This window comes from Kribbella qitaiheensis, assembly GCF_014217565.1.
Lineage (GTDB): Bacteria > Actinomycetota > Actinomycetes > Propionibacteriales > Kribbellaceae > Kribbella > Kribbella qitaiheensis_A.
Map to the genome: position 1 here is coordinate 568782 of NZ_CP043661.1, position 57671 is coordinate 626452.

Below are 57671 nucleotides of genomic sequence, written 5' to 3' on the forward strand. Positions count from 1 at the left end.
GATGTGCGGGCATGATCATCCCGGGTGGCCCGTCCCGCCCGGCGAGCCAGGTCCCGGAGTGGTCGTGGATCACGCCGTCGACGTAGTTGTCGACCTTCTCGCCGAAGTACCAGACCGAGCCGTCGTCGGCTTGTGCGTAGTAGTCGACAGCGACCTCGGCCACCCGCCCATCGCCGTACGCGACGAACTGCTGTACGACGGTGTCAATGGTCTTGCCACCCCAGCGGATCGCGACAGGGGTCTTCAGCCGGGTCGTCTCGAACCGGAGCTTCTCGCCGTCTTCCGAGCCAAGCTGGAGCAGCTGATCCAGTCTTCTTGCCGGGAACAACGGGTTGGTGATCCGGGTGGGATGGCTGAACGTCGGCTTGGCCAGATCCACCCTCCCGGCAGCTCTTGCCGGGACTGTGGTGGTCGCCAGGCCGCCTGACATCACGATCGCGGCCAGTCCAGTGGTGAATGCCTTCTTCGCAAACTTCATCATGCCTCCGGTGCATCGGTCGGCGACTGATCTCGCCGTCTCCGCAGCACGCTGGCACCATCCGCCTGAACCAGGCCTGAATGCGACCCTGCTCAGGCGTCGCTCGCGGGCAGACGGATCTCGATCACAGCGCCGTCGAGGGCTGCCGCACCGTTTCCGGCCACCTCGACGCGGCCGCCGTGGGCCTTGACGATCTCCGCGACGATGGCGAGACCCAGGCCGCTGCCGCCGTCTTCGCGTCCGCGAGCTGTTGCGAGGCGGACGAACCGCTCGAAGATCCGCTCCCGGTCGGCGGACGGGATTCCCGGGCCGTCGTCGGCGACGGTCAGAACCACCTCGCCGTTCGACTCGCCCAGGGTGAGCGCGATCCGCTTATCGGCATAGCGGCTGGCGTTCTCGGTCAGGTTGTGGAGCATCCGTCGCAGCGAGGTGTCGTCGCCGAGTACCCGGCCGGCCGATACGGCGGAGGTGTCGATCTCGAAATTCGTTGCTGTGCGCAACCGGTGCGCCTGGTCGAAGACTAGATCGTCCAGGTCTACCGGCAGCTTCGGCAGGTGAAGGTCCTGCTCGTCGGCCCGGGCGAGCAGCAACAGGTCGTCGACGAGCCGCTGCATCCGGAGGTTCTCCGCCTGTACGGTGCCGGCCAGTTCCTGCAGGGACGACCGATCCGGATGCGTCAGAGCCACCTCGACATGCTGCCGGATCGAAGCGATCGGCGAGCGCAGCTCGTGCGAGGCGTCCGAGACGAAGCGCCGCTGGCTGTCTTGGGCTTGTTCCAGCCGATCGAGCATCCGGTTCATCGTCGCGGCCAGCCGTCCTATCTCGTCGCGGTCGTGCACTGTCGGCACCCGGCGATGGAGTTCGGCAGCGGAGATCTCGTCGACCTCTCGCCGGATCGCCGTCACCGGCGCCAGCGTCCGCCCGGTCACCGTCCAGGCGACTCCACCGACCACCAGGAGGATCAGCGGCATCCCGACCAGCAGCACCCGCGTGACGAAGCGCGTCGAGTCCAGTACGTCGACCAGCGGCCGCCCGACGATCACTTGAGCTCCGCCTGGCTGCTGTGCGATCGCGGCGGCGAAGAGGAAGTCCTCGTTGTATCCGGCCGGCTCGGCTTTCACGCAGCGCGCCCCCGGGTCGGCGTACCGGCGTACGTCCGGAGCAGCGTCGATGACCTTGCCAGAGGCATCGACCAGCTGAACGAGTTCGCCAGGCGTGGAAACCCGCGTACCGGGAAGGCTCGAAGCCAGCTGTGCCGCGCGCTCGCGGGCATTGGCACAGACCTGATCCGTCAGCGCCGAGCTGAGCAGCGCGACCAGAACGAGCGCCCCGGCGACCAGGGCCAGGCCGACGACCAGTACTGCGGCCAGCGTCACCCGCACCCGTACGGTCATCGCGCTCTAGCCACCATCGACTGCCAGCCGGTACCCCGCACCGCGCAAGGTCGCGATCGACGATCGCCCGTACGGCCGGTCCAGCTTGTTGCGGAGTCGCCGGACGTAGACCTCGACGATGTTCGGGTCGCCCTCGAAGTCGTAGTCCCAGACGTGGTCGAGGATGGTCTGCTTCGACACCACCGTCCCCTGACGGCGGAGCATGAACTCGAGCAACGACAACTCCCGCGCCGTCAACTGGACCTCGACGTCGCCGCGCCAGGCCCGCCGCGCGGCCGGGTCCAAGCGGAGATCGCCGGCCGTCACGACAGCCGGCCGCTCGGCCGCACCTCGTCGCACCAGCGCGCGCAACCGGGCGACCAGTACGGCGTACGAGAACGGCTTGGTCAGGTAGTCGTCGGCGCCGGTGTCGAGCGCCCTGACCTGGTCGGTGTCGGCATCTCTCGCTGTCAGCATCAGGATCGGCGTCCAGACCCGCTCGGTCCGCAGCGTCGCGCAGATCTCGAACCCGTCGACCTCGGGCAGCATCAGATCCAGCACGAGTACGTCGTAAGGGTATTCGCGGGCCAGCCAAAGCCCGTCGGTCCCGGTCAGGGCGACGTCGACGGCGAAGCCTTCGGCCTCCAGCCCGGTCCGTAGTCCGGCGGCCAGGCGCAGCTCGTCCTCGACCACAAGCGCCCGCATCTGCCACCTCCTCCGCGGCGATCCTGACTCATTGTGGCTGAACAGAGGCTGAATGCGGCGTTCAGCCGGCGTTCAGCACGGCGGATCTAGCGTCAGGGCCATGGCGAGTCTCGAAGCAAGCCTGCTGAGCAGGCGGTACGGCGACCGGGTGGCTGTCGACGAGCTGAGTTTCGTCGCCGAGCCAGGCGACATCCTCGGTCTGCTGGGGCCCAATGGGGCGGGTAAGACGACGACGATCCGGCTGCTGACCACCATCCTCCGGCCGACCAGCGGATCGTTCTCCGTCGCCGGTATCAAAGGGGACCGGGCAGCGGAGATCCGGCAGCGGATCGGCGTACTGCCGGAAAGCGCCGGTTATCCGGGCCGCCAGACCGGCCGGGAGTATCTGCGGTACTCGGCCAGGCTGTTCGGTCGCGACCGGGCCGGCGCCACCAGGATCGCCGACCGCCTGCTGGCCGATGTCGGGCTGAGCGATCGGGCCGGTTCGCGGATCTCGACGTACAGCCGGGGCATGAGGCAACGACTCGGCATCGCCCGGGCGTTGATCAACGAACCGGCCGTGGTGTTCCTGGACGAGCCCACCCTCGGCCTCGATCCGGCCGGACAGCTCGAGGTCCTCAGCACCATCCGGCAGATCGCCCTGCAGCGCGGCGCGACCGTCGTACTGTCGACCCACACCCTGACCGAGGTCGAGCAACTCTGCGACAGCCTCCTGATCCTCCACAACGGACGACTGCGGGCGGCCGGCTCGGTCTCGGACGTGATCGCCACCGCTGGCGCCGCCGGACTGAGCGAGGCGTTCCTGACCCTCACCCAGGAGAAGCCATGAGTACCGTCATCGCTGAGCAGGAGAGCCGGGACCTGTGGATCGGTGGGCGCGGACCGCTGTTGCTGTTCGCGTTCAGCGTGCTGCTGAGTGCGATGACCTACCTCGCCGCCACCAACCGCGCGATGAACTTCCTCGAGCAACGCGAGGCCGTCAACCTGACCGTCCAGGTCTCGCTGTCCGTCGGCGTACTGCTGACACTGGTGGTCAGCGCAGACACAATCAGCGGTGAGAGAGAACGAGGGACCCTCGAGGCACTGCTGCTCACTCCGGTGTCCAGGCGAAGCATCGTGAGCGGCAAACTGTTGGCGGCGTTGACGATGTGGCTCGCCTGCCTGGTCGTCACGGTGCCATACCTGTGGGTCCTTGGTCGAGGGGTCGCGGTAGCAGGGCAGGCGGCGCTGCTGACCCTGATCGTCGGCACCCTCGTGGCAGCGGGCCTCGGCGGTCTAGCCCTGCTGATCAGCGCATGCACCAACTCGAACAAGACCAGCCTGGCATTCAGTCTGCTGCTCCTGCTGGTCTTGTTCGCCCCAACGCAGCTGCCGGCTTTGCCGAGGACCGGCTTCGGGGATGTGCTCGTCCGGATCAACCCGATCGGCTCGGCGCTGCACTACATCTCCCAGATCCTGGTTAATCGCCGCAGCTGGACCTACGACCTCGGCTATCTGCTTTCCCCCGCTCTGCTTGCTGTGTTGGTGGCCGGCGTGCTGATCGTGACCGCTCCGAGAATTGTCCAACTGACCGGGGGAGTGGGTTCCAAATGAGTTTCCTGAACCTGCTGGCCGCGACGCTGATCGCCGTAGCACCCGCCGCGACGCCGCAACCCGCCATTACCCTCACTGCTGACCGACTCAACGTCGTGACCGGCCAGACCGTCTCCCTGCAATCGACGATCACCAGCTCGGTCGGCGGGTTCGCCCACCTCAACGTAACCAGCCTCGACGGCGTGTACGTCGACCTGGAGGACTGGACCAAAGACGTAACCCAGCCCGTGGCGACGGACGAGGAAAGCCAGCAGGAATGGGAGGTCCAGGCAGTCAACAGCGGCCACTTCGCGTTGTACGTCGTAATCATTCCCCCCAACGGCCCGCTGGTCGTCAGCCCACCCGTCCACCTCACCGTGGCCTCCCGACAGACCCTCGACACAGGCGGCGCACTACCAGTCGCCTTGGCGATCCCCACCATCCTCGGCCTGGCCGTCCTGGCAACACGCCTCCGCCCAGCCCGATAGAACGCGTGTCGCACTGCCATCCCTGACTCGCCAGATCCCGGAGCGGCGTGTGAGTATGCGTGGATGGCGGACTCGGAGTTTGTGGTGCGGGTGGCGACTGCAGCTGAGCATGATCGTTTCGTGGGTTTGTTCGCCGCGGCGATGATGTTCGAGAGTTCGCCTGACGATCTGGATCGGGAGTTGTTCGAGCCGGAGCGGGCGCTGGTCGTTATGGACGGTGACGAGTTCGTCGGTACTGCGAAGGCGATGAGTCGTGACTTGTCGGTTCCCGGAGCCGTGGTTCCGGCGGCGCATGTCACCGCGGTCGGGGTCCGTTCGACGCACCGGCGACAGGGGATCTTGTCCGGGTTGATGGGCCGGCAGTTGCGCGAGGTGCCGGAGGCTTTGGCGGTGCTGTGGGCGAGTGAGTCCGGTATCTACGGCCGGTTCGGTTATGCCCCGGCTGCGTGGGTGGTGTCGTACGAGGCCGATTTGCACCGGGTCAAGCCGCATCCCGTCCGCGGCGATTTGGGCGGCGTGGAGGAGATTCGCGCCGAGGAGGCACTGCCTCTGTTGGCGAGGATGCTCGGGGAGTTGCAGGCGAGGCGTCCAGGAGTGTCGGGTCGGTCTGAGCAGTTGTGGCGCAAGCGGCTTCAGGACCAGCCCGAGCATCGCGGTGGGATGACGGCGCGGCATGTCTTGGTGCATCGCGATGGCGCCGGGATCGTGGACGGCTATGTGTTGTGGCGCGGCAAGATGGGCTGGGGACCCACCGGGCCGGCCAGTGAGGTGGTTGTGGAGGAAGTGGTCGCCGTCGAGCCGACGGCGTACCACGCGCTGTGGTACCACCTGCTGACTCTGGATCTGGCCGCCAAGCTGGAGTACGGCAAGGCTGCGGTGGACGAGCCGCTGCAGCAGTTGGTGAGCAGTCCGGTCGCGCTTGGCCGGCGGGTGACCGAGTCGCTGTGGGTCCGGCTCACCGACGTCCCCCGCGCGCTTGCGCAGCGTCGCTATGCCACCAGTGTGGACGTGGTGATCGAGGTGACCGATCACCTGGTCGAAGCCAACAACGGGCGGTTTCGGCTGATCGGCGACACCGGACACGCCAGCTGTGAACGGTCTGAGTCCACGCCCGATCTCTCGATGTCGGTGACCGAGCTCGCCGGAGCCTACTTAGGCGCTCGGCCGCTGGCTGAGTTCGCCGCGACCGGCCGGGTCACCGAACACACTCCCGGTGCCCTGTCCGCGGCCACCAGTGCCTTCGGTTGGCCCGCCGCGCCAGTCAGCCTCGAGATCTTCTAGAGCATGCCGAGTGCCTGCCTGGCATCGCGTCGATGGCGCTCGTCTTGGCCGATCTGGTCCAGGCCAGGCGACTATTCGGCGTTCGGAGGATCGACGGTCGGCTTGGAGAGGCTCAGGTGCGTGCTTACTTGGTAGCGATCACCGCGGTAGGCGGCGCGGGTGAACTCGAACCTGCGGCCGTTCTGGTCACGGGTGGTTCGCTCCAAGATCAGGATCGGAGCATCCAGTGGGAGGCCGAGCAGGGCGGACTCGATGGCATCGGCCGCTGCTGCCGCGTGGGTCTGTTCGGCATCGGTCGGGATCACGCCATAACGTTCTTCGAGCAACATGTAGAACGAGCTCTGCTCGATAGCCCGCACGTCGAACTCGGGGACGATCTCCTGCAGAACGTGGATCGTCTCCAGACAGATCGGGTCGCCGTTGACAAGGCGTTGCCGGGCGATCCGCAGTACGGCTGTGTTAGGTGTGATCCCGAGCCGGTTGCCGATCAAGGTGCCGGCTTGGATCGTGGCGTGGCTGAGAACCCTGCTGGTCCAGGTTCCGGGTGCTGCCGGGTAGGTCGCTCCATGGGTGCCGGTGATCTGCTGAGCGACCTTGGGGCTGCCGACGAACATGCCGCGGCCGTGCTCGCGAATCAGCCGGCCATCGCGAACCAGGTCGTCGACCACTGCTCGAAGGGTGGGTCGGGAGATCTCGAGTTCGGCAGACAGTTGGCGCTCGGACGGGATCGCTTGACCGACCGCCCGCGACTCGACCAGCCCGAGCAGGTACTCGCGGGCCCGATCTCGCTTTCGCAGGCTGCCTACCACGAGGACCCGTCCTTAGTTATGTCGGAAGGTCTCGCATTTTACGCCGCTATGCCAGGTCGGCTCGTTGCCGAGGCATCGTTTTCCACCTGGCATGCGGCGCAGGAATCAGGCCCGGCCGGATTCCTGCGCCGCAGCTCCCGGGGCAGAGCTCAGTGCTCCGGCGGCTGGTAGTTCTCGCAGCTCCCGGTGTTGATCAAGGTGTCCTGGTAGGTGGTGTCGTGCTTGCGGAACTTCTCCACGCGGGCATCGGCCTGTGCCGGCGAGACGGTGTCGTTCTTGGCGTAGTAGGCCCAGTCGATCTGCTGGTGGTACTCGCTTGTCGCTGTGCCCTGGTGCGCATCCAGATCGATGAACCACAGGTTCCAGTTCATGCTCATGTCCTGGCGCGGCAGGATGGTGTTGCCGTCCTGGTCGACGGTGTGGTCGGCAGTGAGCTTGCCGTCGATGTAGTACCTCGCGTGGCCGTTGCCGACCTGCGTGACGTAGGTATGCCAGCCGTTGAGCGATCTGGCCTGGCGGCTCTCCGCGGTGCGTGCGTCCCACGGGTCTTCTCGGAAGGTGTGCCAGCTCGTCTGGAAGTTGATGGGGCCGGTCTCTCCCCAGCCTCCGTTCGGCAGGTATTCGGTGAAGTCGAGTTCGCTGTAGATCGGGTCATAGTCGAACTTTGTCGGGCCGATGGCGAACGCGGTCTCGTTGAGGTGGTCGCCGTCCGGTCCGGTGGCCGGCTTGTCGGCGTACCGGACGCGGGTCGCGTAGGTCCCGTTCCGCAGGTTCATGGTTGTTCGGCGGAGTTCGGCGTTGGTCGTACCGGGGGCTGTGCCGTTGGTCGTCGCCCGGAGCTGAGCGACCTTCTGGCCGCCGGTGCTCACGAAGGAGACGTTGCTTGCCGGCCACGCTGTGCCCGGCACGCCGGGGCCGCCCATTTCACTCCGCGCGTTCCAGCCGTGGTCGGCGAGATCAGGATCGGTAGCCGACTTGTACTGGAAGTCGTCGAACAGTACGCCGCACGTACCTGAGCTGCGGTCGGCCTGACCGGTCGAGCCGATGGCGGCATTGGCGCCGCTCACCATCGAAGCGATCGAGGCGGCTGCGACGAGGAAGATTGTCGTTCGCTGACGTGACATGACTCTTCGGTTCTCCTTCGCGGCAAAGATCGGGCGGAAGGGCCGCCTGATCGTTGAGCATGAATGCCGCGTGAGTGAACCGCAAGAGGTTCGCCGATCTTTTCGAATGAATCCAGCATAAGTAATTCCACCGGGTGGTTGTTGCCAAATACACTGGTAAATACCAAGAGTTGTTCGCTGCCGGACAGAGCGCCCAGATGGTATTTACCAGTTGCTTCACTCGCAGTGGCGCCCCGACCCAGAACGAACACGATCATGCCGAGCCGGGCTCCACGCGCTCTTCGCTGGATGGCAGGGGTCGAGGTGCTCGCCGGGGTCGCAGTGGGATGATCGGTCGGTGAAGATTCTCTCGATTCAGTCTGCGGTCGCTTTTGGGCACGTGGGTAATTCGGCGGCCGTCTTTCCGCTCCAGCGGATCGGCGTCGAGGTGCTGCCCGTGTACACGGTGAACTTCTCGAACCACACCGGCTATGGAGCGTGGCGCGGGCCGATGATCAGCCCGGACGACGTGCGAGAGGTTCTCCTGGGCATCGAGGAGCGCGGAGTACTTCCGCAGATCGACGTGGTGCTTTCGGGGTACCAAGGTGGCGAGGGGATCGCCGACGTCATCCTCGATGCGGTGAAGCGGGTGAAGGCGGCGAATCCCGCGGCGGTGTACTCCTGCGACCCGGTGATGGGGAACGCGAAGTCCGGGTGCTTCGTCGCTCCGGCAATTCCGGTGCTGCTGCGCGATCGGGTGGTTCCGGCCGCCGACATCATCACGCCCAACCAGTTCGAGCTGGGCTTTCTGACCGGCACCGAGCCTGACAGCCTCGAGTCCACGCTGGCATCGGTCGAGCTCGTGCGCGCGACCGGGCCGCGCACGGTGCTCGTCACCAGCGTTGAGCGCCCTGACCGCGAGGACGGCACGATCGAGATGCTCGCCGTTGACGACAGTGGCGCCTGGCTCGTGCAAACGCCGTACATCCCGATGAAGGCGAACGGCTCGGGTGACGTGACGGCTGCGCTCTTCACGGCGCACTACCGCCGTACGGGCGATCTCGCGGACGCCCTCGCCCGGACAACCTCGAGCGTGTTCGAGTTGCTTTCGCGCACGCACGAGTCAGGAGAGCGCGAGTTGCAGCTCGTCGAGTCACAGGACGCCTACGCCAACCCGCCGATGCAGTTCACGCCGTACCGCGTCGCCTAACCAGCTCACGAGGCCCTTGCTCACGGCGGCCTAGGATTTACGGCTTGGCAACCTTCGAGGTGAACGCCGTCTTTATCTCGTCCTCGACACGGATTGCGTCTTGCTCGCCCTCCAATTTCACGTACGCGTCGAATATCGCGTCCCGGGCGTCGGCCGCCAGGTCTCGGACGTCGTCCACATCCGCCTGGGCCGGGGCCTTCACCCCGGCGACCTTCTTCCAGCCGGCCATGAGGTTCGTCAAGGAAGTATCGACCAGCTGCAGTCGCTGGAGGAGTGCCGTTTCGGCGGGCGTCGGGCTCTTCATCGCCTTCATTTGCTTGAGTTTTGGCTGCAGCACGGCTGACTGCCAGGCGGCGAAGGTCTTGATGTGTGCCGCGGCAGCCGAGAGCTTGGAGGTCGGCGCCGCCAAAGTGTCGAGACCTTCAAAGGCGGCCGAGTTCCGCATGAGGAACTCGAGCAACTCCTTGTGGGCGCCGTACATGACGTCGAACATGCGCTTGGCATGGGCGATCTGATCGGCGTCGAGCGGGTTGCTGTACTTGGAGGCCGCTACCGCTTTGATCACGTCCCTGCGGATCTTGGTGTCCGCGAAAATCTGGTCGGCCGTCTTCTTCTGGTCGAGCTGCTCGCGGATGATCAGGACATCCTGGTCGGTGTGACGGGACTCGTGGTAGAGCGTCCCGACCACTTCGGTGACCTCGGCCACCGTCAGGTCCTTGAGGGTCTTCGGTATCGTACGACTGCTGAATTTCGAGACGTTCACCTGCACCTTCCAGGCTTTGGAGTCGAAGAGGCCGGATGCGCCTGCGCCAGACACGAACGTCCACCCGAACAACGGGACACCGTAGCCGTTCAACTCCACCCCGATCGTCTTCATCATGGAGTTGGCGAAGTTTTTGAGCGACATCCCGGGCTGCGTGGTCCACAGTTTGACGGCTTGGTCCACGTACTTGTCCTGGCTCGTCTGTCTGTCGAGGCCGTAGCTGAGACGCTGCACGACCGGCGCCGCGGCGGCGACCTGCTGACGGCCGAGCAGCAACTGACTCACACCGCGGTTGCCGGCGGCCCGCTGGAGCATGATGATCGACTCTCCGGTGGGCTGGCGCCGGTCCGGCCCGACGAGGTCGGGACGATGTGGCCCCTGCCAGCAGCGTGTGCTACCGCTGTTCGGCACTCTTGATGCATCGATGCGGTGCGATCGCACGGGTCAATCCTTCCGGAAGACACCTCCCCTGAACCGTACGCCGGCTTGCTCGAATCGGCGAGACCGGATCGAACCGGCCCCCCTCGACTGAGCTCACTCTTCGGCCAGTACGACGACCCGGTCGCCGGCGCGGAGGGTCAGCGGCTCGTTCTTGGGTGGGTTGAGCACGACGCCGTACTCCGGCGGCCGGTAGAACTGGTCGTGGACCCGGTACCCGATAGCGGTCTCGCCGCGACGGCGGGCGGCCTCGGCGATGGTCGCGAAGGTGGCGGGGGTGTCCGGCCGGAGGTAGTCGGTGGCGGGCTTGAGGTAGATCTCGGCGTTCTCGGGGTTGAACAGGTCGTCGAAGACGGCGGCGAGATGCCGGTTCTCGGTGAGCTGGGTGAGCAGCAGGCTGATCAGCTTGTCACTGACGACGAAGTCGTCGGCGCGGGTCACCTCGGCGATCTCGCGGTTCGCGTCGTCGTTGATCTCGCTGACGATCGAGTACGGCTGGTCCATCGAGGTCGCCAGGTCGCGCAGATGCAGCAGCGTGACCAGCGTGCGTGCGTCCGCTTCCTGTGCGCCGATGTCGTCGGCCGACAAGACGATCACGTGCTGATAGCTGCAGACGTCCAAGGTCTCCAGTTCGGCACGATTGGTGGGGTCGCACCCTCTCGCTGAGATCGACAACGTGTCCGGACTTCCGGTCGCGACGGCGGAGTCGCGGCCGGCTATTCGTAGTACGGAACCTGGATAGGCGAAGGCGTCGAGCAGTTCGAGGATCTGCGGTGCTCGCTTGTTCCAGCCGATCATCAGCGTCTTGGTCGGCACCTGCGTCTGCGTGACCTGCGGAGCGATGGCGGCTTCGATGATCGTGGCCGGTGCCTGGGTCAGCCGGATCATGGTGTCGTCCTCGGCCAGCACGATCAGTTCGTCGCCGGTCGCGATCGGCTGGCCGGCGGGTGGGTTGAGGACGATGGAGTCGTCGCTGTGGCGCAGGCCGACCGGGATGCCGAGTTCGTAGGCGTGTGCGGCATCACCGAAGGTGGTACCGGCCAACGAGGGCTCGGCTCTGAGGTAGAACTCGTTGCCGGCGAAGGCGAGCAGGTCGGCGCACACCGCCGAGAGGCCCGATTGGCGATGGGCGTTGACGAGCAGCCGTACGGCGAGCTCGTCGGCACCGATGAGTTGTGCCCGCGGTCCTCCCGCCAGGCGGGCGGCGGGGAGGTTGGCCGAGTCTGCCACGGCCGCCACGATGTGCGGTCCGGCCGTGCCCGTCGCTCGGCTGCCCAGTGACAGCAGCACCTTGATCACGTGGATGTCGGGATCGGCCGAGTCGGGCGGCAGGACCATGACCGATCGAGCGGTGGCCAGGCTGACCAGCGGAAGATCGGAGGGGCGCAGTGGGCTGCCGGTCCGGCAGACCACGGCCGTCTTGCCGAGGTCCGGGACGCGGGCGCGGATGGCGTCCTCCATCTCCACCTTGTCCTTGTCGGCGAGGATCGCGACACAGGATCGGCGGTTGCTCTTGTTGGCCTCGGCCAGTTCCGCCACCACGGTGAAGATCTGCTCGGACCAGCCGAGGACGACGGTGTGGTCCTGCTCGACGATTCGCGAGCGGCCCTTGCGCAGTACGGTGATCTTGTTCTCGAGCCCGGTGGTCAGCACGCCGATGAACGAACTGACGATGAAGATGCCGCCGAGCGTCGCGATCAGCATCAGGGCCAGAAAGACCAGACCGCCCTGATCGCCGCCCATCGTGCCCGGGTCAAGGGTGCGGAGCAGGCTCATCCACAGCACACCGTGCCAGCCGCCATGGCCGCCGACGTCGCCGGGCGCGAAGAGGAGCAGTAGCCCCGATACCATCACGACCAGCAAGGCCGAGGCGAGACCGAGCCAGCCGATCAGCGCAGGAGTCCCTCGCGACATCGTGCCGTCGAACCAGTACCGCGCTCTGTCCCGCCACATACCGAAGCCCATCTCCCACCCACGCCGCCGATCTGCCCCGGGCGCACTATGCCATCACGATGCCTTCCGCGTCGCCGGTTGGCCGGTTGATCAGGCTGCTAGGTGAACGCTCCAGCCTGGGCATGGTGGACCACGTCGGCATTGACAACGTCGCCGCAGCCCGGGCCGCGACCGCGCACCTGGTCGAGCTCGGCCGTCGCCGCATCGCCTTCATCGGTACTCAACGTCGGCCGACGTCCGAGATCGCGCGCCTTCGCACCACGGGCCCCACAACAGGGCGCGTCCTTCAGGTGGCCACCATCGAGACAGCGATCGCCGGCATCCCAAGGGCGAAGCAGATCAAGGAAGCCCGGATCCAGCGGTATTTTAGGAGAACGATTCGGCTGAGGTCCGCCGCGGTTGTGAGCAGGCTGGTCTGCTCATCGAAACCGGTACTGCGGACTGCGTCGGGCAGGTGCCCGGTTCTGGCGGCCCGGTGGATGTCGGCGAACGACGTCACCGGGGTGCCGCCGCTCCAGGAGCTGCGGCGGTAGCGAGGCGTCAGCGCGGTCAGCAGACAGCCCAACGCAGCAAGCCAGAGCAGGCAGGCCAGCAACCACGAGGAACCACAGACGCTGTTGCCGGAGCAGCGGGACGGATCGAACCGGCTGGTTCCCAAAGGTGCTCCCAACCCGAGCCCCATCGCCGCGATCAGCAGGGAGGCTTTGGTGTCGGCTCTGACGATCTCGCTTCGCAGATCAGCCACCATCTGAACGGCCAGAGTTCGCTGGACGCCGACCGCTTTGCCGCGACAGGTCCGTCGGCTCGGCTGCCTACGCGCGGGAATTCGGCTGCCACTGGACAGGCCGGGTCTCATGACAGGATCACCAGGCAGACGCCGCCGACCGCGCCGCCGATCAGGGCTTGCCGATGAGTGATTTCGGCGGAGGCGTTCCGAAGAGCGTCGGCGAGCGTCAAACCGAGGCCGTGGACCAGGCAGGCGAGCCCGCACACGGCCTCGCCGTACAGGAATGCCAGTGGCAGGGGGCGTTTCACGAGCTTGCGAGAGATCGTGGTGCCCAGGTACTCCGGCGTCAGGAACAAGGCACTGGTCGCATCGACGATCAGATCGATGCTTGCCGGCAGACGGATCGCCAGCGGGTGCAGTATCCAGCGCAGGAACAAGTACAGCCCCACCGCGAGCCCCACGGCGTACTCAACGGTCATCGTCGGGTCCCGGTGGCAGTTGGTGATCAGCGTTCGGATCGGGAGAGGGGAGTTGCTGTTTGTAGAGCGGGCGTTGGGTCGTCGTACCGTCGGCCGCGTTCGCCAGGATCTCCCGCAAGGTCTTGATCGCCAGCTGAGTCGGCTCCTCGAGCATGTGGTCTTCCAGTTGCCCGGCGTCGATCATCTTCTGAATGAGCTGCAGGCGGTTCGCCATCGCCTGTCGCTCGTCTGCGCGCCGGCCTTCGAGGACCAGTGGAAGATCGTCGGGGTTGCGAGCCAGCATCAGTGCCCACAGGTTGTCGTCCTGACGGAACAACTCGTTGTACCGGTCGACCTTCGCCTGGATGATCTCGTGCTCCTGTTCGGAGGCGGCTTTGGCACCCAGATGCCGGGCGGCTGCCTGGACCGTGCCGTAGCCGCTGCGGCGCAGCGAAGCGAAGTGTTCGAGCGCGTCGCTGTCGAGCCCGAGACGGACCGCGCAGTCGACCCGGAGACCGAAGTCGGCGCCGATCCTGGCCTCGTCCAATGCGCGGTTGACTGCCTCCTCGGCGGCCGCGTTGTCCTCGATGGCGAACAGGCGGGTCTGCTTGGTCATCAGCCGGCGCAAGGCCGGCTCGACGGTTGCCCGGACATCGCGAACGCCGCGTCGTACGACGGTCTCCGGGGCGGCGACGAACCAGCTCACGTCTACCTCGGTCTGGAAGAAGAACGCGTCGCCCTGACTCGGAAGGCGGTACTCGAAGTACTGGTGATGATGGGCGACGTCAACCTCGTAGAGGGTGCGGAGGTTCCGGACGACGAGTTCACCGCGGGTCGGCTGGCGGTCGACGCCGTACGTCGTAACGCTGCCGTCGGCGGCGAGGAGAACTACGGCCCGGTCGGCGGACGCCTCAGGACGGCTCCGGACGAATTCGAATCGCCGAAGGCCCCGGACGGTGAGGATCGGGTCGTTGAGGACTTGCGGCCGGTCGGTCGGCAGACCGCCGGGATCAGATACGGACGGGGACATCGGTACTCCTCAGAGGTCGGCAATCGATGGGACCGGAAGGCGTTCGCGCAAGCGCTCGGCGACCGGCAAGGCGGTTGCCGGAGCGGTTGCCGGCAGATAGCGCAGAAGGTGGTCGAGCCGGGCACTCTCGTTGGGTGAACGGGCCAACCCACTGAACAACCTGCCGAGCTGGGTCTCGAGATCCTGATCCCCGCCGGCCAGGACAACCCAACGGGCAAGGCATTGCCGAGCGTCCTTGTTGTCCTTGGTGTCGTTGAGCATCGTGCGCCACAGTTCGCTGTGGTAAGCCCAGGCTGCTCGGTTGGAAGCAGCCAGGCGAAGCAGGATCGGCCGGCTGGCCGCCCGCGAGGACTCTCGCCTGTCCGCGGCTCGCAGGAACGCCCGGAAGGCGAGGGGCCGGCACGGGTTGCCTGCGGTGGCCCAGTTGGTAAGCGTTCCCAGTGTTTGCAGGGCGACCGGTCCGGTCAGCAGATCTGCGACGGTTTGGACCAGCTCGCGGGCCAACCGTTCGTCCTGGGCGGGTTGGCGTGCGATGGTGTGGATGAGGCCGATCGCTGACCTGCCGAGCAGGTCGGCGAGAACAGAGACGGTCCGTGTGGTGGTCCAGCGTTTCGCGACACTGCCGTCGGCCCAGTCGCGCAGCAGACCCCGGACCGAGGCCTCGGCGCCTTGGTCGACGGCGGTGGACAACGCCCAGGCAGCGAGTTGACGGCGGCGGAGCAGGTCCGACCCGGCCCACGGAACCAGCAACCGGTCGCGGACCGTGGCGAAGTCCACTGCGGCCAGGCAACCGGCTGCTACCGCAGCTCGAACATGTCTCTGCTGGCGAGTTGTGTTCCCGAGTTCGAGCAACCAGCCGATGATCGGCTCGCGTGCGGCAGGGTGCTCGGACCAGACGTGGCGCAGCAGGATCGGCCAGGTGGAGCGATAGCGAAACCCAGTCAGCCGGGGCCGGCCCGCCGGTGACCTCCTCGTCGTACTCCACCGCCCGGGCGCGTGCCAGCCGTGCGCTGCGGTCGGTGCCGAAGATCGACAACCCAGCGGGCCGGACCGGATCCTCCTGATGCTGGAATGCGAGGTAGAGGGCATCACCTGCTTCCGCGATGACCGGGTACGGCGACTGGTCGAAGACGGCGAGCGCGATCAAGAACGCCTTGTCTCGTAGCGAACAGCCGGCATCGGCGAATAGCCGGCGAGCCAGCCTCTCGGCAGCGTCTGCGCCGTACGCCGTGAGCTCGTCGGCGGTCAGACCACCACCGAGATGGATGAGCAGGATCTGGGCGAAACCGGCGATCTCGGCCGGTGCCGGATCGGCCGACAGGTACGCCTGGGTTTCGGGGAGCTCGACGGCCGCCGCCCAGGCCGAAGGCTCCGCGACGGCGCTGAGATGGGCCGTGAGGATCTCGACGGGTGGAATCGATTGCACCGTGCACAGCTCGTCCAGGGAGTCATCCAGCGCCGCGTGGTGGTCCATGGTGATGACCAGGTAGCCGTCGGACTCCTCCAGGAACCGGCGCGCCGCGTGAAGATGGAGCTGACGCAACGGGGATTCGGCTGTGGTGGTGAGGTCGGCGACGAGATGCCCGGTTCCTGGCTGCAGGACGTCGACCAGCCGATCAGGGGTGACGGCCGGATCGAGAACGACCAGGGGATCGCGCTCGGTGAGTACGTTCGCGAGCATACTCAGCGACACCATCCGCCGTCCGGAATCAGCTGGACCGCGCAGCACGAGAATTCGCTCGGCGCGAAGACGACTGAGCAGTACGCCGTAGTCTCGCGGCTCGGCGAACCTCCGGGTGAGTTCAGCGCGGTAGCCGGCCGGCACTGGCCCGCTGACCAGTGGACGCGCCAGCTCGGTCAGGGGGTAGATCTTCACGATCTTGTCGCCCGCCACGACATCGCCGCTGACGCTCGTCTCACCGAGCACGTTCGCGCTGCTTGCCAACAGATGCGGTGCACCCGCACGGAACTGTCGGGCGGCTTCGTCGGCTGTCACAAGCTCGTCGTCGGCGGCTGCCGTGCCGACGTCAGTTTCCTGTGCCTCGGCTGTCATGCCGGTCCGCCGTGCACGGTCTTGTTCCCGCCGACAGCATCTCCCTGGACCGTGACGGCTCCGTTGAAGAAGTTCCCCGAAGCGGGCGGCGAGGGCTGCGCCGGTGGCTGATCGGCCGGGCTGCTGGTGTTGCCGGCCTGTCCGTCAGCAGCAGGCATCGCCGTGTGCACCCAGGCGGGCAACGGCCCTTCCTTGCTCACCGCCACGAGGCGGTGGAATCGATCCACCCTGATGCCGCTGTGGTCGTGCCGGACCACGTCGCGATGGATGGCGTCCGACACGCACAGGACGCTGGGTTCGCCGGCATCCGCCAGGGCCTTCCGTAGTACCTCGGAGTTGATCAGCCGGAACGCTTCGACCACGGGCGGCCCGACGGCACCGTCGGAGGTGATCTCGACATCGCCGGCATGCAGGACCGTTCGCATCCGGACTTGGGCCGACTCGCTGGCCAGCCGGTTGTAGTCGTACAGGGCGGTCGGCAGGTCGGTCAGCAGCGCCCGGATGACGCGGACCTTCGGAACGCCCGCGTCGAGTAGTACGAAAACGCCGTCCCCGCGGTCCTCCGTCCGGACACTCATCTGCTCGATCCCCGCACTGGCAAGTACTCGACGCAGGATCGAGTACAGCACGCGGTGGGCCTCGGCCTGTTCGAGATGGAGCCGTGGTCCGAACTTCTGGATGTCCAGCAGCAGGATCGTCTTGTGGACAGGATCGCCCATGGTCTACCTCCGGTTCGGGATGAGACCTCAGCATCCCGTCCTTCGGAGGGCTCCGAAAGGACCGCTGTCACGGGCCTTGTGTGACGGATTCACCTTCGCTGTAGATACGGCGCAGAACCTCAGGACGCAGTACGACGTACTGCCGGCCGCGGGTCGCCACGAGACCGCTCGCGCGGAACTCCTTCAGTACCCGGGTCACCCCTTCGCGGGAAGAACCGACCGAACCGGCCAGCTCCTGCTGGGTCAGCGGAACGCGGATCAGCACCCCGAGCGCGTCCCGCTCACCATGGACGTCGGCCAACTCGAGCAGAAGCCGCGCGAGTCTCTGACGCACAGTGGTCACGGCTTGTTGGAGCAACTTGCGATCGGACGTACGCCACCGATCGGTCGTCAGTGCGAGCAATTGCCGCATCGCTTTGGGCTGGTTGTCCAGAAACCGCGAGAACGCGTCGGAAGGCACGTTGCGCGCCTGCACTGGTTCGAGCGTGGTGACCGTCATATTCCGGCTGGTGCCATCCAGCGCCGCACTCTCGCCGACCACATCGCCGGGTCCGCGCATCGCCAGCAGCCCCTCGTGACCGTTTGCTGAGTTTGCTGTGACCTTGAGCCAACCACTGCGGACCAGCAGGACATGAGTCGACGGCTCGCCTTCGCGCATCACCACGGATCGCGCCGGATAGCGAAGCTCCACCCCGAGCCGGAGCGCCTCCTCCCGGCAAGCGCTGTCCAGTCGCAGCAGGTAGGGAACCTGATCATCAAGACGAAACGGGTCGAACGACCCTGGCTGCTTGGTCAATGCGTACTCCCCGGCTATCGCTACTCCCTGTGCCCGTTGGTCACCTTACGTGAGTCTCGTCCGCCCGGTCCGGCCCGGCGTTTCGCGCGGCCACGGACGGGAGCTGTCGGCGTCGGCACCTACAGGTCACCTACGGGAGAAGGGGATGTACATGTTCGGACAACGGGGCTTTCCACCTGCGAAGCTGCACAGCAGCGGGTGGAACCCATATCCCTTCTTCCACGTCGGTGCGGCGTTTCCTTGTCCAAGTGCGCGATCAGCAGGGTCGCGTCGAAGTGCAGCCACAACTGTTCGGTCAGGTCAGGTCCGGGCCGGCACCGACCGCCCAGGCCCGCTCCCGGGCTGTTGCCCGTGCCGCCCGGAACGCTGCAAGCCGGGCAGCGTCGATCTTGTCGACGACCCGCCACGCGGTCGGATCGGACGCGACCGGCGCGAACAGCCTCGGCTGGTCCCGCAACGTCCGCAGATGCCGTAACGCGTCACCACCATCGGCGATCGTCACCGCCACATCGGCCAGCACCTGCCCCGGCTGATGGATCGGCGGCAGCGAATAGGTGTCGATCAGGGCCTTGGTCCACCCCTGCACCAGCCCGGTCTCGGCGGCCAGTTCCCGCAGCCGCGCGGCCCCGGCATGCGACACGACCCCCTTACCATCTGCCGACACCTTGAACCGGGCCTTGCCCTTGGTGCGCACCACCCGAGAGTGCCTTCCTGTTCGAGATCATTGGTTCATCGCAAATCCAATTTTCCCTTACAGGCCAGGCATTCTCGCCTTTCACCTCACGTGTCGAACCAATTTCCGTGAAACGGCGAGGCTAGCCGGGAGGTTCCTGACCTGTCGACGGTACCGTCTAGGGCCGCATAGTGCAGAGAGGTTCTGCCCAGCCGGGTGTCCACGTTTGTTGCTAACGAACCGCCGGCGCTGCAATTGCTGCCCGCAGCTGAACGACCACAGCCACCCGAGGATCTCGTCGAGACGATGCGTCGCGGGCGGAGCTGGCCCGCCGGCCCGCGCTGGAACTTAGGCCGGTGATCGTCGTCGGAGATCGGGGACACCACCGGCAGTCCCCAGCCCGCGGCGTGGCGGCACAGCGACGACAGCCGGCGGGGTGATCGAGCCCGCCGCCACTCCGTGGTCCTGCTGCTGAGTCATCCACATCGTCACCTCACCCCGGTGTTGTGCCGCTATCAGGTCCTGGTGGCGATCTTCGTAGTTCTGAAGGCGATCGGGACCGTGACGAACCTGCGTGTAGGTGATCACGGACCTGGCGCCGCTCCAGGCGGCGCGACGCTGATGTGAATCAGTGAGATGTTCCAGCCCGGCGGTTTCGCTGACGAATCAGACGTCTGTCTGCCGGGCGAGGTGACGGCGCAGGTCGACCGCGCCTGATCGACCTCGGACCCAGCAGTGGTGTGTGCTGGCGGCACAGGGAATGGATGCCGACGAATTGGTGTGGCGGATCGTCTGAAATGGCGGATCTGGGGCCGCCGACACGCCACGACGGGGGCGAGCAACGAATTGAGTGGTAAAAACTATGTTCGGGTGCCGTCGCGTCTGGGGGGTGGACCAATGGGGCGACTTCGCGGTCCACGGTGTCGACGAGCAGTTTGCCTGCGAGTGAGTATGGGGATCATGTGGGCTGTGCCAACGCTGAGATGACATTTGATCATCTTTCGAACTCGCCGGCGGTCAAATGTTTGTTGTCATTGAACCACCGAGGCGTGATGGGGCGGAATTCCTTTGCCTGTGCGTGCTGATCGACATGTCGGGAATGGCCGGTACGAGCTGTCGCAGGGAGATCACGATGGATGCCCACGAACCGGACATGCCTGTGTCGCCCGAGCATCTCAGCAGTGCCACGGAATTCGTGGCTGCGCTGAACCGGCTCCGGCTCTGGGCCGGAAAGCCGTCCCTTCGGCGAATGCGGGTGCTCGGTGGTCAGACCACGACGGCCCACGGCGCCGTGGACCTCCTGCCGCCGAGTACCACGTCCGGCATCCTCAATGGGGAAGGCCTGCCCCGGTTGCCGAGGATGGAGTTCGTGGAGGGGTTCGTCGCCGCCTGCCTGCGTGCCCGTGGCCAGGCGACGGCGGAGATCGAACGGGAGGTGGTCCGCTGGCGCGAGACCTGGCGCCGCCTCGCGGCATCGACGAACCTCGGGGCGCCGGCGGCAGGCCGGAAAGAGGCCGAGGACGGCGTGATGGCGGTTGGCGCGCTGGGCACGGGGATCGGACGCAACGACCTGCCCGGTGACCTCGCCGATTTCACCGGCCGCGGGGCCGAGCTCCGGTGGCTGTTCTCAGGTCCGTCCGCGGACGACGGTGCTCGCGCCGCGACGACGGTCGCGGTGATCGACGGCATGGCCGGGGTCGGGAAGACGGCGCTGGTCGTGCATGCCGCGCACCGCATGGTGGAGCGGTACCCGGACGGGCAACTGTTCCTCCGGCTGCACGCTCACAGCGCGGGCGCGCAGCCTGTGGGGCCCGAGTTCGCGCTTGAGACCCTGCTCCGGGCCTGGGGTGTGCACGGCGACCAGATCCCGGAGGAGCTGGAGGCACGCGCGGCTCTCTGGCGGGCCCAGCTCGCGAACCGCAGGGTGCTCACCGTTTTGGACGACGTGAGTAATGCCGCGCAGGTCCGGCCCCTGCTACCCGGGTCGGCCGGCTGCCTGACGCTCGTCACCAGCCGACGACGCTTGGTGGATCTCGACGCCGCTTCCACACTGTCCCTGGACGTCCCGCCGCCGGGTGACGCGATTGCCCTGTTCGCCCGGGCACTCGGGAACGACCGTGCCGCTCACGAGTTCGTGGCCGTCGGCGACGTGGTGCGGCTCTGCGGATACCTGCCGCTCGCCATCCGGCTGGCGGCGGCCCGGTTGCAGGCGAGGCGGGCGTGGTCGGTGGCCTACCTCGCCGAACGGCTGCGCAACAGCGGGCGCAGGCTGGACGAGCTGGCCGCCGGCGACCGGCGCCTCACCGCCGCGCTCGCGCTGTCCTACGAGCAGTTGGCGCCCGCTGTGCAGCGTGTCTTCCGGCTCCTGTGCATGCTCGCCGAGGACGACATCGACGCCCGCGTGCTGGCCACGACGGCCCACTGCGACATCGCCGAGGCCGAGCAAGTCCTGGAGGCGTTGCTGGATGTGCACATGCTGCAGCAATCCTCGGCCGGGCGGTACCGCGTACACGAGTTGCTCCGGCTCTACGCACGTCTGATGGTTCGGGAAGCCGAGGCCGAGGCCGAAGCCGAAGCCGAAGCCGAAGCATGCCTACGTCGGGGCTAGGGCATCCGGCTGCTTCCCGAAGCGCGCCCTCCAGCCCCTGTGACGATGGGGTGAGCGGTCTGGCGGACGTTAGTCCTTTCGGTGGTGTCGGGCGAGTGTCCGACACTTTATTCATAGTTTTATTCATAACTAGTTTCTCGCTGTCCGACACCGTTCGATGTTGTCCGGAGTAGCGTCGTATCTTGCGCTTCATACCGCAGCGTGATGTGCTCGTAACCTGCTCGAGTGACTGATCGACAGGGGGTTGGAATGGGAATGGACCGCCTTTCGGTCATTCTTCGCAGTGCAGTAAAAACATTTCGGGTACCCGCTGCGCAATTCGCTGTGCACAGAGGCGGGACGACCACCACTTTCGAGGTGGGAGAATCGGAGCCCGGGAATGGAGGAATTGTCTCCGGAACGGAGAAGTTCCCCATCGGCTCCATCACGAAGGCGTTCACCGCCACCACGGCAATGGTGCTCGTGGCGGACGGGGAGCTCGGCCTCGACACCTCGGTGGCGGAGTACGACCTCGGCTGGGCGAGTCTGCCCATGCCTCTGTCCGGACAACTGACGTTGCGGCACCTCCTGAGCCACACGAGCGGCCTGCCTGACGCCGGTACCCCGACCGGCTCGTCGCCGCGCGGGTACCTGCTCGATTGCTGCCGCGACATGGCGGACATCCATCGGCCGGGCGGGCAATTCTCCTACTCCAGCGCTGGCTACGTCTTGGTCGGCAGCCTGGTTGAACGCGTGACCGGCATGTCGTGGCGGGAAGCCGTCGACGCCATCGTGCTGCAGCCACTGGGGATACCTCCCGTCTTCATCACCGATCCCACCGACGAACAGCAGGTCGCGGGTCATTCGGTGAACCGTGCGCTGGAGCGGACCCGCGCCGTGGCCCAGACCCTCACGCCCGTCGAGGAGCCCGCCGGCGGGTTGGCCATGAGCGCGTCGGACCTCGTCGCCTTCGGCCGAATCTTTCTGGACGACCCCGGCGTCCCGGTCGGCGTGCCGCTGCCCCCGGAGTACCGCGCCCAGATGCGCACCCCGGTGCCGTCGGCTCAGCCCTACGGCCTGGCCGACGGCTGGGGTCTCGGCCTCGCCATGTTCGACTCCGGCCCTTCCCGATGGTGGGGCCACGACGGCAACGCCGACGGGACGTCGTGTCACCTGCGGGTGGACCCGGCGGGCACGGTGATGGCCCTCACGACCAACGCGAACACCGGGTACGCCATGTGGCGACAGCTCGTCGCCGACATCGGTGCGCCCGGCCTCGCGATCGGCGAACACGTCGCTGCCGCGGACACGGCCTCGCCCGCGGCGGGGACGGGCGCAGAGGAGTGCCTGGGGAACTACACGAACGGGGACACCGGGTACGCCGTGGTCAGGCGGGATGGTGGTGGCCTGCGCATGGCGGTGGACGGCGAGCCGTTCGCGGAGCTGACGCTCCACGACGACCTGCACTTCACTGTGCGCGACCTCACCACCGGCGATCTCACGCAGACCGGCCGGTTCCTCCTTGACGACGCGACCGCTCGCGTCGACCGGATGCTCCTCGGCGGCAGGCTCGCCTGGCGCGAGTAGGCCGGATCCGCAGTTCACGCAGCCCCCGGCCGTTCGAGTGGACACTAACCGCGACGGGAAGGTCGAACATTCATGGTGCTTCATGACACGAGGTCGAGCGCGGCCCTACCGGGTCCGGGCGACGCCGTCCTCTCGGTACCGTGCCTGTTCGCCGAGCAGGTCCGCCGACAGCCCACCGCGCCCGCGGTGACGTGGGGAGAGCGCACTCTCACCTACGCCGACCTCGACGCCGAGGCGAACCGCGTCGCGCATCAACTGCTGCGCCGCGGTGTGCTGCCCGAGCACCGCGTCGGGCTGCTGACGGTGCGGTCAACGCAGACCGTCGTCGCGGAGCTGGCCATCCTCAAGGCCGGTGGTGCCTACGTCCCCGTGGATGTCCGCGCGCCGCGGGAACGCATGCGGCTGGTGCTGGCCGAGGCATCGGCCTCGGTGCTGATCACCGACCCGACCTGGCTCCCGGTGGCGGAGGAGATTCACGCGGGCCCGATCGTCGTGCTGGACGACCGAGTAGCGCCTACCGGGCCGACGACCGACCCCGGCGTGCGGCCCCACCCTGACCAGTTGGCGAACGTCATGTTCACCTCCGGCTCGACCGGCGTGCCGAAGGGAGTCGCGGTGCGGCACCGCGACGTCGTCGCGCTCGCCACCGACCCGCGGTTCCGCACCGGTGCGCACCACCGGGTGCTGCTGCACTCGCCCGCCGCCTTCGACGCCACCACCTACGAGCTGTGGGTGCCGCTGCTGGGAGGCGGGCACGTCGTCCTCCCGCAGCAGGAAGACGTGGACGCCGACGTGCTGCGCGAGCTGGTCGCCGACCACGCGCTCACCGCACTGTGGCTCACTGCGGGCCTGTTCCGGGTCGTGGCCGAGGACGCCCCGGAGTCGTTCACGGGGCTGCGGGAGGTCTGGACCGGCGGGGACGTGGTGCCGGCGACCGCCGTGCGCCGGGTCATGGCGGCATGCCCTGGCGTGGTGGTGGTGAACGGGTACGGCCCGACGGAGACCACGACCTTCGCCACCTGCCACCCGATGTCCGACTCCGACCAGGTGCCGGACGTGATCCCGATCGGTCGTCCACTCGAGGACGTGCGGCTGCACGTCCTCGGCGCCGACCTGCGGCCGGTGTCCGACGGCGAGCCCGGCGAGCTGTTCATCGCCGGTGCCGGCGTGGCCCGCGGCTACCTCGGCCGTCCCGGCATGACCGCCGAGCGGTTCGTTGCGGACCCGACGGAGCCCGGCTCGCGGATGTACGGCACAGGGGATCTGGTGCGGTGGAACGTGGCGGGCGACGTGGAGTTCCTCGGCCGGGCCGACGACCAGGTCAAGGTCCGCGGCTTCCGCATCGAGCCCGCGGAGGTGGAGGCGGCGGTGGTCGCCCACCCGGCGATCGCGCACGCCGCCGTCGTGGCGTGGGACAACGCGGCGGGCGGCAGGCAGCTGGCGGCCTACGTCGTGGCGGTGGCCGGCTCCCAGATGCCGGCGGCCCGGGAACTGCGCTCGGCGCTGGAAAGGCAGCTACCCGCCTATATGGTGCCCTCGGCGTTCGTCCCACTGGACGCCCTGCCCCTCGACCGCAACGGGAAACTGGACAGGCGGGCCTTGCCCGCGCCGGTCCAGGACGCTGAGAGCGGCGGCACGGCGCCGCGCACCGACACCGAGCGGGAGCTAACGCGCATCTGGGCCGACGTGCTCGGTCTCGATCGCGTCGGCGCCGAGGACCGGTTCGTCGACCTCGGCGGCGACTCGATCTCGAGCATCCGCGTCCTGAGCCGTGTCCGGGCCGCATTCGGTGTCCGACTCTCTGCGCGCGACCTGTTCGACGCGGGAACCGTCGCCGGGATGGCGCGGCTACTGCCCGACCCCGCACCCGGCGCGCACGACGACCGAATGCCGCCCGCGCACCGCGGTGCCGTGGTTCCGATGTCCCTCGCCCAGCGGCGGTTGTGGTTCCTGGCCGACTTCGCGCCAGGAGGCACCGAGTACTACACCGGCGTCGGCGTCCGGCTGTCCGGACCACTCGACCTGGCGGCGCTGGAGAACGCGTTCGCCGCGCTGGTCGCGCGGCACGAATCCCTGCGCACCACCTTCGCGGAGGTCGACGGCGACGGCGTACAGGTGATCCACGAGACCGGCGAGCTGTCCGTCCACGTCACCGACCTGTCCCACCTGCCCGACAACGACCGGCCGTCGGCGCTCGCGACCGCGCTGCACAGCGAGGCGACCACTCCGTTCTCCCTCGAACACGGCCCGCTCGCCCGGGCGCTCCTCGTGCGGCTGGCCGAGGATGAGCACGTGCTGGTCATCAGCCAGCACCACATCGTCACCGACGGCTGGTCCATCCGGCTGCTGGTTGACGAGCTGGTCGAGCGCTATGCCGCGGGGCAGCACCAGGACACCGCATCCGGCGACCGGCCGGCGGACCACGCGGAGCACGGGCGCCGCGTGGACTACGCGGACTACGCGGTGTGGCAGCGGCGGCAACTCACGGACGCCGCGCTCGCCGAGCAGCTGGAACATTGGCGGCGCAGGCTCGCCGACATCGTCCCGCTGGAGTTACCCACCGATCGTCCCCGTCCACCGGTGCACACCAGTGCCGGTGCCGTCCACCGCAGGCCCCTACCACCCGAGGTCGTCGACCGGCTCACCCTGCTGGGACAGCGGCACGGCGCCACGCTGTTCATGACCTTGACCGCGGCTGTGAAGATCCTGCTGGCCAAGTACGCCAACCAGCGCGACATCGCACTCGGTGCGGTGACCTCCGGCCGCGGCCACCACGATGTCGAAACCATGCTGGGATTTTTCGTCAACACGCTCGTCCTGCGCTCCGACGTCGATCCCGCGCTGAGCTTCTCAGACTTCCTCGCCGCCGTCCGCGAGACCACGCTGACCGCTTTCGCCCACGACGACGTGCCGTTCGACCGGGTGGTCGACGCTGTGCGTCCCGAGCGCGACCCGAGCCGCGCGCCACTGGTCCAAAGCGTCGTCGTGCTCCAGCAGGCCATGGTGGCGCCCCGCACGGTTCGCGGGCTGCGGGTCACCGAGCACGACCTGCCCCGGCCGTCTGCACGGTTCGACCTGCTCGTGGAGTTCTGGCCGCGCGACGGCTCACTCACGGCGGCCCTCGAGTACAACACCGACCTGTTCGACGAGGCCACCGTCGCGGGCATGGCAGAGCACCTCGAGGCGCTACTCACCGCCATCGTCGAGGACCCGGACCGGCGCGTCGGGGACTTCTCGCTGCTGTCCGAGGGCGAGCGGTGCCGCTTGGTGGCGGACGCGTGCGGCACGACGCACGACCTCCCGGACCGGACCCTCCCGGAGCTGTTCGCAGAGCAGGTCGCCAGGACCCCCACCGCGGTGGCGGTGTCGTGCGACGGCACCGCGCTGGCCTACGCCGAACTTGCCGCGCGGGCCAACACCCTGGCCTGCCGACTCGTCGCGCTCGGGGTCGGCGTCGACCAGCCGGTCGGCGTGCTGGTCGCCCGCTCGATCGACCTCGTCGTCGCCGAGGTCGCCGTGGTGACGGCCGGCGCGGCGTACCTCCCCCTCGACCATCGGCTGCCCGCGGACCGGATGCGCGCGCTGCTCGCCGACGCGGGCGCGTCGGTGCTCCTCGTCGACGAGTCCTCGGAGCGGCTCGGCCACCAGGTGCACGCGGGCCCGTGCGTCGTCGTGCGCACCGGATCGGAGCCGGCGGAGGAACCCGCCCCGGCGCCGGGCGTCGCGCCTCGACCGGACAACCTCGCCTACGTCATGTTCACCTCCGGCTCGACGGGGGTGCCGAAGGGAGTGGCGGTCCGCCATCGCGACGTGGTCGCGCTCGCGTTCGGCCACGGCTTCCGCACCGGCGCCCACGAACGGGTCCTGTTCCACTCGCCAGCCGCGTTCGACGCGTCCACCTACGAGCTGTGGGTGCCGCTGCTCGGCGGCGGGCAGGTGGTGGTCGCCCCGCCGGGAGACGTGGACGCCGAGGTCGTCCGGTGTGTGGTCGTCGAGCACGGCGTGACGGCGCTTTGGCTGACCGCCGGGCTGTTCCGTCTCGTGGCCGAGGAGTCCCCGGACTGCCTGGCGGGAGCGCGGGAGGTGTGGACGGGTGGTGAGCAGGTCTCCCCGGACGCGGTGCGCCGGGTGCTGGCCGCCTGCCCGGGCCTTGTGGTCGTCGACGGCTACGGCCCGACGGAGACGACGACGTTCGCCACCCAGCACCGGATGGCGGCCCCCGAGGACGTCCCCGACCTGGTGCCGATCGGGCGGGCGCTGGACAACATGCGGGTGATCGTGCTCGACGCGGCACTGCGGCCGGCGCCCTTCGGCGTGCCCGGTGAGCTGTACATCGCCGGCGCCGGGCTTGCCCGCGGCTACCTGAACCGGCCGGGCCTGACCGCGGAGCGGTTCGTGCCCGACCCGTTCGGCCGGCCGGGGGAGCGGATGTACCGCACGGGTGACCTCGTCCGCCCGAACCGGGCGGGAGCGCTGGAGTTCCTCGGTCGCTGTGACGACCAGGTGAAGGTCCGTGGCTTCCGGATCGAGCCGGGCGAGGTGGAAGCCGCCCTGGCCCGGCACGAGGACGTGGCCCACGCGGTCGTCGTCGTACGGGGCGACGCGCGGAGCAGGCATCTGGTGGCCTTCGTCGTGCCCGCCCCCGCGGCGACCGTGGACACCGCCGCGCTGCGCGGCTTCGCCGAGCGGGTGCTGCCGGGGTACATGGTGCCGTCGCGGATCGTGCCCTTGGCCGAGCTGCCGCTCAACCGCAACGGGAAGGTCGACAGACGGGCTCTGCCGGAGCTGGCTGCCGAGATCCCTCGCGTGCACCGCGCACCGCGCACCGATGTCGAACGGACGCTCGCCGGCATCTGGGCGGACGTGCTCAGGGTGCCGCGCGTCGGGCTCGACGACAACTTCTTCGCCCTCGGCGGCGACTCGATCCTGAGCATCCAGCTGGTCTCCCGCGCCCGCCGGGCCGGACTGGCGTTGACGTCCAAGGATGTCTTCGTGCACCAGACCATCGGGCAGCTCGCACTGCGCGTCGCACCGGACGCCACCGCGGCTGGCCGGACCACCGACCACGGGGCCGTCAGCGGCGCGGTGCCCCTCACCCCGATCCAGCGGTGGTTCTTCGAGACGCAGACCGTGGACCCCGAGCACTTCGCGCAGATGGTCACCGTGCGGCTGGCCGCGGAGGTCGACCACGACGCGCTGCGCACCGCCCTCGCGGCGGTCGTGACCCACCACGACGCCCTGCGGATGCGGTTCGAGCACGACCCGGGAGGCGGCTGTCGCCAGCACAACACAGCCGTCGCGCCGGTCGAGGTTCTGCGGCCCGAGCACACCGGTTTCGACCTCGCTCAGGGACCGCTGGTGGCCGCCGTGCCCGTCGGGGACCGCGCCCTGCGGCTGGTCGTCCACCACCTGGTGGTGGACGGGGTGTCCTGGCGGATCCTGCTGGACGACCTCGACCGCGCCTACCGACAGGTCGTCTCCGGTGCCCCGGTCGACCTGGGACCGAGGACGACCTCGTTCAAGGAGTGGGCCGAGCGGCTTACCCGGCACGCGCGCAGCGGCGGGTTCGCCGGCGAGCTCGGCTACTGGGCCGATGTGCTGGCGGGCCACGACGCCGGGCTGCCGACCGACCGCGCGGGTGCGAACACCGTGGCCGCCACCCACTCGGTCACGGTGCGGCTCGACGCCAGGGAGACCGCGGCGCTGCTGCATGACGTCCCCGGCGTCTACCGCACCCAGGTCAACGACGTGCTGCTGGCCGCGCTCGGCCGGGCGCTTGGCCGCTGGGCCGGTCGGGACCGGGTGCTGGTCGACCTCGAAGGGCACGGGCGTGAGGAACTGTTCGCTGACGTCGACCTCTCCCGCACCGTCGGCTGGTTCACCACCCTGTTCCCGGTGGAGCTTCCCGTGCCGGACACAGACTGGGGGACCGCGCTCAAGGCGGTGAAGGAACAGCTGCGGTCAGTGCCGAACCGCGGCATCGGCTACGGCGCCCTGCGCTACCTCACCGAGGCCGGTACGACCGCGCACGCGCCGGATCCGGCGATCAGCTTCAACTACCTCGGGCAGTTCGATGCGCAGGCCACGTCGGACGGTCCGTTCGAGGGTGTGCCCGGCGCGCTCGAGCTTGACGCGTCGCCGGACGCACCCCGCCCACACCTGCTGGACGTGGTGAGCCGCGTAGCGGCCGGCCGACTCGAGGTCACCTGGTCCTATTCGGAGCACCGGCACCACCGCGCCACCGTAGAGCGCGTCGCCGAGGACATGTGCGCCGCGCTGCGCGAGATCGTCGCCCACTGCGCCCGCCCGGAGGCGGGTGGCCGCACACCGTCGGACTTTCCACTGGCCAAACTGGACCAGGCCACAGTGGACAGGATCGCCGGCGACGGGCGCTCGGTGGCTGACATCTATCCGCTCACCCCGATGCAGGCGGGCATGGTGTTCCACGGCCTGTCTCAAGGGGATCAGGGGGTGTACCTGGAGCAGATCGCGTTTGTGCTCGACGGCGTCCCGGAGCAGGCGGTGCTGGGCCGTGCGTGGCAGGAGGTAGTCGACCGGACCCCGGTGTTGCGCACCCACGTAGTGTGGGAGGGCCTCGATGAGCCCCTGCAGGTCGTCCGCACCCGACCGGTGGTGCCGGTCACCCACCTCGACTGGCGCCGGCTGTCCGAAGTGGACCGGGAAAGCGAACTGGCGCGGCTGCTCGAGACCGACCGGCGCGCCGGCCTGGACCCAACGGCGAACCCACTCATGCGGGTGGCTATCGCGCGCCTGCCTGGCGACGCCGTCCAGGTCCTGTGGACCTTCCACCACCTGCTGTTGGACGGCTGGAGTGTCGTCCACGTCCTCGCCGACGTGTTCGCCGTCCACGCGGGCACGACGCCGCCGGGCCGGCCACCCTTCCGGTCCTATCTGGAGTGGCTCGCCGCGCAGGACGACCGGCTCGCCGAGGAACACTGGCGCCGCGTGCTCGCTGACCTGACCGAGCCGACCCCGCTGCCGACCGACCGGCCGAGGACGGGCGCGCACACTACCCGGTCGTCGGCACACGTCGCGACCGAGCTGACCGAGTCCGCGTCCCACGAGCTACGCAACGCGGCGGCGCGCCACGGGCTGACCGTCAACACGCTGGTGCAGGGCGCGTGGGCGCTCGTGCTGTCCCGCGGCAGCGGCCAGCGGGATGTCTGCTTCGGCGCCACGGTCTCCGGGCGCCCCGCCGCCCTTGCCGACGTCGAGCAGGTCGTCGGGGTTTTCATCAACACAGTGCCGGTACGCGTCAACGTGGCCGACGACGCGCCGGTCGGGGAGTGGCTGCGCGGGCTGCAGGAAGCCCAGGCGGAGTCCCGGCGGTTCGAGCACGTGCCGCTGACACGGCTGCGTTCGTGGAGCGGTGTTCCCGCCAGGGCGAACCTGTTCGACAGCATCCTCGTGTTCGAGAACTACCCGGTGAACGACCGGTCCGCCGCAGCGCACGGGCTCCGGCTGCGAGACCTGCGCGCGGTGGAGACGACGAACTATTCGCTCGCCGTCGTCGTCGCGCCCGCCGAGCGCATGGCGATCGAGTTCGGCTACGACCCCGCGTTGTTCGACGCCGCCACCGTACGGCGCCTCGCCGAACAGCTGCGGACGGTGCTGGAAGAGATCGCGGCGGGCCCACAACGCAGGGTGCGTGATCTGTCGACGTGGCCCGCCGACGAACGCGAGCGGATCCTGGGCAGCTGGAACGACACCGCACACCCGGTGCCCGCAGGCACCGTGCCGAGCCTGTTCGCCGAGCAGGTCCTGCGTACGCCTGATGCTCCGGCGGTGGTGGCCGACGGCGCCACGATGAGCTACGCGCAGTTGTCGGCACGCGCCGCGGCGCTCGCGCACCGGCTGGTCGCCGCTGAGGTGCGTGCCGAACAGCCGGTCGGCGTGCTGGTGGACCGGTCGGTCGAGCTGGTGGTCGCCGAGCTGGCGGTCCTCATGGCGGGCGGGGCGTACCTGCCCCTGGACACCAGGGCACCCGCCGATCGCAACCGCGCTGCGCTGACCCGGGCGGGGGCGTCGGTGCTGCTCACCGACCGGACGTGGGCGGCGACGGCCGGCGCAGTCCACGTCGGGGAGACGATCGTGGTCACGACCGACGAGCCCGTCGATGATGCCGCCCCACCGGATGTGCCGGTCCACGCGGACAACCTGGCGTACGTCATGTACACGTCCGGCTCAACCGGCACGCCGAAGGACGTCGCGGTTGCCCACCGCGACGTGGTCGCGCTGGCGTTCGACCGGTCGTTTCCCGGCGGGGTCCACGACCGGGTGCTCCTGCACTCCCCGCAGGCCTTCGACGCCTCGACCTACGAGCTGTGGGTGCCGTTGCTGAACGGCGGGCAGGTGGTCGTCGCGCCACCGGGCGACGTGGACACCGACGTCCTGCGCCGGGTCGTGCGCGACCACGGGGTGACCGGCCTCTGGCTGACGGCGGGCCTGTTCCGCCTGGTCGCCGCCGACAGGCCGGACTGCCTGCGCGGGGTCCGGGAGGTGTGGACCGGTGGTGACGTCGTACCCGCCGAGGCTGTACGCCGTGTGCTGGCCGCGTGTCCCGCGCTCGACATCGTGAACGGCTACGGGCCGACCGAGACCACCACCTTCGCTACTCGCCACCGGATGCCCGCCGGCGAGCCGGTGCCCGACTCCGTCCCCATCGGGCGGCCGCTCGACAACATGCGGGTCCACGTGGTCGACGCCGACCTGCGCCCGGTCCCGGTCGGCGCACCCGGCGAGCTGTGCATCGCGGGCGCCGGGGTCGCGCGCGGCTACCTGAACCAGCCAGGGGCCACCGCGGCACGCTTCGTCGCCGACCCCTTCGGGCCGCCTGGGTCGCGCCTGTACCGCAGCGGGGACGTCGTGCGCTGGCGCGCCGACGGGGTGGTCGAGTTCGTGGGCCGGATCGATGATCAGGTCAAGATCCGTGGCTTCCGCGTCGAGCCCGGCGAGGTCGAGGCGGTGCTCGGCGCGCACCCCCGCGTGGCGGCCGCGGTGGTGACCGTCCACGCCGACCGGCCCGACCGCAAGCGGCTGGTCGCGTACGTGGTGGCGGCGCCCGGCACCGCCGTCGACGCCGCCGCGTTGCGCGCGTTCGCGGGCGGCGCTTTGCCCGATTACATGGTGCCCTCGGTGGTGCTGCTGGACGCGCTCCCGCTGAGTCCGAACGGGAAGGTGGACCGCCGCGCGCTGCCCGTGCCGGACCTCGACTCGGTCGACGAGACCGGCTACCGGGAGCCGCGCACGGACGCCGAGCGGGTGCTGGCCGAAATCTGGGCCGACGTGCTCGGGGTGGCGCGGGTCGGGGTCGAGGATGACTTCTTCGAGCGGGGCGGCGACTCCATCGTGGCGATCCGGGTGGCGTCCCGGGCCCGGCAAGCGGGGCTGGACCTGATGCCCCGCGACCTGTTCGAGCGGTCCACGATCGCCGAACTCGCCGCCCTCCGCACCGCCGTCGGTGCGTCGGGGAAGGACGGGCGCGGCCCGGTCACCGACGTCATACCGCTCCTGCCCGCCCAGCACCGGGTCCTCGCGACGCCGGCCGGCCGGCCCCACGGCCGCGACGGTGTCGACAGCGTGGTGGTGGAGTTCGGTGAGGCCGTGGACGAGGGGGCGCTGCGCACTGCCCTCGCCGCGGTCGTCGCCCGCCACGACGCGCTGCGGCTGCGCTGGACGCAGGCCGGCGGGCGGTGGTGCCAGCGCGTCGCGCCGGCCGGTGTGCGCCAGCCGGACGGTACTGTGGAGGACCTGGCCGACGGGCTGGCGCTGGCGGCAGTACCGGCGCCCGACCACCGGTCGGTGCGGTTGTCCGCGCACCGGCTGATGCTGGACCGGACGTCGTGGCGGATACTGTTCGACGACCTGGACCGGGCCTACGGGCAGGCCGTGCACGGCAGGGCGGTCGACCTCGGGCACCCGGCGACGTCGTTGGCGGCGTGGTCGGCGGGCCTGTCCGAGCACGCCAGGGCTGGCGGGTTCGACGACGAGCTGACCCACTGGCGGGCCACCCTCACCGGCGCCGGCCGCACGCGGACGGCCGAGGTCCGCGGCGGGCCTGCACGTCCCACCCGCTCGCTGGACCTGTGGCTGACCGCCGACCAGACCGAGGCCCTGCTGCGCGAGGTCCCTGAGGTCTACCGCACGCGGACCGAGGACGTCCTGCTCGCCGCGCTGGGACGGGCGCTGACGCGGTGGATCGGCCGGGGCGAGGTGCTGCTCGACCTCGAGCGGCCGGGTCGGGAGACCGCGCTCGCCGACCTGGACCCCTCGGGGACGGTGGGCCCGCTCACGACGGTGTTCCCGGTCGCGCTCGACGTTCCCGAGCAGGACTGGGGCGCGACGCTGAGGTCGGTCAAGGAGCAGGTGCGCGCCGTGCCCGGCGGCGGACTCGGCTACGACGCTCTGCGCCACCTCGCCGGTGTGCCCGCGCTCACCGACACACCGCCGCCGGAGGTCGCCTTCGCCTATCTCGGCCGGCTCGACCACACCACCGCCCTCGGCTGGCACGTCGGCGACCCGGAGCCGGGAGCGGAGCAGGACCATCCGCTGCGAGTGGTGGCCGGCGTCGACCACGACGTGCTGCGTATGACTTGGCACTTTTCCCCGGAGGCCTACGACACCGACCGCGTGCGTGCCCTGGCCGAGGAGACGCTCACGAACCTCGGTGCGCTCGTCGAGCACTGCGCCCAGCCCGGCGCGGGCGGACGCACCCCCTCCGACTTCCAGCTCGCCGGCCTGGACCAGGCCACCCTGGACGCGCTCGCTGGCGACGGCCGGTCCGTCGAGGACATCTACCCGGCCACCCCGATGCAGACCGGGATGATCTTCCACGGCCTGTCTCAGGAGGGCAGGGGCGTGTACCACGAGCAGCTGACCTTCGTGCTGAGCGGCGTCGCGGCGCCAGAGCTGCTCGGTGCGGCGTGGCAGCGGGTGGTCGACACCACTTCGGTGCTGCGCACCGCCCTGGTATGGCACGGCGTGACCGCGCCGCTGCAGGTGGTCCACCGGGACGTCACCCTGCCGGTCACTCACCTGGACTGGTCGGAGCTGTCCGAGGCGGAGCGGCGGGAGGCGCTGGCCAGCCTGCTCGACCGCGACCGCGCGGCGGGCCTCGACCTGACCGCCGCGCCGCTGACTAGGGTGGCCATCGCCCGGCTGTCCGCGACCGAGGTGCGGGTGGTCTGGACCTTCCACCACGCGTTGCTGGACGGGTGGAGCGTCCTGCACGTCCTGTCCGACGTCTTCGCCGCCCACGAGGCCCTGACCGAGGGCGACGGAACCGGACCGGCGAAGCGCCCTCCGTTCCGGGACTACCTGACCTGGCTCGCGCGGCAGGACACCGAGGACGCGCAGCGGCACTGGCGGGCGGTGCTGGCCGGCTTCGACACCCCGACTCCGCTGCCCTACGACCGGGCGCCTGCGGCGGACCACCGCCCCCACTCCGACGACCGCGTGACCGTGCGGCTGGCGGAGCGGGAGTACGAGCGGCTGCGGTCGGCGACCCGGCGCCACGGGCTGACGATGAGCACGGTCCTGCACGGCGCCTGGGCGCTGCTGCTGTCCCGCTACAGCGGCCGGGACGACGTCTGCTTCGGGATGACGGTCTCGGGACGCCCGGCCGACCTGCCGGGCGCCGACGAGATCACCGGGATGCTTCTCAACACGCTGCCCGCCCGGATCGCCGTCGACCGGACCGCGCCCGTGGCCGACTGGCTGCGCCGGTGCCAGTCCGCGCTGGCCGAGTCGCGCCGGTTCGACTTCCTGCCACTGTCCCGGATCCGCGCGTGCGGCGATGTGGTCGCGGACGCCGAGCTGTTCGACAGCATCGTCGTGGTCCAGAACTACGCGAGCGACGAGGACGCGGGCGAGGCCAACGGGCTCGCCTGGCGGGACCTGCGCGGGATCGGCAGGACCAACTACCCGCTGAGCGTCGTCGCGAGCCCCGGCCGAGGCCTCACCATCGACCTCGGCTACGACCCCGGCCTGTTCGACGAGGCCACGGTCCAGCGGATCGCCGCGCACCTGCTGCGGGTCCTCGACCTCGTCGCCGCCGACCCGGGCGCCGAGCTCGGCCGGATCGACCCGATGTCGGAGCGGGAACGGCGCCTGGTGCTGCGGGCGTGGAACGACACCGCGTGCCCGGTCCCCGAGCTGACCGTGCCCGAGCTGTTCGCGCGGCAGGTGACCCGCGCTCCCGGCGCGACCGCGGTCCGGTCCGACGTCGGCACGATGACCTACGCCGAGCTCGACGAGCGGTCGAACCGGCTCGCCGGCCTGCTTGCCCGGCTGGGGGTCGCCGTCGAGCGGCCGGTCGGGCTCCTGATGGAGCGGTCGGCCGACGTCGTCGTGGCCGAGCTCGCGATCCTCAAGGCCGGTGGGGCCTACCTACGTGCCGCTGGACGTGCGGGCGCCGCTGGCGCGGCTGCGCACGGTCGTGGAGGGTTGCGGCATCGGGGTGCTGGTCACCGACCGGTCGTGGCAGCAGGACGCTCACGCCGTCCACAGTGGTCCGGTCGTGGTGGTGGACGACCCGGCGGTGTGGCAGGAGCCCGCCGATTCGCCGACCGCCGTGGCGCGCCGGGACAACCTCGCCTACGTGATGCACACTTCGGGCTCTACCGGTGTGCCCAAGGGCGTCGGAGTGCGACACCGGGACGTGGTCGCGCTCGCCCTCGACCGGAGCTTCCGGGGCGGCGGTCACGACCGTGTCCTGCTGCACTCGCCGCTGGCCTTCGACGCGTCCACCTACGAGGTGTGGACGCCGCTGCTCACCGGCGGCCAGGTGGTGGTCGCGCCGCAGGGAGACACCGACGCCGGGCTGCTGCGCAGGGTGATCCGGGAGCACGGTGTGACGGCGGTGTTCCTCACGACCGCACTGTTCCGCGCGGTCGCCCAGGAACGGCCCGACGCGTTCGCGGGGGCTCGCGAGGTGTGGACCGGTGGGGAGGCCGTCCCCGCCGCCGCGCTGCGCCGGGTGCTCACCGCCTGCCCGGAGCTGACCGTGGTCGACGTGTACGGCCCGACCGAGACCACCACCTACGCCACCTGGTACCCGATGACCGACGCCGACGCGGTGCCCGACGTGGTGCCGATCGGCCGGCCCCTGGACAACACCAGGGTCTTCGTGCTGGACGCCGCGCTGCGGCCGGTGCCGCCGGGGGTGGCGGGCGAGTTGTGCATCGCCGGAGCAGGGCTCGCCCGGGGATACGTCACCGGCGCGGGGCTGACCGCGGACCGGTTCGTCGCGAGCCCGTACGGGACGGCGGGGGAGCGGATGTACCGGACCGGGGACCTCGCGCGCTGGCGACCGGACGGCGTGCTCGAGATCCTGGGCCGGATCGACGACCAGGTGAAGGTCCGCGGGTTCCGGATCGAGCCCGCCGAGATCGAGGTCCGCATCGAGGAGGACCCCGCGGTCCGCGCGGCGGTGGTGCTCGCCAGGGAGGACGAGCCGGGCCGCAAGCGCCTGGTGGCTTACCTGGTGCCCGCCGACGGGGCGGTCGTTCCGGTCGACGAGCTGCGCGCCGCGCTGGCGCGGTCCGTCCCCGACTACATGGTGCCCTCGGCATTCGTCGTGCTCGACGAGCTGCCGCTGACCGCCAATGGGAAGCTCGACCGCCGCGCCCTGCCCGCGCCGGCCGCGGGCACAGCCGGGACCGAGTACATGGCGCCTGAGACCGATACCGAGCGGGTGCTCGTGGCGATCTGGAGTGAGGTGCTCGGCGCGGAGCGGGTCGGGACGACGGACGGCTACTTCGAGCTCGGCGGCGATTCCGTGCAGAGCCTGCTGATCTCGTCGCAGGCCACGGCCTTGTTCGACGTGGCGGTGTCGCCGCGAGAGGTCATGACCGCCCGCACGGTCGCCGGGCTGGCGGAGCTGGTGGAGAACAAGATCTTGAGCGAGGTCGAGCTGGCCGAGTTCGATGACAGATCGAACGACGACCGATCAAGGAGACCGAGATGACGTTGTCGAACCGCGACCGCTTCGCGGCGTTACCCGCGAACCTGCGGGAGGAGGTGCGCCGCAGGCTCGCGGGCGCCGCCGAGCGGTCCACGGTCATCCCACCTGCCCCGCAGGGGGTGCCGCTGCCGCTGTCCTTCGCACAGCAGCGGCTGTGGTTCCTCAACGAGTTCCAGCTCGACCCGGCCGGGTACAACAGCGCGCTCGTCCTGCGGTTGCGCGGCCCACTGGAGTCACCGGCCCTCACCGGCGCCCTGCAGACCCTCGTGGACCGCCACGGGTCGCTGCGGACCACATTCGACGAGGTCGACGGCGCGGCGGTGCAGGTCGTCAACCCCGCCGTCGAGCTGTCCGTGCCGGTGGTCGACGTCGCGCCCGGTGCGCTCGACGAGGTGCTGTCCCGGGAGTACGCGCGGCCCTTCGACCTACGGCGTGGCCCGGTGTTCCGTGCGCTACTGCTGCGGCTGTCCGGCCACGAGCACGTCCTGTTGCTCAACGCGCACCACATCGTCACCGACGGCTGGTCGATGGGCGTGCTGGCCGGCGAGCTGAGCACGCTCTATGACGCGGCGGTCCGCGGCGAGCAGGTGGAGCTGCCGCCGCTGCCGGTGCGGTACGGCGACTTCGCGGTGTGGCAGCGGGAACGCGCGTCCGCGGAGCTGGAGCGGCACCTGGACTATTGGCGGGAGCAGCTGTCCGGACTCGCTCCGCTCGATCTGCCGATCGACCGGCCCCGCCCCGCGGTCCGCACCTCGGCGGGCGCGCTGCACGAGTTCTCCGTGCCAGGGGAGGTCCTGACCGCACTGCACGGGCTCGCCAGGAACCAGGACACCACCCTGTTCACCGTCCTGGCCGCCGCGTGCCAGGTGCTACTTGCCCGCTACGCCCGTCAGGATGACGTCGCAGTGGGAACGGCGGTCACCGGCCGCGGCCGGGCCGAGCTGAGCTCGCTCGTCGGGTTCTTCGTCAACGTCCTGGTGCTCCGCGCCACCGTGGATGGCGGGCAGACGTTCCGGGAGTTCGTCGCCGAGGCCAGGAACACCGTCCTCGACGCGTTCGACCACGACGAGGTGCCGTTCGATCGGCTGGTCGAGTCCCTGCACACCGAGCGGGACGCCAGCCGCAACCCGTTGTTCGACGTACTAGTGGTGCTGCAGAACACGCCGAGCAGGCGCCCCCAGCTCGCCGGGCTCGACGTCGAGGGCATGGGGCTGACGCGGCGTGCCGCGAACTTCGACCTCACCCTGGAGTTCGAGGAGCGGAGCGGCTCCAGTGACCTGTCTGTCGCGCTGGAATACAACACCGATCTGTTCGACTCGGCGACCATCGCCCGCATGGCCGAGCACCTGACGACTCTGCTGCGGGCGCTGGTCGACCACCCTGACACGCCGATGGCGCGCCTGCCGATGCTCACCGACACCGAGCGGCGGCAGGTGCTCGTCGAGTGGAACGGCGCCGGTCACTCCACGGTGACGGCCACCCTGCCGGAGCTGTTCGCGGCCCAGGTCGCCAAGACACCCGAGGCGACGGCGGTGACCTGCGAGGGCACCGACCTCTCCTACGCGGACCTCGAGGCGCGCGCGAACCGCCTCGCCCACCGGCTCGCCGAGCTGGGTGCCGGTCCCGGCCGGTTCGTGGCACTGGTCCTGCCCCGGTCGATCGACGTCGTCGTCGCGGTACTGGCCGTGCTCAAGACCGGCGCGGCATATGTCCCCGTCGACCCGGGGAACCCGGCCGACCGCATCGCCGCCACGCTCCAGGACTGCGATCCGGTCTTGGTCGTGTCGGCCGGCATCGCCTTGCCGGAGCTGGATCCCGACGTTCCCCGGCTCGTGCTCGACGACCCCGCCGACCGCGAAGGGCTCGCGGCGAGCCCGGCCACCCCGCTCGACCCGGAGGCCGGGCTCGTCCCGGGCAGCCCCGCGTACGTGATCTACACCTCCGGCTCCACCGGCGCCCCCAAGGGCGTGGTGGTGCCGCACGCGAACGTGGTCCGCCTGTTCTCCGCCACCCGCGACCGGTTCGACTTCGGCCCTCGGGACGTGTGGTCCCTCTTCCACTCCTACGCGTTCGACTTCTCCGTGTGGGAGCTGTGGGGCGCGCTGCTGCACGGCGGCAGGCTGGTCGTCGTGCCGCACGCCGTGTCGCGGTCGCCGGAAGAGTTCCACCGGCTGCTGGCGCGCGAACGCGTCACGGTCCTCAACCAGACGCCGTCCGCGTTCTACCAGCTGGTGGCCCAGGACAAGGCCGTCGGCGGCGGACTACCGCACCTGCGGTACGTGGTCTTCGGCGGCGAGGCGCTGGACCCGCGCCGTCTCGATGGCTGGTACGCCCGCCACCCCGAGGGCGCGCCGGTACTGGTCAACATGTACGGGATCACCGAGACCACGGTGCACGTGACCCACCTCGCGCTCGGGCGCGACGACGTACGGCGCGGGGGCAGCGTGGTCGGCAGCGCCATCCCCGACCTGCGCACCTACCTGCTGGACGCGACGCTGTCGCCGGTGCCGCCAGGGGTGACCGGCGAGCTGTATGTCGCGGGCGCCGGGCTGGCGCTCGGCTACCTGAACCGGCCCGGCCTGACCGCCGATCGGTTCGTCGCGAACCCGTTCGGCGAACCCGGCTCCCGCATGTACCGCAGCGGCGACCTCGCGCGCTGGCGCCCGAACGGGAACCTGGAGTACCTGGGACGGGTCGATCAGCAGGTCAAGATCCGCGGGTTCCGCATCGAGCTCGGCGAAATCGAGGCGACGCTGCTGCGCCACCCCGCAGTCGCCGAGGCGGCCGTGGTGGTGCACACCGACGGCGGTGCCGGCGTCAGTGGCCACCAGCGGCTGGTCGCCTACGTCGTGCCGGCCGACGGTGCCGAGCCCGGTGCGGGAGAGCTGCGCGACGCGCTGCGCCGCGGCCTGCCCGATCACATGGTGCCCTCGGTGTTCGTGACGCTCGCAGAGCTGCCGCTGACCCGCAACGGGAAGCTCGACCGGCGGGCGCTGCCGGCCCCCGGCGAACAGGCCCGGCGCGACTCGGTCTACGTGCAGCCGCGCACGCCGACCGAGCGGGAGCTGGCCGGCATCTGGGCCGAGGTGCTGCGGGTCGACCGGGTCGGCACCGAGGACAACTTCTTCAGCCTGGGAGGCGACTCCATCCTCGGCATCCAGATGGTGTCGCGCGCCAGGCAGGCCGGTCTGCACCTGACGGCGCGGGACGTGTTCCGGCACCAGACCGTCGCCCAGCTGGCGACCGTGGTCGACGCTGAGGACGGCGCGGTCGCGGTCACCCTGCCCCAGCTCACGGGAGCCGCGCCGCTGACCCCGATCCAGCAGTGGTTCCTCGCGCACCATGGTCCGCTGCCGCACTTCGCCATGTCGACCTTCGTGACGCTCGCCGAGGGCGTCGACACGGCCGCGCTCCGCGTCGCGTTCGACGCGGTGGTGGCCCGGCATGACGCGCTGCACACCCGGATCGACCAAGTGGGCGGGCAGTGGCGCCAGGACGTTCTGCCCGATGCGCCCACCGGGCTCCTGCGCGTGGTCGACCTGTCCGAGATGGCGGTGCCGGACCGGCAGCAGGCCGTCGAGGACGCGGTGTTGGCCGCTCAGGGGAACATGGACCTCGATGCCGGCCCCCTGGTCGCCGGCCTGCTGTTCACCGAGCGGGGCGCGCCGCCGCGGCTGTTCGTCGCCGCACACCACCTCGTAATGGACGGCGTGTCCTGGCGCATCCTGCTCGGCGACCTGGAGGCCGCTTACCGGCAGGCCGCCGAGGGCGTTGCGATCGAGCTGGACCCGGTCGGCGCCACGCACGCCCAGTGGGCGCACTTGCTGGCCGAGCACGTCCGTTCCGGCGGACTGGACGGCGACCTCGACCACTGGCTGGCGATGTCCGAGCGCGCCGACCCAACGCTACCCGTGGACCGCCCTGGCGCGAACACTGCGAACACCGCGGACAGCGCCCGCGTGGTGACGGTCCGGCTCGGCCGCGCGGAGACCGACGCGCTGCTGCACCAGGTGCCGCCCGTCTACCGCACGCAGGTTGACGACGTGCTGCTCAGCGCGCTCGGCCGGGTGCTGGCCGGGTGGACGGGACGGGACCGCGTCCTGGTCACCATGGAGGGCCACGGCCGCGAGGAAATCCTCGATGGCGTCGACCTGTCCCGCACCATCGGCTGGTTCACCAGCCAGTACCCGCTCGCGCTGGCCGTTCCGGCCGCGCCGGACTGGGCGGCGACGATCAAATCGGTCAAGGAGCAGTTGCGAGCGGTCCCCCAACGCGGCCTGTCCTACGGCGCCCTGCGGTACCTGGCCGAGCCCACCCGGCTCCCCGCGGGAGCCGAGCCGCGCATCAGCTTCAACTACCACGGCCGATGGGACGTGGCCACGAGCGAGGAGAGCATCTACCGCGCCCGCTGCGCACCGGCCGGTCGCGACCATGCTCCGGACAGCATCCGCCCGCACCTGCTCGACGTCGTCGGCGCCGTCGAGCATGGCGAGCTGGCGTTGAGCTGGATCTACTCCGACCAAGTGCACGACGAGAGCACGGTGCGACGGCTGGCCGAGGACATGGTGCGGGCGTTGCGCGACCTCGTCGAGCACTGCGCGCGCCCCGATGCGGGCGGCCGCACCCCGTCGGACTTCCCCCTGGCCCGGCTGGACCAGGCGGGTGTGGACCGGATCGTCGGCGACGGCTGTGGCGTCGAGGACGTGTACCCGCTGACGCCGCTGCAGTCCGGGATGCTGTTCCACAGCCTCGTCGACGGCGGCGCGACCGCCTACTTCGACCAGTTCCGCCTTCGTCTGCACGGCGTCGCCGATCCGGAGGCCTTCGCCGACGCCTGGCAGCGGGTGGTCGACCGTACGCCGGTCCTGCGCAGCTCGCTGGTCTGGCACGACGTGGACGAGCCGGTGCAGGTCGTGCACCGCGAGGTGACGGTCCCGGTCACCCACCACGACTGGCGCGCGCTGGACGAGGCCGACCGGGACGTGCGGCTGCGTACGCTGCTGGCCGAGGACCACGCCGAGGGAATCGACCTGACCACGCCGCCGCTGATGCGACTCGCCATCGCGCGGTTGTCCCACGACGAGGTCCTGCTCGTCTGGACCTCCCACCACGTCGTGCTGGACGGGTGGAGCACCGCCCAGGTCTTCGATGAGGTGTGCGCGCAGTACGCGGCGATCACCGAGGGCCGCCACCAGGATGTGGTGACCCGCCGCCCCTTCGGCGACTACGTGCGGTGGCTGGGCGAGCAGGACGATACCGCGGCGGCAGAGCACTGGCGAGGCGAGCTGGCCGGGTTCACCGCACCTACCTCGCTGCCCTACGACCGGCCCCCGGTCGAGGCGCACCGGACGGAGTCCGGTGCGGCGGTGACGGTCGAGATCGGAGCCGGGGACGCGGCGCGGCTGCGGGAGCTGACCCGGCGCCACGGCCTCACCGCGAACACCGTCGTGCAGGGGGCGTGGGCGCTGCTGCTGTCGCGCACCAGCGGCGAACGGGACGTCGCGTTCGGTACCACGGTGTCGGGGCGCCCGGCCGAGCTGCCGGGCGTGGAGTCGATGGTCGGCATGTTCATCAACACGGTGCCGGCCCGGGTCCGGGTGCCGAGCGGCCAGGACACCATCGCCTGGCTGCACGACCTGCAGGCCGCGCAGGTCGAGTCGCGCCGGTTCGACCACGTGTCGCTGGCGCGGCTCCGGTCCTGGAGCGACGTCCCTGCCGGCGTGAACCTCTTCGACAGCGTGGTGGTGTTCGAGAACTACCCGCTCGCCGGTGTGACGGTGGCGGGCGGGGTGCGGGTCGTCGACCTGGCGGCCCGTGACACCACGAACCTGCCGCTGGTGCTCAGCGCCTACCTCGGCGAAGACCGCTTTGTCCTGGAGCTCGGCTACGACCCCGCGCTGTTCGACGCGGCGACCGCGCACCGGCTCGCGGACCTCCTCGGCGGCCTGCTCCGGGGCATCGTCGCCGACCCGTGCCGGCCGCTCGCGCGACTGCCGTGGCTGTCCGAGGACGAGTACCGGCGCACCGTCATGACGTGGAACGACACGGCGATGCTGGGCAGGCCGTATCGGGGCCTCGGAGCGCTGTTCACCGAGCAAGTGCGGCGCGCACCAGGCGCCGTCGCCGTGGTCGATGGAGCGACCAGCCTCACCTTTGCCGAGCTGGACGTGCGGGCGAACCAGCTCGCGCACCACCTGGCCAGCCACGGCGCACGCCGCGGCAGTGTTGTGGCACTGGCCTTGCCAAGGTCGGCGGACGTAGTGGTCGGCATCCTCGCGGTACTGCGGACCGGCGCGGCCTATCTGCCGATGGATCCGGCGCAACCGTTCGACCGCCTGGAGTTCCTGCTCACCGACTCCGGGGCGGGCTCGGTGCTGACCCACCGTGCCGTGGCCGGGCGACTGCCGGAGACCGGCGCCATCCCGGTCGTGCTGGACGAGTGCGCCGGCGACCTCGGCGCCTGGCCGACGACCCCGCCAACCGCGCCGGAGAACAGTGCCGGCCCATGGGACCTCGCCTACCTCGCCTACACGTCGGGCTCCACGGGACGACCCAAGGGCGTGATGATCGAGCACCGGCAGCTCGACCACATCGTCGCCGCGTGGGACGACCGGTACGGGCTGTCCGAACGGCCACTGCGCTTCATCTGCGTCACCGGGCTGACCGTGGACCTGTTCACCGCCGACGTACTCCGTTCCACCTTGTTCGGGGGTGCCGTGGTCATCGCGCCGGAGGATGTCGTCACCGACCCCGCGCGGCTGCTGGACTTCGTCGATGAGGCGGACGGCACGGCGATCGAGCTGGTGCCGTCCATGGCCACCGCACTGGCCGAGGAGGCCGCGCAGCGGGCGCGGCCGCTGCCCCGTTTCGACCTGCTGTCGATCGGCTCCGAAGGATGGCGCACCGGCGACTGCACCGAGCTGCTGGACCACCTCACACCCGGCACCACCGTCGTCAACGTCTACGGCACCACCGAGACCACGATCGACACCTGCGTGTTCGCCGCGACCCGTGACGCCCTGCCCGACGCGGCGTTCGTGCCGCTGGGACGGCCCATCGCCAACACGCGGGTACACGTCCTCGACGCCGACCTCAACCCGGTCCCGGTGGGGATCTCGGGCGAGCTCTGCATCGGCGGGCACGGGGTGGGGCGCGGGTACGCGGGCAAACCTGGCCTGACCGCCGAGCGCTTCGTCGCCGACCCGTTCGGTCCACCGGGGGGCAGGCTGTACCGGACCGGCGATCGTGGCCGGTACCGGCCGGATGGCACCATCGAGTTCCTCGGCCGCATCGACCACCAACTGCAGATCCGGGGGTTCCGGATCGAGCCGGGCGAGATCGAGCACGTCCTCTTGGCGCACCCCGACGTGGTCGAAGCCGTCGTCGTCGCGCGCAACGACGCGGCCGGCCCTCGGCTGACCGCCTACATCGTCGCGCCGGGCGCAGTGGTGCCCACCGCGGTCGAACTGCGGACGTGGCTGAAACGGTCGCTGCCGGACCACATGGTCCCGTCGACGTTCGTCCCGCTCGACCGGTTCCCCCTGACACCCAGCAAGAAGGTGGACCGGCGCGCACTGCCCGAACCGGACTGGAGCGAGGTGACAGATCCCGGCCACGTCGCGCCCACCACCGACCTGGAACGGGCAACGGCTCGGATCTGGTCGGAGGTTCTCGGCATCTCGGGCATCGGCGTGCGGGACAACTTCTTCGCCCTCGGCGGTGACTCCATCCGGAGCATCCGGGTCATGTCCCGGCTGCGCGCGGTCCTCGGCACCGACCTGTCACCGAGGATGCTCTTCGACCACCCGACGGTCGCCCAGCTCACGGCCGCGGTCACGGCCGGCGACGACGGTGCCGGTGGTCCGGCGCCCGCCGCGATCCCGGTGTCACCCCGCGACGGTGCGGCGCCGATGTCGTTCGCACAGCAGCGGTTGTGGTTTCTCAACCAGTTCGAGCCCGCGGGCAGCGAGTACGTCACCCCTCAGGTGCTGCTGTTGCGCGGCCGGCTCGACGTGGACGGGCTCCGGCACGCGCTGACCGCCCTCATCGCCCGGCACGAGTCGCTGCGCACCACGTTCGACGTGGTCGACGGAGAAGCCGGGCAGATCGTGCATCCACCCGCCGCGCCACCGGTCCCACTGCTCGACCTGCGGCCACTGCCGCGGCACGAGCGCCACGCGGAGCTGGACGCCGTGCTGCTCGAGGAAGCCACCCGCCTGTTCGACCTGCGCGAAGGGCCCCTGCTGCGAGCCCGCCTGGTGCGGCTGGCCGACGACGAGCACGTGCTCAGCCTGATGATGCACCACATCGTGACCGACGGCTGGTCCAGCGGGGTCATCGCGCGCGACCTGGGGGAGCTGTACGGCGCCGCGGTCGAGGCCAGACCGCACGACCTGCCTCCACTGCCCCTGCAGTACGCCGACTTCGCGGCATGGCAGCGTGCCACACTGTCCGAAACGGACCTCGCCGGGCAGCTGGCGTTCTGGCGCCGTCAGCTCCAGGGCGTGCCACGGCTGGAACTGCCGACCGACCGGCCGCGGCCCCCCGGCGCGCACCACCAGCGGCGCCGTGGTGGAGGTGAGCGTTCCGAGCGAGGTCACCACGCGGCTGAAGGTCCTGGGACAACAGCAGGAAGCCACGCTGTTCATGGTCCTGGTTACCGCGGCCCAGGTGCTCCTCGCGACCTGGTCGGACCAGGACGACGTCGCACTGGGCACGGTGACCTCCGGACGCGAGCGCACCGAGTTGGAGAACCTGGTCGGGTTCTTCATCAACACCGTCGTCCTTCGGTCCACGGTGGACCGGCACGGCGCCTTCCTCGACCTCCTGGCAGGTGTGAAGCAGACGGTGCTGGCCGCCTTCGCCCACCAGGACGTGCCGTTCGAGCGGGTCGTCAACGAGGTCCGGCCGGAGCGGGACACCAGCCGGACCCCCCTGTTCGACGTCATGCTGGTGCTGCAGAACATCCGGGAGCAGGTGGCCGACCTGCCGGGCCTCGTGGCCGAGGAGCTGCCCGTTCCGGTCGTGACGGCGAGCTTCGACCTCACGATCCAGTTCGCGGAGCTGGACGGCGGGCTGCACTGCGCGCTCAACTACAACCGCGACCTATTCGACGCGACGACGATCGAGCGTATGGGTGCGCACCTGCACACCCTGCTCACCGAGATCGCAGCCCATCCCGACCGGCCGGTGGCGGAACTGTCACCGCTGCCCGCCGCCGAACGCCACCAGGTGCTGGCCGAGTGGAACGACACCGCGCGGGAGGTGCCGGACGCCACCGTGCCCGAACTGTTCTCGGCGATGGCGGTCCGGCTGCCGGACCGGACCGCGGTCAGTGACGGCACGCGATCGATCTCCTACCGGGAGCTGGACGTCCTCGCCAATCGGCTGGCCCACAAGCTGGTCGCCGCCGGTGCCGGGCCGGAGCGGTTCGTCCTGGTGTCACTGCCGCGCTCGGTGGACCTGGTGGTGGCCGTGCTCGCTGTGCTGAAAGCCGGTGCGGCCTACGTGCCCGTCGAGCCGGGGCACCCCGACGACCGCACCGCGGCGATCCTCGCAGACCTCGACCCGGTCACGGTGCTGGACACGGTCGACGCAGTGCGCGCGGTGGACGGCTACCCGGACACCGATCCCGGCACCCGGCCCGGCGCTTTGGACAACCCGATGTACGTGATCTACACCTCGGGATCGACCGGCCGCCCGAAGGGGGTCACGGTGACCCAGCGGTCGGTCGTGAACTACCTGCTATGGGCGGTCGACGCCTATGCCGCCCTCGGTGAGTCGGCCCTGCTGCACACCTCGGCCGCGTTCGACCTGACCGTGACGACGCTGTACGGGCCGCTGCTGGCCGGCGGGTCGATCCGGATTGCCGACCTGGCCGAGGGACCGGGAGAGCCGTGCGCCTTCCTCAAGGCCACCCCGAGCCACCTCGGTCTGCTCGCGACGGTGCCGCCTGAGTCCGCGCCGACCTGCGAGCTCGTGGTCGGTGGGGAGCAGTTGCTCGCCGCCGCGGTCAGCGACTGGCGGCGGGCTCACCCGGGCGGCACGGTGATCAATGAGTACGGGCCGACCGAGGCCACAGTCGGCTGTATGGAGTTCCGGATCGAGCCGGGCACCGACATAGTCGCCGGCCCGGTGCCCATCGGACACCCGGTGTGGAACACCCGCGTGTACGTGCTTGACCGGTTCCTGCGGCCGGCGCCGCTCGGTGCCGCCGGTGAGCTGTACGTCGCCGGCACCGGGCTCGCCAGGGGATACGCCAACCGGCCGGGCCAGACCGCCGACCGGTTCGTGGCCTGCCCGTTCGCGGCCGCCGGCGAGCGGATGTACCGGACCGGGGACCGTGCGCGCCGTCGTGCCGATGGCGCCGTGGTCTACCTCGGCCGGGCCGACGACCAGGTCAAGATCCGCGGCCACCGCGTCGAGCCCGGCGAGGTGGCGACCGCGATCCACCGCCACCCGGACGTGGCTGAGGTGGCGGTGGTGGCGCGCAGGGACGGCCAGGACCCGGCCCGGCTGGTGGCCTACGTCGTACCGCGTCCCGGCAGCTCGTGTCCGGACCGGACGGCGACGGTGGCGTTCCTGAAGCCGTTGCTGCCGGAGTACATGCTGCCCTCGGCGGTCGTGCCCATGGCCGTGCTGCCGATGAGCGTCAGCGGAAAGCTGAACCGCGAGGCACTGCCCGCCCCCGACTTCGGCTCCGCGGCGGGGTCGGAACGGGTGCCACCGCGTACCGACGCGGAACGCCTGCTGGCCGAGATCTGGGCCGACGTGCTCGGGCTCGCCGAGGTCGGCGTCGAGGACAACTTCTTCGGCCTCGGCGGTGACTCGATCCTGAGCATCCAGGTCGTGTCCCGGGCGCGGCAGGCTGGGCTGCGGGTGACCCCCAAGGACATCTTCGGGCATCAGACGGTCGCGGAGCTGGCCGTCGTCGCCGGCTCGGCGCTGCTCGACGAGACCGCCCACCTGCCGGTCACCGGACCGGCGCCGGTGAGCCCGATCCAGCACTGGTTCCTCGACGACCAGGTGGCGGCGGGAGCAGATCCCCACCACTTCACGATGTCGCTGCACCTGGAGCTGGCCGACGATGTCGACGAGCCGGCATTGCGGACCGCGGTGCTTGCTCTGGGCACGCACCACGGCGCCCTGCGCACCCGGTTCGAGCGGGGCGACGAGGGCTGGCGCCAGACCGCCGACCCGGACCTGGCCACGGTCGAGTTCTCCGTGCACGACCTGACCGGCCTCGACGACGAGGCTCGGTGGAAACGACTCGCGGACCTCGGCGACGCCGCGCAGGCGATGCTGGACATCACCGAGGGCCCGCTGGTCCGGGCCCTGCTGTGCCGCCTCGGCGCCGGCCGACGCCCGCGGTTGCTGCTCGTCGCGCACCACCTCGTGGTCGACGGTGTGTCCTGGCGGATCCTGCTCGCCGACTTGCGCACGGCCTACGAGCAGGTCCGCGCCGGTGCAGCGGTCCGGCTGGCGCCGGTGGGCTGCCCGTTCGACCGGTGGGCGCTCCGGCTGGCCGAGCACGTACGCGGTGGGGCCCTCGACGACGCCGTCGACCACTGGGCCGACCAGTCCATCACTGACGACGAGCTGCCAGTGGACCACGCTGGAGCGAACACCACCGGCTCGACCGGCACCGTCGCGGTCGGGCTGAGCGCCGAGGACACCGAGGCCCTGCTGCACCGAGTGCCTCAGGCGTACCGCACCCAGGTCAACGACGTGCTGCTCAGCGCGCTCGCCAGGACCCTATGCGGGTGGACCGGACGGCTGCGGACCTGGGTCGCGGTGGAGGGACACGGCCGGCAAGGCGTGCTCGAGAACCTGGACCTGTCCCGAACCGTCGGTTGGTTCACCGCCCAGTTCCCGGTGGCCATGGAGGTGCCGGCCGAGGCGGACTGGGGCGCGACGCTGAAGGCGGTCAAGGAACAGCTGCGGGCTGTGCCGCACCAGGGGTTGAGCTACGGGGCATTGCGGTACCTGAGCCCCGACGGGTCGAGGGCGCGGGCGGCCCTGGACCAGCCGATGCCGCCGGTCAGCTTCAACTACCACGGCCGGTTCGACGTGGCGGGCGACGACGGTCTCGTTGTGGCGCAGCATCCAGCCCTCGGCCGGGATGCCGCCACCCACAGCCCACGGCCGTACCTGCTGGACGTCATCGGTGCAGTCACCGGCGGCGTGCTCGAGCTGGAGTGGCAGTTCTCCACCGCGGTGCACGACGAGGCGACGGTGCGCGCGCTGGCCGAGACGATGGTCGCGGACCTGCGGGAGATCATCGGCCACTGCACGCGACCGGACACTGGCGGCCGCACCCCGTCCGACTTCCCGCTCGCCGGGCTCGACCAGGCGGCCGTGGACCGCATCGCGGGCGACGGCCGCGCGGTGGAGGACATCTACCGGCTCACCCCGCTCCAGTCCGGCATGCTGTTCCACAATCTCGTCGCCCCGGGCTCGGGCGCCTACCTCAACCAGGTCCAGCTGCGGCTGCGCCAGGTGAGCCGGCCGGAGGCGCTCGCCGAGGCGTGGCAGCGCGTGGTGGACCGCACACCGATCCTGCGCAGCTCCGTGGTGTGGGAGGGCGTGGCCGAGCCGCTGCAGGTCGTGCACCGGAGCGTGCGAGTGCCGGCCACGTACCACGACTGGCGGGACCTGCCCGCGGCCGAGGTGGATGCGCAGGTACGGCGGGCGCTGGCCGCCGCCCGTGCCGCCGTACTCGACCTCGCCGCCGCGCCGCTGTTGCGGCTGGTCGTCGCCAGGATGCCCGGCGACGAAGTGCTGCTCGTCACCACGTCGCACCACATCGTCCTGGATGGCTGGAGCACCGCGCAGGTCTACAGCGAGGTGTTCGACGAGTACGCCGCGATCGTCGCCGGCCGGCCGGCGACGGCCGGCCCGGGACCGCGGCGACCGTTCCGCGACTACCTGGAATGGCTGGCGGCCCAGGACCCCGGACAGGCCGAGCAGCACTGGCGGCAGGTGCTCGCCGGGCTGACCGCGCCCACCCCGCTGCCCTACGACCAGGCGCCACGCGAGGCGCACGCGGCCGAGTCGGACGAATCCGTGCTGGTCGAGTTGCCCGCGACGACCTCGGCCCGGCTGCGAGACATGGTGCGGGGCAACGGTCTCACCCTCAACACGGTGGTGCAGGGGGCGTGGGCCCTGCTGCTGTCCCGTTTCAGCGGCGAGCGGGACGTCGTGTTCGGCACCACCGTCTCCGGCCGGCCCGCTGAGCTGCCCGGCGTGGAGTCGATGGTGGGCATGTTCATCAACACCGTGCCGACCAGAGTGGATGTCTCTAGTAAACAGTCACTGTTGCCCTGGCTGACCGCGTTGCAGGCAGCGCAGACGGAGTCCCGCCGCTACGAGTTCGTGTCGCTGGCCCAGCTCCAGTCCTGGAGCGACCTGCCGGCGGGAGCGAGCCTGTTCGACACCGCGGTCGTATTCGAGAATTATCCGATCGACACCACCCCGGCGGACGAACAGGGCGTCCAGGTCGCCGGGATCGAGGCGTCGGACACCACCACGTTCCCGCTCCTGCTCAGCGCCCACCTCGATGACCGGCTCCACCTCGAGCTTGCGTACGACCCCCGGCTGTTCGCCGCCGCCACCGCGCGGCGGCTCGCCGAGCACCTGGAGTCCGTGCTCACCCGCATCGCGGCCAGGCCGGAGCGGTCGCTCGCGGAGCTGTCCGCGCTGCCGGAGCCCCAGCGCGACCGCGTCCTCAAGACCTTCAACGACACTGGCCTCGACGTGCCGGCCGCGACGGTGGCGCAGGTGTTCGCGGAACAGGTGCGGCGTACGCCGCACGAGACTGCCCTGGTCTCCGGCCCCGACTCCCTCGACTACGCCGAGCTTTACGCGCGGGCCAACCGCCTCGCGCGCCTGCTCGTGGCGAAGGGTGCCGGGCCGGAGCGCGTGGTGGCGCTGGCGCTGCCACGTGGCGCGGACATCGTGGTCGCCATCCTGGCCGTCCTCACGTCCGGGGCGGCCTACCTGCCGGTCGATCCGGACCTGCCCGCCGACCGCGTCGCGTTCCTGCTGGACGACGCGCGGCCGGTCGTGGTGGTCTCCGCCACTGGCGCCCCCCGGGTGTGCCGGGACCGGGCGGACCTGCTCCTCGACACCGAGGAGACGGCGGCAACCCTCGCCGCCCTGTCGACCGCCGACTTGACCGACGCCGACCGGAGCGCTCCGCTGCACACGGGCAACCCCGCCTACCTGATCTACACCTCCGGCTCGACGGGCACGCCTAAGGGTGTGCTCGTCGAGCACCGGGCGCTCACCAACCTGTACTTCGACCACCACACCCATCTGATCGGGCCGGAGGCCGAAACCGCGGGGCGGCGGCTGCGGTTCGCCTCGACCGCGACGTTCTCGTTCGACACGTCGTGGGAGGGGCTGCTGTTCCTGGTCGCCGGCCACGAGCTGCATGTGCTCGATGACGACGTGCGGCTCGACGCCGAGGCGCTAGTCGAGTACGTGCGCAGCCGCCGGATGGACGTGCTGGACCTGACCCCTGCCCACGCCCAGCTGCTGGTGGCGGCCGGTCTCCTCGCCGGCCCGCGGCACCGCCCCCGGATCGTCATGCTCGGTGGCGAGGCGGTTGGCGAGGCGCTGTGGCGGCAGGTCGCCGCGGCACCGGACAGCACCGGCTACAACTACTACGGTCCCACCGAGTGCGCGGTCGACGCCGTCGCCGCCCCGGTCGTCGGCGACCGCCCGGTGATCGGCAGGCCGCTGCGCAACGTCACGGCCTACGTCCTGGACGCCGAGCTGCGTCCCGTGCCTGTCGGTGTCACCGGCGAGCTGTACCTGGGCGGCGACCAGGTGGCGCGGGGCTACCTGAACCGGCCGGGGCTGACCGCGGACCGGTATCTCGCCGACCCCTTCGCCGACCCGTCAGCCCGGCCCGGCGCCCGGATGTACCGGACCGGCGACCTGACGAGGTGGACCGAGGAGGGCGTGCTCGAGTACCTCGGCCGGGCCGACGAGCAGGTGAAGGTCCGGGGGTTCCGGATCGAGCCGGGCGAGGTCGAGACGGCGTTGCTGGCCCACCCCGACGTCGCCGAGGCGGTCGTGATGGCCCGCAGCGAGACGGGGCACCAACGGTTGGTGGCCTACGTCGTGCCGACAGAATCCACCGAGCCGCCGGGGTCCACGCGGCTGCGTGAGTGGCTCGGCCGCTCGCTGCCCGACTACTTGGTGCCGTCGGTGTTCGTCCGGCTGGACCGGCTCCCGCTCACCCCGAACGGCAAGGTGGACCGCGCCGCGCTGCCGGCCCCGGATGGGGTGCCCGACCGGGAACGCGCCTTCGTGGCGCCGAGGAACACCACCGAGGCGGAGCTCGCCCGCATCTGGGCCGAGGTGCTTGGCGTGGAGCGGGTGGGGGTCGAGGACAACTTCTTCGAGCTGGGTGGCGACTCCATCCTGAGCATCAAGGTGATCTCGCGGCTCCGGGCCGCGTTCGACACGGCCGTGTCACCGCGTGCGGTGTTCACCACGCCGACGGTCGCAGGCCTCGCCGCGGCGGTCGGGACGGCCGGGAGCGGCGCCGTCGCCGGCATCTCGGTGGTTCCGAGGGATCGCCCGCTGCCGCTGTCGTTCGCCCAGCAGCGGCTGTGGTTCCTCGACCAGTTCGACCCGGACAGCAGGGCCTACCAGTCGTCGTTCGCGGTGCGGCTGCGCGGGGACCTGGACGTCGACGCGTTCGCCGGGGCGATGTCCGCCCTGGTCGCCCGGCACGAGTCGCTGCGCACGACCTTCGACGAGTCCGACGGTACCGGCGTGCAGGTTGTGCACCCGCCTGCCGAGGTGCCGGTGCCGGTCACCGACCTGACCGCGCTGTCCGAACAGGACCGCGCGGGCGAGCTGGACCGGATCCTCGCCGAGGAGAGCGGACGCGGGTTCGACCTGCGCCGCGGCCCGCTGCTGCGGGCGCGGCTGGTTCGGCTGGCCGTCGACGAGCACGCGCTGGTCGTGATGATGCACCACATCGTCACCGACGGCTGGTCCAACGTCGTGATGCTCGGCGACCTCAGCGCGCTGTACGAGGCAATCCGCGCGGGCGGGGCACCGGACCTGCCGACACTGCCGGTGCAGTACGCCGACTTCGCCGCGTGGCAGCGGGAGTCCCTCGGCGGGCTGGACCAGCAACTGGGCTACTGGCGCGAGCAGCTGGAGGGGGTGCGCCCCGTCGACCTGCCGACCGACCGGCCGCGGCCCGCGGTGAAGACCACGAACGGCGCCGTGCTGGAGTTCGCGGTGCCTGAGGAGGTCGTCGCGCGGCTCAAGCGGGTGGCGAGCCGGCAGGACGGCACGCTGTTCACCGCGGTGGTCGCCGCGGTCCAAGTGCTGCTCGCGCGGTGGTCGGGTCAGGACGACGTCGCGGTGGGAACGGTTACCTCCGGCCGGGAACGGCCCGAGGTGGAACGCCTCATCGGGTTCTTCGTCAACACGCTGGTGCTGCGCTCCCGGGTGCGGGAGGACGTGTCCTTCCGCGAGTTCCTCGCCGAGGTGCGGAACACCGTGCTGGCCGCCTTCGCCAGCCAGGACGTGCCGTTCGAGCGGGTCGTGGACGACCTCGCCCCGGCGCGCGACACCAGCCGGAGCCCTCTGTTCGACGTGTTGGTGGTCCTGCAGAACATCCCGGACGAGACCGGGCGGCTCGCTGACCTGGACCTGGCGGAGGTCGACCTGCCGTCGGTCACCGCCACGTTCGACCTGACCTTCGAGCTCCAGGAGATGCCCGGCGGCGGGCTGCACGCGGGGCTGAAGTACAACACGGACCTGTACGACGCCGAGACCGTCGAGCGAATGGCCGGCCACTTCCGGGTCCTGTTGGACGCTATGGGGGCCGAGCCGGACCGGCCGCTGGCCCAGCACTCGCTGCTGGCCGAGGATGAGCGTGGCCTGGTGCTGTCGGTCTGGAACGACACGCGCCAGGAGTTGCCGGCGGTGACGGTGCCTCGGCTGTTCGAGGACCAGGTGGCTTGTGGCGCTGAACGCGTGGCGGTGAGCGACGGGGACCGGTCGGTGACCTACGGCGAGCTCAACACGTGGGCCAACGCGCTGGCTCACAGGCTGGTCGGCCAGGGCGTCGGACCGGAGCGGTACGTGGTGGTGTGCCTGCCCCGATCGGTGGAGCTGCTGGTCGCGCTGCTCGCGGTGCTCAAGGCCGGTGGGGCCACCGTCCCGGTGGAGCCCGGCCAGCCCGCGGAGCGGATTGCGGTGATCGTCGACGACGTGCGGCCGGTGGTGGTGCTGGACGACCTCGCGGACGTCCACGTGGTGGCCGGCCACCCGGACACCGACCTGACCGACGACGACCGCGCCTGTCCGCTGCGCCCCGACCACCCGGTGTACGCCATCTACACCTCCGGCTCCACCGGCGTGCCCAAGGGCGTGGTGACCACTCACCGTTCGCTCGTGAACTACCTGTCGTGGGCGGTGCGGGGGTATCCCGGGCTGGCCGGGACCGCGGCGCTGCACACGTCGGTCGCGTTCGACGGCACCGTGACCACGCTGTACGGGCCGCTGCTCGCCGGGGGCGAGATCCAGGTGGCCGACCTCGACGGTGGCGCTGCCGCGCCGTGCACATTCCTCAAGGCGACGCCGAGCCACCTCGCGCTGCTCGACACCCTGCCCGCGGGCGCCCCCCCGACCGGCGAGCTCGTGCTCGGCGGCGAGGAGCTGCTGGGCGCCGCGGTCGAGGGGTGGCGCGCGGCGCACCCCGGTGTCACCGTCATCAACTCCTACGGGCCGACCGAGACGACCGTCGCCTGCGCGGACCATCGGATCGAGCCGGGGGACCGGTCGGCACCGGGTGCCGTCCCGATCGGACGCCCGGCGTGGAACACCCGGCTCTACGTGCTCGACCGCCTCCTGCGCCCAGTGCCGGTCGGTGTGGTCGGGGAGCTGTACGTCGCGGGCGCCGGGGTGGCAAGGGGCTACCTGAACCGACCCGGCCCCGACTGCCGACCGGTTCGTGGGCTGCCCGTTCGGCTCCGCGGGCGAGCGCATGTACCGCACCGGTGACCTGGTGCGGCGGCGGTCCGACGGCGACCTCGTCTACCTGGGCCGCGCGGATCGGCAGGTCAAGATCCGCGGGCACCGCGTCGAACCCGGTGAGGTCGAGGCCGCGCTGCTGTGCCACCCCGACGTGGTCGAGGCCGCGGTGGCCGCCCCGGAGGCACGCGGTCACCGCAGGCTGATCGGGTACGTCGTACCCGCGCCTGCGACCGCGGCGGGACCGGACGACGAGGTGCTGCGGACGTTCCTCGCGGCACGCCTGCCGGACTACCTGGTGCCGTCGGCTTTCGTCCGGCTCGACGCGCTGCCTAGAACCCCCAACGGCAAACTCGACCGCGCCGCGCTGCCCACTCCCCGGCCGGAGCCCGACCCCGGAGCCGGGCACACACCGCCTCGTACGCCGACCGAGCGGATGCTGGCGGACCTGTGGGCCGGCGTCCTGGGCCTGGAACGGGTCGGGGTGACGGACAACTTCTTCAGCCTCGGCGGCGACTCGATCCTCAGCATCCAGGTGGTGGCCCGGGCCAGGAAGGCAGGACTCCGGCTGACAACGAAGGACCTGTTCCTGCACCAGACCATCGCCGCGCTGGCCCCGGTCACGACGGTGGCCGACGCCGGTGCCGTCGTGTCGGCGCCGGTCACCGGGCCAGTGCCGCTCACCCCCATCCAGCACCGGTTCTTCACCACTCACCGGGCCAACCATCACCACTTCAACCAGTCGGTTCTGGTCGAGCTGACCGAGGACCTCGACGAGCGGTCGCTGCGGCGTGCGCTCGATGCGGTGGTCGGCCACCACGACGCGCTGCGGATGCGCTTCGTCCACGCCGACGGGCGGTGGCACCAGGAGAACGCACCGGCCGAACCAGTGGCGCTGCCTGTGGTGCACGACCTGTCCGGGCGGGATGCCGACGACCAGGACGCGGCCATGACGACGGTCGCCGACGAGCTGCAGCGCGGCTTCGACCTGGGCGGCGGCCTGCTGCTGAACGCGGCGCTGTTCGACAGGGGCCCGGGGCGGGCGCCGTGCCTGTTCCTGGTCGCGCACCACCTGGTGATCGACGGGGTGTCCTGGCGGATCCTGCTCGACGACCTCGACACCGCGTACCGCCAGGCCGCGCGCGGTGACGCCGTCGACCTCGGCGCGAAGACCACCTCGTTCCGGGATTGGTCGCACCGGCTGTCCGGACACGCCGCCGGCGGCGGTCTGGACGGAGAGTTGGACCACTGGTCGGCTGCGCTCGACACGTGCGCCGCCACCGCCGCCCCGGTGCCGGATGTGCGGCCGATGACCGCGCCCCGGGTCCTGCCTGTCGTGCTGAACGCGGCTGACACCGAGGCCCTGCTGCGGATGGCGCCCACCGTGTACCGCACCGGCATCAACGACGTCCTGCTCACCGCGCTCGCGTGGGCGCTGTCGAAAGGGACCGGGCAGGCACGTGTCTGTGTCGACCTCGAGGGCCACGGTCGGGAGGACGTCTTTCCCGACGTGGACCTGTCGCGGACCGTCGGCTGGTTCACCACTCAGTTCCCGGTGGTGCTCGACGTGCCGGCGGGCGACGTGTCCGGGTGGCGCGACCTGGTCCGCGCCACCCGGAGGCAGCTGCGGGCCATTCCGGCGAACGGTCTTGGCTTCGGTGCCCTGCGTCACCTCGGTCCCACTGCGGCACGCGCGCGGCTCGCCGGCGTTACTCCTCGCGTCGGGTTCAACTACCTAGGGCAGTGGGATGCGCGGCCGGCGGAGGGCGGTCAGGGGCTCTACCAGGCCGTCCTTTCTTCCATCGGGCAGGACTACGACCCGACCGATCGGGATGAGCACCCCGTGGAGATCGTGGGCGCGGCCGAAGCCGGGCGACTGAGCTTCGCCTGGGCCTACCACCCGCAGTTGCTGGCGGAGACCGAGGTGGAGCCGATGGTGGCGGCGTTCACCGACGCGCTGGTGCGAATGGCCGAGGAGTGCCGGGGGGACGGGGAACGCCGATGACCACACTCGTCCAGAACCGTGAGTACCGGCTGCTGTGGACGAGCCAGGCCGCGTCGGAGTTCGGCTTCAGCACGGCGATGATCGCGTTCCCGCTGGTGGTGTTGACGACGACCGGCTCGGCCACGGCGTCCGGGCTGGTGCTGGGTGCTGCCGCGGCGGCCCGCCTGCTCGCGGGCGTGCCCGCTGGCGTGCTGATCGACCGGTGGAACCGAAAGACCGTGATGGTCGTGTGCGAGGCGGTGCAGGCGCTGGCGGTCGCGAGCCTGGTCGTGGCCCTGTGGTGGGACGTGGCGAGCGTTGCCCACATGGTCGTGGTGGCCGCGATCCTGGGACTGTGTACGGCGTTGTTCGAGCCGGCGGAGTACTCGTGCTTGCCGGCGCTGGTGCCGGCTCGGCAACTCCCCGCGGCGGTGGCCATGAACACGGCGCGCAGCCACCTCGGTCAGCTCGCCGGTACCGCGGCGGGCGGCTTCCTGTTCGCCGTCGGCCGGTTCCTGCCGTTCGCCGTTGAGGTGCTCAGCCACCTGTTCGCATGCATACGGCTGATGTTCCTGCGTGTGCCGCCGCGCACCCAGCGCCGCGAATCCACGAGCCGCTTCCGCGACGAGCTGGGCGAGGGGTTGCGCTGGATGTGGCGGCAACGCCACATTCGCGCGGTCGCGCTGTGCGCAGTCAGCCTCAACGCCTTTTTCACCGCCTACTACATCGTCATCATCGTGCTGACGGCGGCGCGGGGAGTCACTGCGGGCGAGATCGGCGTCATGGCCGCGATGCTCGGCGCGGGAGGCATCCTCGGTGCCGTCGCCGCCCCTGCGCTGTGCCGTCGGCTGAGCCCGTACGCGTTGATCGTCATGGTCTTCTGGGTGCTCG

General features: G+C 70.3%; 26 protein-coding genes and 4 pseudogenes (2 of these 30 cut by a window edge). 15 read left to right on the forward strand and 15 right to left on the reverse strand.

The genetic code is table 11. The features are described from left to right. From F1D05_RS02585 to F1D05_RS02595, 3 genes are all read right to left on the reverse strand, one after another. Window positions 1–478, reverse strand: partial view of a hypothetical protein gene (locus F1D05_RS02585; RefSeq protein ID WP_185445830.1) — the 5' portion only. The gene continues 680 nt to the left of window position 1, outside the view; only the first 478 of its 1158 coding nucleotides appear in the window; the start codon lies at window positions 476–478; its stop codon lies off the left edge, out of view. 92 nt (window positions 479–570) lie between these two features. Next, window positions 571–1872 carry a sensor histidine kinase gene (locus F1D05_RS02590; protein ID WP_185445831.1) on the reverse strand — a complete coding sequence of 434 codons (1302 nt, stop codon included), beginning with the start codon at window positions 1870–1872 and terminating at the stop codon, window positions 571–573. Between the two features lie 6 nt (window positions 1873–1878). Further along, complete coding sequence (locus tag F1D05_RS02595) at window positions 1879–2556, reverse strand: response regulator transcription factor (RefSeq protein ID WP_185445832.1); 678 nt, start codon at window positions 2554–2556, stop codon at window positions 1879–1881. 100 nt (window positions 2557–2656) lie between these two features. Here F1D05_RS02595 and F1D05_RS02600 point away from each other — a divergent pair, with 100 nt between their 5' ends. The 4 genes from F1D05_RS02600 (at window position 2657) to F1D05_RS02615 (ending at window position 5897) form a co-directional block, all read left to right on the forward strand. After that, window positions 2657–3385 carry an ABC transporter ATP-binding protein gene (locus F1D05_RS02600; protein ID WP_185445833.1) on the forward strand — a complete coding sequence of 243 codons (729 nt, stop codon included), beginning with the start codon at window positions 2657–2659 and terminating at the stop codon, window positions 3383–3385. Continuing rightward, window positions 3382–4149 (forward strand): ABC transporter permease, encoded by a 768-nt coding sequence (locus F1D05_RS02605; RefSeq protein ID WP_185445834.1) that lies wholly within the window; start codon window positions 3382–3384, stop codon window positions 4147–4149. Before F1D05_RS02600 ends, F1D05_RS02605 begins: the two co-directional genes overlap by 4 nt. Next, a complete protein-coding gene (locus F1D05_RS02610; RefSeq protein ID WP_185445835.1) occupies window positions 4146–4616 on the forward strand; it encodes a hypothetical protein in 471 nt (156 codons plus the stop codon). The genes F1D05_RS02605 and F1D05_RS02610 overlap by 4 nt, the downstream gene beginning before the upstream one ends. A 63-nt stretch (window positions 4617–4679) precedes the next feature. Beyond that, complete coding sequence (locus F1D05_RS02615; RefSeq protein ID WP_185445836.1) at window positions 4680–5897, forward strand: GNAT family N-acetyltransferase; 1218 nt, start codon at window positions 4680–4682, stop codon at window positions 5895–5897. 71 nt (window positions 5898–5968) lie between these two features. Here F1D05_RS02615 and F1D05_RS02620 read toward each other — a convergent pair whose 3' ends face one another. Both F1D05_RS02620 and F1D05_RS02625 read right to left on the reverse strand, forming a co-directional pair. Then, complete coding sequence (locus F1D05_RS02620) at window positions 5969–6706, reverse strand: GntR family transcriptional regulator (protein WP_185445837.1); 738 nt, start codon at window positions 6704–6706, stop codon at window positions 5969–5971. Between the two features lie 149 nt (window positions 6707–6855). Then, window positions 6856–7830, reverse strand: a complete 975-nt coding sequence (locus F1D05_RS02625; protein WP_185445838.1) for a glycoside hydrolase family 16 protein — start codon at window positions 7828–7830, stop codon at window positions 6856–6858. Window positions 7831–8167: 337 nt separating this feature from the next. On the opposite strand from F1D05_RS02625, the gene pdxY reads away from it, so the two are divergent. Continuing rightward, on the forward strand, window positions 8168–9019 hold the full coding sequence (pdxY, locus tag F1D05_RS02630; RefSeq protein WP_185445839.1) for a pyridoxal kinase PdxY: 852 nt from the start codon (window positions 8168–8170) through the stop codon (window positions 9017–9019). Window positions 9020–9056: 37 nt separating this feature from the next. Here the strand turns inward: pdxY and F1D05_RS02635 are convergent, their stop codons facing one another. The 7 genes from F1D05_RS02635 to F1D05_RS02660 form a co-directional block, all read right to left on the reverse strand. Then, entirely contained in the window at window positions 9057–10058 is a 1002-nt protein-coding gene (locus tag F1D05_RS02635) for a hypothetical protein (RefSeq protein ID WP_185445840.1), read from the reverse strand. Between the two features lie 258 nt (window positions 10059–10316). After that, the gene (locus tag F1D05_RS02640) at window positions 10317–12185 is read right to left on the reverse strand and encodes a CASTOR/POLLUX-related putative ion channel (RefSeq protein WP_185445841.1); all 1869 of its coding nucleotides are present in this window, start codon (window positions 12183–12185) and stop codon (window positions 10317–10319) included. Window positions 12186–12271: 86 nt separating this feature from the next. Beyond that, complete coding sequence (locus F1D05_RS42750; protein ID WP_428994991.1) at window positions 12272–12397, reverse strand: hypothetical protein; 126 nt, start codon at window positions 12395–12397, stop codon at window positions 12272–12274. A gap of 62 nt (window positions 12398–12459) precedes the next feature. Next, window positions 12460–12918: a Pycsar system effector family protein gene (locus tag F1D05_RS02645; RefSeq protein WP_206686052.1), complete on the reverse strand. Its 459-nt coding sequence runs from the start codon at window positions 12916–12918 to the stop codon at window positions 12460–12462. 107 nt (window positions 12919–13025) lie between these two features. Next, window positions 13026–13361, reverse strand: a complete 336-nt coding sequence (locus F1D05_RS02650; protein ID WP_185445843.1) for a hypothetical protein — start codon at window positions 13359–13361, stop codon at window positions 13026–13028. A gap of 7 nt (window positions 13362–13368) precedes the next feature. After that, a complete protein-coding gene (locus tag F1D05_RS02655) occupies window positions 13369–14388 on the reverse strand; it encodes a hypothetical protein (RefSeq protein ID WP_185445844.1) in 1020 nt (339 codons plus the stop codon). Window positions 14389–14397: 9 nt separating this feature from the next. Then, complete coding sequence (locus F1D05_RS02660; RefSeq protein WP_185445845.1) at window positions 14398–15165, reverse strand: hypothetical protein; 768 nt, start codon at window positions 15163–15165, stop codon at window positions 14398–14400. Between the two features lie 484 nt (window positions 15166–15649). Between F1D05_RS02660 and F1D05_RS02665 the strand changes: the two genes are divergently transcribed. Then, window positions 15650–16552 (forward strand): hypothetical protein, encoded by a 903-nt coding sequence (locus F1D05_RS02665; RefSeq protein ID WP_185445846.1) that lies wholly within the window; start codon window positions 15650–15652, stop codon window positions 16550–16552. Here the strand turns inward: F1D05_RS02665 and F1D05_RS02670 are convergent. From F1D05_RS02670 to F1D05_RS02680, 3 genes and pseudogenes are all read right to left on the reverse strand, one after another. Then, the gene (locus tag F1D05_RS02670) at window positions 16438–17160 is read right to left on the reverse strand and encodes a hypothetical protein (protein ID WP_185445847.1); all 723 of its coding nucleotides are present in this window, start codon (window positions 17158–17160) and stop codon (window positions 16438–16440) included. The two genes, F1D05_RS02665 and F1D05_RS02670, sit on opposite strands and share 115 nt — an antisense overlap. Before the next feature lie 67 nt (window positions 17161–17227). After that, complete coding sequence (locus tag F1D05_RS02675) at window positions 17228–17956, reverse strand: Crp/Fnr family transcriptional regulator (RefSeq protein WP_185445848.1); 729 nt, start codon at window positions 17954–17956, stop codon at window positions 17228–17230. A 186-nt stretch (window positions 17957–18142) separates the two neighbouring features. Then, a pseudogene (locus tag F1D05_RS02680) lies at window positions 18143–18653 on the reverse strand (transposase); the annotation flags it as partial. 1108 nt (window positions 18654–19761) lie between these two features. Here F1D05_RS02680 and F1D05_RS02690 point away from each other — a divergent pair. From F1D05_RS02690 to F1D05_RS02715, 9 genes and pseudogenes are all read left to right on the forward strand, one after another. After that, the gene (locus F1D05_RS02690; protein ID WP_185445850.1) at window positions 19762–21237 is read left to right on the forward strand and encodes an NB-ARC domain-containing protein; all 1476 of its coding nucleotides are present in this window, start codon (window positions 19762–19764) and stop codon (window positions 21235–21237) included. 255 nt (window positions 21238–21492) lie between these two features. Continuing rightward, window positions 21493–22803, forward strand: a complete 1311-nt coding sequence (locus tag F1D05_RS02695; protein WP_246486379.1) for a serine hydrolase domain-containing protein — start codon at window positions 21493–21495, stop codon at window positions 22801–22803. 72 nt (window positions 22804–22875) lie between these two features. Then, window positions 22876–35187 (forward strand): annotated as a pseudogene (locus F1D05_RS02700) (amino acid adenylation domain-containing protein); the annotation flags it as partial. 73 nt (window positions 35188–35260) lie between these two features. Then, window positions 35261–36376: pseudogene (locus F1D05_RS42755) on the forward strand (amino acid adenylation domain-containing protein); the annotation flags it as partial. A 114-nt stretch (window positions 36377–36490) separates the two neighbouring features. Continuing rightward, entirely contained in the window at window positions 36491–36790 is a 300-nt protein-coding gene (locus F1D05_RS02705) for a phosphopantetheine-binding protein (protein WP_185449867.1), read from the forward strand. After that, window positions 36787–45315: pseudogene (locus F1D05_RS39615) on the forward strand (amino acid adenylation domain-containing protein); the annotation flags it as partial. The gene F1D05_RS02705 and the pseudogene F1D05_RS39615, both read left to right, overlap by 4 nt. A 49-nt stretch (window positions 45316–45364) precedes the next feature. Next, a complete protein-coding gene (locus tag F1D05_RS38615; protein WP_206686054.1) occupies window positions 45365–54826 on the forward strand; it encodes a non-ribosomal peptide synthetase in 9462 nt (3153 codons plus the stop codon). After that, window positions 54810–56801, forward strand: a complete 1992-nt coding sequence (locus F1D05_RS38620) for a condensation domain-containing protein (protein WP_206686055.1) — start codon at window positions 54810–54812, stop codon at window positions 56799–56801. The genes F1D05_RS38615 and F1D05_RS38620 overlap by 17 nt, the downstream gene beginning before the upstream one ends. After that, window positions 56798–57671, forward strand: the 5' portion of a protein-coding gene (locus tag F1D05_RS02715; RefSeq protein ID WP_185445853.1) for an MFS transporter. It continues 374 nt past the right edge of the window; only the first 874 of its 1248 coding nucleotides appear in the window; the start codon lies at window positions 56798–56800; its stop codon lies beyond the right edge, outside the window. Before F1D05_RS38620 ends, F1D05_RS02715 begins: the two co-directional genes overlap by 4 nt.

Excerpts from the sequence above, each read along its gene's own strand:
- F1D05_RS02590 (WP_185445831.1), bottom strand. The coding sequence starts at position 1,872 with ATGACCGTACGGGTGCGGGTGACGCTGGCCGCAGTACTGGTCGTCGGC.
- F1D05_RS02595 (WP_185445832.1), bottom strand. The coding sequence starts at position 2,556 with ATGCGGGCGCTTGTGGTCGAGGACGAGCTGCGCCTGGCCGCCGGACTA.
- F1D05_RS02600 (WP_185445833.1), top strand. The coding sequence starts at position 2,657 with ATGGCGAGTCTCGAAGCAAGCCTGCTGAGCAGGCGGTACGGCGACCGG.
- F1D05_RS02605 (WP_185445834.1), top strand. The coding sequence starts at position 3,382 with ATGAGTACCGTCATCGCTGAGCAGGAGAGCCGGGACCTGTGGATCGGT.
- F1D05_RS02610 (WP_185445835.1), top strand. The coding sequence starts at position 4,146 with ATGAGTTTCCTGAACCTGCTGGCCGCGACGCTGATCGCCGTAGCACCC.
- F1D05_RS02615 (WP_185445836.1), top strand. The coding sequence starts at position 4,680 with ATGGCGGACTCGGAGTTTGTGGTGCGGGTGGCGACTGCAGCTGAGCAT.
- F1D05_RS02625 (WP_185445838.1), bottom strand. The coding sequence starts at position 7,830 with ATGTCACGTCAGCGAACGACAATCTTCCTCGTCGCAGCCGCCTCGATC.
- F1D05_RS02640 (WP_185445841.1), bottom strand. The coding sequence starts at position 12,185 with ATGGGCTTCGGTATGTGGCGGGACAGAGCGCGGTACTGGTTCGACGGC.
- F1D05_RS02655 (WP_185445844.1), bottom strand. The coding sequence starts at position 14,388 with ATGTCCCCGTCCGTATCTGATCCCGGCGGTCTGCCGACCGACCGGCCG.
- F1D05_RS02665 (WP_185445846.1), top strand. The coding sequence starts at position 15,650 with ATGGATGAGCAGGATCTGGGCGAAACCGGCGATCTCGGCCGGTGCCGG.
- F1D05_RS02670 (WP_185445847.1), bottom strand. The coding sequence starts at position 17,160 with ATGGGCGATCCTGTCCACAAGACGATCCTGCTGCTGGACATCCAGAAG.
- F1D05_RS02690 (WP_185445850.1), top strand. The coding sequence starts at position 19,762 with ATGGATGCCCACGAACCGGACATGCCTGTGTCGCCCGAGCATCTCAGC.
- F1D05_RS02695 (WP_246486379.1), top strand. The coding sequence starts at position 21,493 with ATGGACCGCCTTTCGGTCATTCTTCGCAGTGCAGTAAAAACATTTCGG.
- F1D05_RS02705 (WP_185449867.1), top strand. The coding sequence starts at position 36,491 with ATGGCGCCTGAGACCGATACCGAGCGGGTGCTCGTGGCGATCTGGAGT.
- F1D05_RS38620 (WP_206686055.1), top strand. The coding sequence starts at position 54,810 with ATGTACCGCACCGGTGACCTGGTGCGGCGGCGGTCCGACGGCGACCTC.